This window comes from Parajatrophihabitans canadensis (genome assembly GCF_053764775.1).
Genome location: NZ_CM132445.1, coordinates 453605 through 509834, shown reverse-complemented (window position 1 = coordinate 509834; position 56230 = coordinate 453605). Strand labels below are relative to the sequence as shown.

55 protein-coding genes and 1 tRNA gene (2 of these 56 cut by a window edge) are annotated in these 56230 nt (G+C 63.5%); 27 read left to right on the top strand and 29 right to left on the bottom strand.

Annotation, left to right across the window (positions count from 1 at the left end; translation table 11 throughout):
* The 4 genes in view from ACSMXN_RS02455 to ACSMXN_RS02440 are tightly spaced (at most 4 nt apart) and all read left to right on the top strand, a layout consistent with a single transcriptional unit that may run on beyond the window.
* Nucleotides 1-33: the 3' portion of a HypC/HybG/HupF family hydrogenase formation chaperone gene (locus ACSMXN_RS02455; protein WP_022913684.1), read on the top strand. The gene continues 273 nt to the left of window position 1, outside the view; 33 of the gene's 306 nt are visible here — the last part of the coding sequence; its start codon lies beyond the left edge, outside the window; the stop codon is at nt 31-33.
* Nucleotides 30-1139 (top strand): hydrogenase formation protein HypD, encoded by a 1110-nt coding sequence (gene hypD, locus ACSMXN_RS02450; RefSeq protein WP_022913683.1) that lies wholly within the window; start codon nt 30-32, stop codon nt 1137-1139. Before ACSMXN_RS02455 ends, hypD begins: the two co-directional genes overlap by 4 nt.
* The gene (gene hypE / locus ACSMXN_RS02445; protein ID WP_022913682.1) at nt 1132-2196 is read left to right on the top strand and encodes a hydrogenase expression/formation protein HypE; all 1065 of its coding nucleotides are present in this window, start codon (nt 1132-1134) and stop codon (nt 2194-2196) included. Before hypD ends, hypE begins: the two co-directional genes overlap by 8 nt.
* A 4-nt stretch (nt 2197-2200) precedes the next feature.
* Nucleotides 2201-2983, top strand: a complete 783-nt coding sequence (locus ACSMXN_RS02440) for a DUF6390 family protein (RefSeq protein WP_022913681.1) — start codon at nt 2201-2203, stop codon at nt 2981-2983.
* Between the two features lie 116 nt (nt 2984-3099).
* On the opposite strand, the gene ACSMXN_RS02435 is transcribed toward ACSMXN_RS02440, so the two are convergent.
* Both ACSMXN_RS02435 and ACSMXN_RS02430 read right to left on the bottom strand, forming a co-directional pair.
* Nucleotides 3100-4089: an aldo/keto reductase gene (locus tag ACSMXN_RS02435; RefSeq protein ID WP_022913680.1), complete on the bottom strand. Its 990-nt coding sequence runs from the start codon at nt 4087-4089 to the stop codon at nt 3100-3102.
* A 38-nt stretch (nt 4090-4127) separates the two neighbouring features.
* On the bottom strand, nt 4128-5594 hold the full coding sequence (locus ACSMXN_RS02430) for an MDR family MFS transporter (RefSeq protein WP_081649160.1): 1467 nt from the start codon (nt 5592-5594) through the stop codon (nt 4128-4130).
* Nucleotides 5595-5894: 300 nt separating this feature from the next.
* Between ACSMXN_RS02430 and ACSMXN_RS02425 the strand changes: the two genes are divergently transcribed.
* Nucleotides 5895-8078, top strand: a complete 2184-nt coding sequence (locus tag ACSMXN_RS02425; RefSeq protein ID WP_022913678.1) for an acyl-CoA dehydrogenase — start codon at nt 5895-5897, stop codon at nt 8076-8078.
* A 226-nt stretch (nt 8079-8304) separates the two neighbouring features.
* Complete coding sequence (locus ACSMXN_RS02420) at nt 8305-8850, top strand: hypothetical protein (protein ID WP_022913677.1); 546 nt, start codon at nt 8305-8307, stop codon at nt 8848-8850.
* Nucleotides 8851-8905: 55 nt separating this feature from the next.
* Here the strand turns inward: ACSMXN_RS02420 and ACSMXN_RS02415 are convergent, their stop codons facing one another.
* Genes ACSMXN_RS02415 through ACSMXN_RS02405 form a run of 3 tightly spaced genes read right to left on the bottom strand, consistent with a single transcriptional unit; the run spans nt 8906 to nt 11041 of the window.
* Nucleotides 8906-9634 carry an alpha/beta hydrolase-fold protein gene (locus ACSMXN_RS02415; RefSeq protein ID WP_081649159.1) on the bottom strand — a complete coding sequence of 243 codons (729 nt, stop codon included), beginning with the start codon at nt 9632-9634 and terminating at the stop codon, nt 8906-8908.
* The gene (locus tag ACSMXN_RS02410; protein ID WP_022913675.1) at nt 9621-10331 is read right to left on the bottom strand and encodes a cytochrome b/b6 domain-containing protein; all 711 of its coding nucleotides are present in this window, start codon (nt 10329-10331) and stop codon (nt 9621-9623) included. The genes ACSMXN_RS02415 and ACSMXN_RS02410 overlap by 14 nt, the downstream gene beginning before the upstream one ends.
* Nucleotides 10328-11041: a molybdopterin-dependent oxidoreductase gene (locus ACSMXN_RS02405; protein ID WP_022913674.1), complete on the bottom strand. Its 714-nt coding sequence runs from the start codon at nt 11039-11041 to the stop codon at nt 10328-10330. The genes ACSMXN_RS02410 and ACSMXN_RS02405 overlap by 4 nt, the downstream gene beginning before the upstream one ends.
* 186 nt (nt 11042-11227) lie before the next feature.
* Between ACSMXN_RS02405 and ACSMXN_RS02400 the strand changes: the two genes are divergently transcribed.
* Together ACSMXN_RS02400 and ACSMXN_RS02395 are read left to right on the top strand one after the other, a co-directional pair.
* On the top strand, nt 11228-13168 hold the full coding sequence (locus tag ACSMXN_RS02400) for a hypothetical protein (protein ID WP_022913673.1): 1941 nt from the start codon (nt 11228-11230) through the stop codon (nt 13166-13168).
* Entirely contained in the window at nt 13137-14813 is a 1677-nt protein-coding gene (locus ACSMXN_RS02395; RefSeq protein ID WP_022913672.1) for a S8/S53 family peptidase, read from the top strand. The genes ACSMXN_RS02400 and ACSMXN_RS02395 overlap by 32 nt, the downstream gene beginning before the upstream one ends.
* A gap of 65 nt (nt 14814-14878) precedes the next feature.
* Here the strand turns inward: ACSMXN_RS02395 and ACSMXN_RS02390 are convergent, their stop codons facing one another.
* On the bottom strand, nt 14879-15253 hold the full coding sequence (locus ACSMXN_RS02390; protein ID WP_027139526.1) for a hypothetical protein: 375 nt from the start codon (nt 15251-15253) through the stop codon (nt 14879-14881).
* A 338-nt stretch (nt 15254-15591) separates the two neighbouring features.
* Here ACSMXN_RS02390 and ACSMXN_RS02385 point away from each other — a divergent pair, with 338 nt between their 5' ends.
* Genes ACSMXN_RS02385 through ACSMXN_RS02375 form a run of 3 tightly spaced genes read left to right on the top strand, consistent with a single transcriptional unit; the run spans nt 15592 to nt 18858 of the window.
* Nucleotides 15592-15954, top strand: coding sequence for a metalloregulator ArsR/SmtB family transcription factor (locus tag ACSMXN_RS02385; protein WP_022913670.1), 363 nt, complete (start codon nt 15592-15594; stop codon nt 15952-15954).
* Nucleotides 15941-16426: an SRPBCC family protein gene (locus ACSMXN_RS02380; protein WP_027139525.1), complete on the top strand. Its 486-nt coding sequence runs from the start codon at nt 15941-15943 to the stop codon at nt 16424-16426. The genes ACSMXN_RS02385 and ACSMXN_RS02380 overlap by 14 nt, the downstream gene beginning before the upstream one ends.
* 56 nt (nt 16427-16482) lie before the next feature.
* Nucleotides 16483-18858, top strand: a complete 2376-nt coding sequence (locus tag ACSMXN_RS02375) for an FUSC family protein (protein WP_022913668.1) — start codon at nt 16483-16485, stop codon at nt 18856-18858.
* Here the strand turns inward: ACSMXN_RS02375 and ACSMXN_RS02370 are convergent.
* Both ACSMXN_RS02370 and ACSMXN_RS02365 read right to left on the bottom strand, forming a co-directional pair.
* Complete coding sequence (locus ACSMXN_RS02370; protein WP_022913667.1) at nt 18855-19703, bottom strand: ATP-binding protein; 849 nt, start codon at nt 19701-19703, stop codon at nt 18855-18857. The genes ACSMXN_RS02375 and ACSMXN_RS02370 overlap by 4 nt on opposite strands.
* Before the next feature lie 45 nt (nt 19704-19748).
* On the bottom strand, nt 19749-20747 hold the full coding sequence (locus tag ACSMXN_RS02365; protein WP_022913666.1) for a cupin domain-containing protein: 999 nt from the start codon (nt 20745-20747) through the stop codon (nt 19749-19751).
* Between the two features lie 208 nt (nt 20748-20955).
* Here ACSMXN_RS02365 and ACSMXN_RS02360 point away from each other — a divergent pair, with 208 nt between their 5' ends.
* From ACSMXN_RS02360 to ACSMXN_RS02345, 4 genes are all read left to right on the top strand, one after another.
* Complete coding sequence (locus ACSMXN_RS02360) at nt 20956-21663, top strand: GntR family transcriptional regulator (protein WP_022913665.1); 708 nt, start codon at nt 20956-20958, stop codon at nt 21661-21663.
* 243 nt (nt 21664-21906) lie between these two features.
* Nucleotides 21907-23388, top strand: coding sequence for a Rieske 2Fe-2S domain-containing protein (locus ACSMXN_RS02355; protein ID WP_022913664.1), 1482 nt, complete (start codon nt 21907-21909; stop codon nt 23386-23388).
* Nucleotides 23389-23431: 43 nt separating this feature from the next.
* Complete coding sequence (locus ACSMXN_RS02350; protein ID WP_196811304.1) at nt 23432-24484, top strand: ABC transporter substrate-binding protein; 1053 nt, start codon at nt 23432-23434, stop codon at nt 24482-24484.
* Between the two features lie 69 nt (nt 24485-24553).
* Nucleotides 24554-24871, top strand: coding sequence for a non-heme iron oxygenase ferredoxin subunit (locus ACSMXN_RS02345; RefSeq protein WP_022913662.1), 318 nt, complete (start codon nt 24554-24556; stop codon nt 24869-24871).
* A gap of 12 nt (nt 24872-24883) precedes the next feature.
* On the opposite strand, the gene ACSMXN_RS02340 is transcribed toward ACSMXN_RS02345, so the two are convergent.
* From ACSMXN_RS02340 to ACSMXN_RS02295, 10 genes are all read right to left on the bottom strand, one after another.
* Entirely contained in the window at nt 24884-25849 is a 966-nt protein-coding gene (locus ACSMXN_RS02340; RefSeq protein ID WP_022913661.1) for an amidohydrolase family protein, read from the bottom strand.
* 4 nt (nt 25850-25853) lie between these two features.
* Complete coding sequence (locus ACSMXN_RS02335; protein WP_022913660.1) at nt 25854-26636, bottom strand: alpha/beta fold hydrolase; 783 nt, start codon at nt 26634-26636, stop codon at nt 25854-25856.
* Nucleotides 26636-27502 (bottom strand): SDR family oxidoreductase, encoded by an 867-nt coding sequence (locus ACSMXN_RS02330; protein WP_022913659.1) that lies wholly within the window; start codon nt 27500-27502, stop codon nt 26636-26638. Before ACSMXN_RS02330 ends, ACSMXN_RS02335 begins: the two co-directional genes overlap by 1 nt.
* Nucleotides 27503-27532: 30 nt before the next feature.
* Nucleotides 27533-28480, bottom strand: coding sequence for an ABC transporter ATP-binding protein (locus ACSMXN_RS02325; protein WP_081649157.1), 948 nt, complete (start codon nt 28478-28480; stop codon nt 27533-27535).
* Nucleotides 28481-28494: 14 nt separating this feature from the next.
* Entirely contained in the window at nt 28495-29340 is an 846-nt protein-coding gene (locus ACSMXN_RS02320) for an ABC transporter permease (RefSeq protein WP_022913657.1), read from the bottom strand.
* A 13-nt stretch (nt 29341-29353) separates the two neighbouring features.
* Nucleotides 29354-30403, bottom strand: coding sequence for a DODA-type extradiol aromatic ring-opening family dioxygenase (locus ACSMXN_RS02315; RefSeq protein ID WP_022913656.1), 1050 nt, complete (start codon nt 30401-30403; stop codon nt 29354-29356).
* Nucleotides 30404-30450: 47 nt separating this feature from the next.
* Nucleotides 30451-31506, bottom strand: coding sequence for a dihydrodipicolinate synthase family protein (locus ACSMXN_RS02310; RefSeq protein WP_155958401.1), 1056 nt, complete (start codon nt 31504-31506; stop codon nt 30451-30453).
* A gap of 46 nt (nt 31507-31552) precedes the next feature.
* Complete coding sequence (locus ACSMXN_RS02305) at nt 31553-33007, bottom strand: NAD-dependent succinate-semialdehyde dehydrogenase (protein WP_022913654.1); 1455 nt, start codon at nt 33005-33007, stop codon at nt 31553-31555.
* The gene (locus tag ACSMXN_RS02300) at nt 33007-34005 is read right to left on the bottom strand and encodes an ornithine cyclodeaminase family protein (protein ID WP_022913653.1); all 999 of its coding nucleotides are present in this window, start codon (nt 34003-34005) and stop codon (nt 33007-33009) included. The genes ACSMXN_RS02305 and ACSMXN_RS02300 overlap by 1 nt, the downstream gene beginning before the upstream one ends.
* Before the next feature lie 217 nt (nt 34006-34222).
* On the bottom strand, nt 34223-34537 hold the full coding sequence (locus ACSMXN_RS02295; RefSeq protein ID WP_022913652.1) for a carboxymuconolactone decarboxylase family protein: 315 nt from the start codon (nt 34535-34537) through the stop codon (nt 34223-34225).
* Nucleotides 34538-34639: 102 nt separating this feature from the next.
* On the opposite strand from ACSMXN_RS02295, the gene ACSMXN_RS02290 reads away from it, so the two are divergent.
* Nucleotides 34640-35434: an SDR family oxidoreductase gene (locus ACSMXN_RS02290; RefSeq protein WP_022913651.1), complete on the top strand. Its 795-nt coding sequence runs from the start codon at nt 34640-34642 to the stop codon at nt 35432-35434.
* Nucleotides 35435-35466: 32 nt separating this feature from the next.
* Here ACSMXN_RS02290 and ACSMXN_RS02285 read toward each other — a convergent pair whose 3' ends face one another.
* Nucleotides 35467-38082, bottom strand: a complete 2616-nt coding sequence (locus tag ACSMXN_RS02285; protein WP_022913650.1) for a CHAT domain-containing tetratricopeptide repeat protein — start codon at nt 38080-38082, stop codon at nt 35467-35469.
* 56 nt (nt 38083-38138) lie between these two features.
* Between ACSMXN_RS02285 and ACSMXN_RS02280 the strand changes: the two genes are divergently transcribed.
* Entirely contained in the window at nt 38139-39398 is a 1260-nt protein-coding gene (locus ACSMXN_RS02280) for a S8/S53 family peptidase (protein ID WP_022913649.1), read from the top strand.
* A 22-nt stretch (nt 39399-39420) separates the two neighbouring features.
* Nucleotides 39421-39807, top strand: coding sequence for a YchJ family metal-binding protein (locus ACSMXN_RS02275; protein WP_022913648.1), 387 nt, complete (start codon nt 39421-39423; stop codon nt 39805-39807).
* Nucleotides 39808-39826: 19 nt separating this feature from the next.
* On the opposite strand, the gene ACSMXN_RS02270 is transcribed toward ACSMXN_RS02275, so the two are convergent.
* Nucleotides 39827-40945, bottom strand: coding sequence for a peptidoglycan-binding protein (locus ACSMXN_RS02270; RefSeq protein ID WP_196811303.1), 1119 nt, complete (start codon nt 40943-40945; stop codon nt 39827-39829).
* Nucleotides 40946-41230: 285 nt separating this feature from the next.
* Between ACSMXN_RS02270 and ACSMXN_RS02265 the strand changes: the two genes are divergently transcribed.
* Entirely contained in the window at nt 41231-41623 is a 393-nt protein-coding gene (locus ACSMXN_RS02265; RefSeq protein WP_022913646.1) for a limonene-1,2-epoxide hydrolase family protein, read from the top strand.
* The gene (locus ACSMXN_RS02260; protein WP_155958400.1) at nt 41559-41870 is read left to right on the top strand and encodes an antibiotic biosynthesis monooxygenase family protein; all 312 of its coding nucleotides are present in this window, start codon (nt 41559-41561) and stop codon (nt 41868-41870) included. Before ACSMXN_RS02265 ends, ACSMXN_RS02260 begins: the two co-directional genes overlap by 65 nt.
* On the opposite strand, the gene ACSMXN_RS02255 is transcribed toward ACSMXN_RS02260, so the two are convergent.
* Nucleotides 41835-42044: a hypothetical protein gene (locus tag ACSMXN_RS02255; protein ID WP_155958399.1), complete on the bottom strand. Its 210-nt coding sequence runs from the start codon at nt 42042-42044 to the stop codon at nt 41835-41837. The genes ACSMXN_RS02260 and ACSMXN_RS02255 overlap by 36 nt on opposite strands.
* A 507-nt stretch (nt 42045-42551) precedes the next feature.
* On the opposite strand from ACSMXN_RS02255, the gene ACSMXN_RS02250 reads away from it, so the two are divergent.
* Together ACSMXN_RS02250 and ACSMXN_RS02245 are read left to right on the top strand one after the other, a co-directional pair.
* Nucleotides 42552-44918: an arylsulfatase gene (locus tag ACSMXN_RS02250; RefSeq protein ID WP_022913642.1), complete on the top strand. Its 2367-nt coding sequence runs from the start codon at nt 42552-42554 to the stop codon at nt 44916-44918.
* Nucleotides 44919-45278: 360 nt separating this feature from the next.
* Nucleotides 45279-46070 (top strand): GmrSD restriction endonuclease domain-containing protein, encoded by a 792-nt coding sequence (locus ACSMXN_RS02245; protein WP_455407678.1) that lies wholly within the window; start codon nt 45279-45281, stop codon nt 46068-46070.
* 197 nt (nt 46071-46267) lie between these two features.
* Here ACSMXN_RS02245 and ACSMXN_RS02240 read toward each other — a convergent pair.
* Both ACSMXN_RS02240 and ACSMXN_RS02235 read right to left on the bottom strand, forming a co-directional pair.
* Nucleotides 46268-46343, bottom strand: a tRNA-Thr gene (locus tag ACSMXN_RS02240).
* Nucleotides 46344-46431: 88 nt separating this feature from the next.
* Complete coding sequence (locus ACSMXN_RS02235; protein ID WP_051148904.1) at nt 46432-47916, bottom strand: SDR family NAD(P)-dependent oxidoreductase; 1485 nt, start codon at nt 47914-47916, stop codon at nt 46432-46434.
* 150 nt (nt 47917-48066) lie between these two features.
* Between ACSMXN_RS02235 and ACSMXN_RS02230 the strand changes: the two genes are divergently transcribed.
* The 3 genes from ACSMXN_RS02230 (at nt 48067) to ACSMXN_RS02220 (ending at nt 50586) form a co-directional block, all read left to right on the top strand.
* Nucleotides 48067-48780: a lysophospholipid acyltransferase family protein gene (locus tag ACSMXN_RS02230; protein ID WP_022913639.1), complete on the top strand. Its 714-nt coding sequence runs from the start codon at nt 48067-48069 to the stop codon at nt 48778-48780.
* 39 nt (nt 48781-48819) lie between these two features.
* Nucleotides 48820-49380 (top strand): GNAT family N-acetyltransferase, encoded by a 561-nt coding sequence (locus ACSMXN_RS02225; protein WP_027139519.1) that lies wholly within the window; start codon nt 48820-48822, stop codon nt 49378-49380.
* A 90-nt stretch (nt 49381-49470) separates the two neighbouring features.
* Entirely contained in the window at nt 49471-50586 is a 1116-nt protein-coding gene (locus tag ACSMXN_RS02220; protein ID WP_022913637.1) for an ATP-binding cassette domain-containing protein, read from the top strand.
* Between the two features lie 15 nt (nt 50587-50601).
* Here ACSMXN_RS02220 and ACSMXN_RS02215 read toward each other — a convergent pair whose 3' ends face one another.
* The 3 genes from ACSMXN_RS02215 to ACSMXN_RS02205 form a co-directional block, all read right to left on the bottom strand.
* On the bottom strand, nt 50602-51435 hold the full coding sequence (locus ACSMXN_RS02215; protein ID WP_022913636.1) for a DUF4232 domain-containing protein: 834 nt from the start codon (nt 51433-51435) through the stop codon (nt 50602-50604).
* Complete coding sequence (locus ACSMXN_RS02210; RefSeq protein WP_022913635.1) at nt 51428-51925, bottom strand: SigE family RNA polymerase sigma factor; 498 nt, start codon at nt 51923-51925, stop codon at nt 51428-51430. The genes ACSMXN_RS02215 and ACSMXN_RS02210 overlap by 8 nt, the downstream gene beginning before the upstream one ends.
* A gap of 101 nt (nt 51926-52026) precedes the next feature.
* A complete protein-coding gene (locus ACSMXN_RS02205; RefSeq protein ID WP_022913634.1) occupies nt 52027-52359 on the bottom strand; it encodes a hypothetical protein in 333 nt (110 codons plus the stop codon).
* A gap of 229 nt (nt 52360-52588) precedes the next feature.
* Here ACSMXN_RS02205 and ACSMXN_RS02200 point away from each other — a divergent pair, with 229 nt between their 5' ends.
* The gene (locus tag ACSMXN_RS02200) at nt 52589-53074 is read left to right on the top strand and encodes a dirigent protein (RefSeq protein WP_051148903.1); all 486 of its coding nucleotides are present in this window, start codon (nt 52589-52591) and stop codon (nt 53072-53074) included.
* Between the two features lie 15 nt (nt 53075-53089).
* On the opposite strand, the gene rlmB is transcribed toward ACSMXN_RS02200, so the two are convergent.
* From rlmB to ACSMXN_RS02185, 3 genes are read right to left on the bottom strand one after another with little or no spacing between them, the layout of a single operon-like run.
* Entirely contained in the window at nt 53090-54061 is a 972-nt protein-coding gene (rlmB, locus tag ACSMXN_RS02195) for a 23S rRNA (guanosine(2251)-2'-O)-methyltransferase RlmB (RefSeq protein ID WP_027139517.1), read from the bottom strand.
* Nucleotides 54061-55470 carry a cysteine--tRNA ligase gene (cysS, locus tag ACSMXN_RS02190; protein ID WP_022913631.1) on the bottom strand — a complete coding sequence of 470 codons (1410 nt, stop codon included), beginning with the start codon at nt 55468-55470 and terminating at the stop codon, nt 54061-54063. Before cysS ends, rlmB begins: the two co-directional genes overlap by 1 nt.
* A gap of 25 nt (nt 55471-55495) precedes the next feature.
* A complete protein-coding gene (locus ACSMXN_RS02185; protein WP_022913630.1) occupies nt 55496-55915 on the bottom strand; it encodes a PPOX class F420-dependent oxidoreductase in 420 nt (139 codons plus the stop codon).
* A gap of 46 nt (nt 55916-55961) precedes the next feature.
* Between ACSMXN_RS02185 and ACSMXN_RS02180 the strand changes: the two genes are divergently transcribed.
* Nucleotides 55962-56230: the 5' end (the start) of a PLP-dependent transferase gene (locus tag ACSMXN_RS02180; RefSeq protein ID WP_027139515.1), read on the top strand. It continues 844 nt past the right edge of the window; 269 of the gene's 1113 nt are visible here — the first part of the coding sequence; the start codon lies at nt 55962-55964; its stop codon lies off the right edge, out of view.

The window sequence follows — 56230 nt, the reverse complement described above, 5'->3', positions numbered from 1 at the left end:
CCGCGCGATATACCCACCGAGGCAGTGCGATGAAGTACCTCGAGGAGTTCAGCGATCCCGAACTCGCGACCCGACTGCTGAACAGCATCCGAGCCGTCACCACCCAACGCTGGGCGATCATGGAGGTCTGCGGCGGCCAGACCCACTCGATCATCCGACACGGTATCGATCAGCTTCTTCCCGATGAGGTCGAGATGATTCACGGACCAGGCTGCCCGGTCTGTGTGACGCCGTTGGAAGTCATCGACAAGGCTCTCGCCATCGCGGCGCTGCCCGACGTCATCTTCTGTTCTTTCGGCGACATGCTCCGGGTACCTGGTAGTAGCGAAGACCTGTTCCGGGTCAAGAGCGCGGGCGGGGACGTCCGAGTGGTGTACTCACCGATGGACGCCTTAGCGCTGGCGCGCGACAATCCTGAGCGACAGGTGGTGTTCTTCGGCATCGGATTCGAAACAACCGCCCCGGCAAATGCCATGACGGTGTACCAGGCCAAGCGCCTGGGCGTCGAGAACTTCTCCTTGCTGGTGTCCCACGTCCTGGTGCCTCCTGCGATCGCGGCGATCATGGAATCGCCGCAATGTCGGGTGCAGGGTTTCCTCGCGGCCGGACACGTGTGCAGTGTCATGGGCACGACGGAGTACCCCGCGCTGGCAGAGAGGTACAAAGTACCCATCGTCGTAACGGGATTCGAGCCGCTCGATATTCTGGCCGGCATCCGCCGTACGATCATCCAGCTCGAATCCGGTCGTCACGAGCTCGAGAACGCCTATCCGCGCGCTGTTACCGCAGCGGGCAACCGAGCAGCCATCGCGATGCTTCGAGACGTCTTCGAGGTGACCGATCGGTCCTGGCGAGGTATCGGCATGATCCCCGCGAGCGGCTGGAAGCTATCGGACAGCTACCGTGCTTACGACGCCGAGCTTCGCTTCGACGTCGGCGGCATCCACACCGACGAGTCTTCGCTGTGTCGATCTGGCGAGGTGCTGCAAGGGCTTATCAAGCCACATGAATGTGCTGCCTTCGGCAAAGAATGCACGCCCCGCAACCCCCTAGGTGCGACGATGGTCTCCGCCGAGGGCGCTTGCGCGGCGTATTACCTCTACCGCCGGCTTGAGCTGACAGCCGCCCACCATGGCTGATTCTCCTTCGATCGACATGGATTCGTGGACCTGTCCGGTTCCGCTGCGTGATTCGCCCACCATCGTGATGGGCCACGGTGGCGGCGGTGCGATGTCGGCCGAGCTGATCGAGCACCTCTTCCTGCCAGGCTTCGGGGAGGCGGCTCATGCCGAACTGGGTGATTCCGCCGTCCTGCCACCAACCGGAAGACGGTTGGCATTCTCGACTGACTCGTTCGTCGTACGTCCATTGTTCTTCCCCGGCGGCAGCATCGGCGACCTAGCCATCAACGGCACCGTCAACGATCTCGCGATGTCGGGGAGCCACCCGCTGTATCTCTCGACGTCATTCATCCTCGAGGAAGGCACTCCCCTCGACACCATCGGGCGGGTCGCACAGGCGATGGGGGCAGCCGCAACCGCTGCCGGGGTCCAGCTGGTGACCGGTGACACCAAGGTGGTCGATGCCGGTCACGGCGACGGCATCTACATCAACACTGCCGGCATCGGAGTCGTGCAGGACGGTGTGGACATCAGAGCAGGCCGGGCCGTGGCCGGGGACACCATCATCGTAAGCGGGGCCATCGGCCTGCACGGTATCGCGATCTTGAGCTGCCGGCAGGGCCTGCAGTTCGGCACCACGATTGCCAGTGACTGCGCAGCGCTGAATGGCCTCGTTGACGTGATGCTCGCCACCGGAGCTGATATCCACGTGCTGCGTGATCCGACCCGCGGTGGGTTGGCTGCCTCGCTGAACGAGATCGCGCGGGCCGCCAAAGTAGGTATGAACATTGTCGAACGGGAGGTGCCCGTACCAGAGTCGGTGGCGAATGCGTGCAGCCTGTTGGGGCTCGACCCGCTCTATGTGGCCAACGAAGGCAAGCTGGTGGCGATTGTCGCGGCGGCCGACGCAGACCGGGTGCTGGCGGCTATGCAAGGCCACGAGCTGGGTAAAGAGGCAACGATCATCGGCGAGTGCGTATCCGATCACGCCGAAATGGTGGTGGCCAGGACGGCGCTGGGCGGTAACCGCGTCGTTGACCTGCCGATCGGCGAGCAGTTGCCGAGGATCTGCTGATCAGATGACCGGCACCCAGCAGTTCACCGCCACGGGCCACCGAATGTTCGCCCAATACGCCTATCCGCCAAACCGGCTCGGCTACTGCGGGCCAGCGGACTCGTCCGGTTTGCTGGACATCGCTGCAGGCACGACGGATGGCTCACGATCCCAGAGCGCCGCTGACGCAAATCCGGGTATCCGCGAACTGGCAAGGGCATTCGACGGAGCGTGGATCTATCTCGACATCATCGGCGAGGCAACGGGCCTCGATCCGTTGGATCCGCAAGTGGTCGAGGCCTACTGGATCGGCAACGATCTCCTCGAGAAAATCGACCCGGTGAGATTCGTAGCGACTGTCAAGTCTCGTTTCTCGTCCGAGATCGGGGCGTATTGGGCCGGGCTCGATGGCAACGGGCCGCCGAGCGTGCCGCATCACGGCTTTCAGGTCTTCACGATCTATCCCTGGGTTCCATTGCTGGGTAAGGGGGAAACCGCGCTGACGGTGCTGGATCGTTGCCGGATCCGGTGGGGCCAGGTGGAGTTCGTCGATGACGATCATCTCGTGGTGAGCTGCCAAAAACTCAGGTGGGACGGCCACGAGCTCGGGTTGGGCCCCGTTGAGGTCGAGCGCGCTCGGTGGGCCGAGCAAGGCAGGTCGCTTATTTCAGTACCCGAGCGTGGGCAATGGCTGGCCTTGCACTGGGATTGGGCGTGTGCGCCGCTTACCGAGGCGCAGCTGCATCAGCTGCAGCGTCGGACGTTCGCTCAGCTCGACACCACCAATCGTGCCATCGCCCAGAGCTGAGCCGGGCAAGGTTGGTATACCGCTGGGTCGCTATGGCGACGTGCCGGTATACCAACCTGCGCGGGGGACAATCCCCTACCCGGCTCCCCTACCCAGCTCCCCTACCAGGCTCTCTCCTACCAGGCATAGTCCTCGGGCGCCGTCTTGTGACCCGGGAAGATCTCGTCCAGCCTCGTCAATGCCTTCTCATCGAGGGTGACGTCCAAGGCGCGGACTGCGGCATCGAGCTGCTCCTGCGTCCGGGGGCCGACAATCGGTGCGGTCACTGCCGGTTGGTGAAGCAGCCACGCCAGCGCCACGTCGCCGGGTTCGTGGCCGAGTTCTTCGGCAAAGCTCTCGTACGCCTCGATCTGAGGACGATTCCGTTGTACCGTCTCGGCCGCACGGCCCTCTAGGCGGCGAATGCCTTCACGGTCCTTGCGAAGCACGCCCCCGAGCAATCCGCCGTTCAGCGGCGACCAGGGGATCAGACCGAGGCCGTAATGTTGCGCGGCCGGAATCACTTCGAGCTCGATGGTCCGCTCGGCAAGGTTGTAGAAAGATTGTTCACTAACCAGGCCAGTGAAGTTGCGCTTGGCGGCAGCGCCCTGAGCCTGCGCGATATGCCACCCGGCGAAGTTGCTGCTACCCACGTAGAGGATCTTGCCCTGGTTAACGGCAACCTCGATGGCTTGCCAGATCTCATCCCACGGCGTGCGCCGGTCGATGTGGTGGAACTGGTACAGGTCGATGTAGTCGGTCTTGAGACGGCTGAGGCTGGCGTCCAGAGCACGCCGGATGTTCAACGCCGACAACTTGCCCTCGTTCGGCCAGTCGCTCATTGAGCCGTACAGCTTGGTGGCAATGACGGTGCGCTCGCGCCGTCCGCCTCCCTGAGCGAACCAGTTTCCGATGATCTCTTCGGTTCGTCCGCTGTAGCCGGTATCGCCTGCGTTGCGGGCACGGCCATACATGTTGGCGGTATCGAAGAAGTTGATTCCGTATTCGTGTGCCGAATCCATGATGGAGTGGGAGTCGGCTTCGCTGGTCAGGGGGCCGAAGTTCATGGTGCCTAGGCAAAGGCGACTGACGGCCAGGCCGGAGCGGCCGAGATGCGTGATCTTCATACCTTCACCATGCTGGGCGCGGGGACCGATGTCCAGGGCTAGCCGGTGAGTGATTCGCTACCCGTCACTGTGGCGCCCGTCGCTCCGGGTCCGGCGGGGACGTCCTGGCCGGCGACGGGCTCTGGTTTACCCCCGGGCACCAGCGAAACCGCCACGGCCATCACCAACGAGAGCACGACCACGCCGATGAAGACGTGCTGGGTGGCCACCGTGAGGGCGACGCGAGATGCGAAGCCCGAGCCCGCGACCACGGTGGAACCAGAGGCAGAACTCGATTGCGTGTTCGGCTGTGCGGCGAGCGTGGCGTTGGCGATGGCACCGAAGACCGCCACCCCGAGAGCGCTTCCCAATGACCTGCAGAAGAGGTTGTTGCCCGTGACGACGCCACGCTCCCGCCACCCGACGCTGGACTGGGCGGCAATCAGGGTGGGAGAAGCGACGAGGCCCATGCCGAGTCCGATGACGAAGCAGGTCGCACCGACCTGAAGCACGCTCGAGGACTCGTCCAAGAGGGTGAGCAATCCGGTCCCGATGATCGCGAAAACGCATCCGACCAGCGCGCACTGGCGGAAACCGATGCGCAAGTAGAGTTTGCCCGCCTGGGATGCGGCAACGGGCCAGCCCAGGGTCAGCGTGGCCAGCGCGAAGCCGGCGACAACCGGACCGGTACCCAACACGTCCTGGACGAACGTCGGTATGTAGGAGGTCAAGCCCAGGACGGTCGCGCCGACCGCCGCCGAGACCAGGCTGCTCGTCACCAGCAGCCGTCGACTGAACACCCACAACGGCAGTATCGGTTCGGGCACCCGTTTCTCGACCATGACGAACGCGAAGATCAACACCGCCCCGGCGATGAGGATGCCCAAGCCCGGCACGGACAACCACGCCCAGGACTGACCACCCTCGAGCACGCCCAATATCAGCAGGGTGCAGCCAGTGGTGAGCAGGGCCGCGCCTCGATAATCGATGCGCGGATTGCCTCGCTCGACCCGCTCGGAGAAATTACGAACGAGCATCACGGTCGCCAGGATGCACAGCGGGATGTTGACGAAGAAGATCCAGCGCCAGGAGATGTATTCGGAGAACACGCCACCCAAGGTCGGCCCCACCACGGACGAGACACCCCAGACGCTGGCCAGATAGCCTTGGACTTTCGCGCGTTCCTGCAGCGAATACAGGTCGCCCACGATCGTCATGCTGATCGGTTGGACGGCCCCAGCGCCGAGTCCCTGCACCACCCTGAAGGCGATGAGGACCTTCATATTCCACGCGAAACCGCACAGGATCGAACCGAACAGGAAGAGCCCGATGCCGAACAGGATCAGCGGTTTGCGTCCGAACAGATCCGAGAGCTTGCCGTACACCGGCACAGTCACGGCTTGGGCAAGCAGATAGATCGAGAACAGCCACGGAAACTCGGAGAAGCCCCCGATGCTGGACACGATCGAGGGCACCGCGGTGGCGATGATCGTCGAATCGATTGCCACGAGCGCGGTGGAGAGCATCAAGGCGATCAGGATCGGCCCGCGCTCGGAGCGCAGGCCGACCCCGCCGCGCGCACCGGTCGAAGTCACTCACTTGATGGTGCCAGAGCGCGTATCGAATGAATCTGGCGTGTCGGAGAATGTGAGCTAAGTGTCCCCAGATGGTGCACTAACCGACATAACGCATCGCAGTCAGGCCCCTGCATCGTGTGTGGTCGACCCGGCCAGCAGAGCTCTGTGATCTATGCCTCGCCCGCGACGCAAGGGCAACGGTAACTGCGGGCTGTTCAGGTGACGAGGGCCCGGGTTACGGTGGGCCTCATGCCCCTTGCCATTACCGAAGACCACCGGTCCCTCGGCGACGTCGTACGTTCGTTCGCCGCCGCCAACGACCTGCGAGCCAGCGCCCGAGCGGCCCTGAACAACCCGACAGCCACCGTTTCGGAGTTGTGGCAGAAGATCGGTGCCCAAGGCTGGCTCGGCCTGCACATTCCTGAGGAATACGGCGGTTCAGGCTTCGGCTTGGCCGAAACCGCGGTGGTCGCCGATGAACTCGGCTATGCCCTCTCGCCGGCGCCATTTCTGCCGTCGGTCGTCGCTTCGGCAGCGATTGTCGCCGCGGGCACCGACGCCCAGCGCAAGAGTTATCTCAGCGGTTTGGCTGACGGTTCGGTCATCGCGGGCGTGGCGCTCTCAGGAGAGGTCACCAAAGGCAGCGACGGCACGTTGTCCGGCGAGGTCAGCGGCCTGCTGAGCGGTTCGGCGGCCGCCCTGCTGCTGATCAAGGTCGGCAACGACCTGGCCATCGTCGAGGCTGGTCAGAGCGGCGTGAGCGTCAGTGACACCGTCCCGCTGGATCCCTCGCTCGGCTACGGCACCGTGACGTTGGCCGGGGTCGCGGTTAGTCCTGACGCCGTAATTGCCGGTGGCCTCGAACCTGCCGTGCTCGCCCTTCGAGTGCTCGCATCGGCCGAGGCGTCCGGTGGGGCACGGGCCACCCTCGACATTCCCCTTGCGTACGCCAAGATCCGTGAACAGTTCGGCCGGACGATAGGCAGCTTCCAAGCGGTGAAGCATCACCTGGCCGACATGCTCGTCCGGCTCGAGGTCGCGACAGCAGTCAGCTGGGACGCAGCTCGCGCGGCTGATGCGGTCAGCGCCGGTAACGCACAGCCGGATCAGGCAACGCTCGCCGCGGCCGCGGCATCGGTGCTTGCGGCGACGGCTTACCAGACGAACGCCCAGCTGTGCATCCAGATCCACGGCGGTATCGGCTTCACCTGGGAGCACGACGCCCACCTCTACCTGCGGCGCGCAGTCAGCCTGCGTAACCTGCTCGCCGATGGTCAGGGCCGAGACGCCGCTGAGAACACCATCTACGAATTGACCGGCGCGGGTGTCCGCCGCGAGTACGGCGTGGATCTACCGCCAGAGGCGGAGCAGTATCGCGTGCAGGCCCGTGAATTCCTGGCGCAGTACCTTGCGACCGACGCGGCCGACCGGCGCAAGCTGCTCGCCGATACGGGCTACCTCGTCCCGCACTGGCCGGCCCCGTTCGGCCTCGGCGCCGGACCGGTCCAGCAACTCGTCCTCGACGAGGAGTTGACCGACGTTGATCACCCCGACCTCGGGATCACGGCTTGGGTGCTGCTCACACTTACCCAGACCGCCACCGAGGAGCAGGTACAGCGGTGGGTGCCGCCTGGGCTGGCCGGCGAACACATCTGGTGCCAGCTGTTCAGCGAACCCGGCGCGGGTTCGGACGCCGCTGCGGTCCAGACCCGCGGCGAAAAGGTCGAGGGCGGCTGGAAGATCAACGGCCAGAAAGTGTGGACGAGCGGCGCTCAGCTGTGCAGCCGCGGGTTGGCGACCATCCGCACCGATCCCAGTGCGCCCAAGCACAAGGGCATTACGGCGATGGTCATCGACATGCACGCTCCCGGCGTTGAAGTTCGTCCGCTTCGTCAGATCACCGGCGGTTCGGGATTCAACGAGGTCTTCTTCGATGACGTCTTCGTCCCCGATTCCGACGTTGTAGGCGTCGTCAACGACGGCTGGAAGGTCGCCCGAGCAACTCTGGGCAACGAGCGGGTCAGCATCGGTGGCGGCCTGCCTGGTCGCTTCACCGCTGATCAGCTGATCGACCTGGCCGCCAAGTACGGGATCAACGACGCCGGAACTCGTCGCGCCATCGCGTACCTCATCGCTGAGAGTCAGGCCCTGCAACTGGTCAACCTTCGACAGGTTGCCCGCGCCGTTGCCGGGTCGGGTCCCGGTCCGGAAGGCAACGTGACCAAAGCGGCCGGCGCCGAACACTCCCAGGCGATGTCCGAACTCGCGGTCGAGATCGCCGGGCTTGCAGCGGTGGCAGGCACCGACGATGGTGTCGCGGTCGGTTTCCTGGGCGGCCGCTCATCCACCATTGCCGGTGGCACGTCAGAGATCACCCGCAACGTGATCGCTGAGCGCATTCTCGGGCTTCCTCGCGATCCTCTCAACCGCTGATCACCTGATGCGGGGCTGTCATCCTCGGACGGCCCCGCACTGATCCTGAGCGATACCAACGCTTTGTTACAAATAGACTCACCGCGCCAGGTGCTTAAGATCTCCGCCCAGCTGTCGATCAAGGGCTTAACATCGAGTTTGTTCGAACGTGGCGGGTGAGCTGGCACCGGTCCTTCGCAGCCGCCGCGTCTACCGTCCGGCGTGTCGAGACTGTGCGAGGTGGCCCATGATCGCTCCCGCAGTAACCCCTGAACTGGCCGAACGCTCTCTCATCGGGGCATCGGTGCACGCGTTTTCGGTGCGTGCCCATACCCGTGCGAAGCCGAGCGATCAGACCGACCTGGACTTCGCGCGCCGAATACCGACCCCCGACGAGCTCGCCGAGTCTGCCACCGTCTACGCGATCAGCCTGGTGTGGTGGGCACATCGCGATCTCGCGTCCAGGCGCGAGCTCCTGGAGACCGCGGTGTCGCTGATGCTCGTGCAGATCACCGACAACGCGAGCGAGCGGCCTTACGAGGCGGGCTACCGGATCTATGCCCACCGGCTTGTCGAGGCAGCACTCGCCCCTAAGGTGCACGCGAAAGAGATCGACCTGCGCAACCTGGTATCCGGTGTCACCGAGATTGACTTGATGACAGCGCGATTCGCCGACAACGCAGTCAATGCAGTGCTTTTGGCTGACCGTGAGTCCTTCGGTGATCCCACCCGCTCGGCCGAGACGATGCGCGACGAGATGATCCAGCTGGCCTTCTGCCCGAAAGCCGCGTAACCCCACCCCTTTTTGGCGAATCGTGTAACGCTCGGCATCAATACGATGCCGAGCGTTACACGATTCGCCGGACGGTGGTAACGACTAGGTCCGAGGCTGCGGTCACCATGTCAGCGGGTACCTCGTGGCCGCCGATGAACTCCCGGTAGTCGACGTCGTATCCCTGGCTGGTCAACTTGGCAACGATTGGTCGGCTACAGCGGTCGATCGGCAGTACAGCGTCCTGCCGCCCGTGTGAGACGAAGACCGAGGGCTTGCCGGACCGCTCGCCCGGAACCGAAAACCCGGGAGAGAAGGCCAGGATCCGGTGGAACAGTTCGCCATTGGTCAAGCCCAACGACAGCGCGTACGAGGCGCCGTCGGAGAAACCGGCGATTGCGATTCGTTCTGCGTCGATGGTGAACTGATCGAAAACCGCCGGTAACGAGCGGTCGAGTTCGGCGACGTCCGGACCGAAACCGCCGCGGATGATGTCCCACGTGTAGTCCAGCGACTTGGGGGCCAGCACCAGAAACTTGCGACGCTCGGCCTCCGCTTGCATGATCGGCAGCACCTGAAGCGGATTCGAGGTGGCACCATGCAGCAGTACCACGAGCGGAACGGCCCGTTCGGGTAAAGCCGACGGCACGAACAGGGCAGCGGTGCCTGACTCGGCCAGCCAATTGAGACCGCTGGGCAGCGGCTCTCGGGTCGGCGACGACGGCACGACAGCTAATGTGCCAGCTTGCCAGCCACGCTGCACCGCATCCGGTACGGCGTTCTCACCAGGATCAGCGGCCGTCATGGTGATCTCCATAGTCGGTCATGCCGCCAGTCACGCCGCCAGTCTTGCCGCCAGTCATGCGCTCTCGGTCTATCAGCAACGCATCTTCAGCGGGCGGTGCCCCCATTATTTCATCTGCCCAGGCAGCGTGTTCTGCTCGCGCCCAGTGAGCCGGAACGCGACCTGTTCGCATACCTTGGCGTGCATCAGGATCCTTTATCGCATAAAAGATATGTCCAACGACAAGCAGGCCGATACCAAGTGCGAACCAGTCGTGGACGAAGGTAGCCCCGGTGCGCCAGGACAATCTGGCGATACCTGTGAAGTACATGATGATCCCGGTCCCGAACAGGACGAGTATCGCGCCGGCGCTGAGAGCGGCATTCAGTTTCTGACCCGCGTTGAACTTACCGACCCGAATTGAACCGTCGCGTCGACTTCTACGCCGCAGCCAGCGCCAGTCTGCCGGCGTGAACCGATTGAGGCGACGCAGGTCCAGCCGGTATGCGGCCGAGACGACACCGAGAACTATCGGGACGGGCAGCGCAAGACCGGAATAGACATGCACCAGCTCGACTACGTGCCGATGGCCGGTCGCCACTGCGAGCGAGCCGTTGTACAAGATCGCGGCGGTAACGATGCAGCTGATCATCAGAACCGCGATCGTCCAGTGCACCGCCCGCTCGACCCTGCCAAACCGATGAACCGTGGCGGTCATCCGTTTTTGCCTTTTTCCTTACTGATGAAACCATCCACAGCGTAACCGCGGTGTTCCCAGTAGCCCGGTTCGACATCGGCAGTCAGCTCGACGCCCGAGAGCCACTTCGTGCTTTTGTAGCCGAACATCGGGGCGACATACATCCGCACCGGACCACCATGGTTGTGCGTGATCGGGCCGCCAAGCATCTGCAAGGCGACGATGACGTCATCGAGGCGCGCTTGCTCGAGGGTAAGGCTCTCCGTGTAGGTGCCGTCGAACGAACGAAACCGCACCGCGGTCGCCTTCGGGGCAGGCCCAGCGCGGTCAAGCAGCGTGGACAGTCGCACTCCGGACCAGTGCACCTGCGGCACACGCCACCCGGTTACGCACTGGAAATCGCGGATCAGCTCGACCTGTGGCATTGCCTGAAGATCGGCTAGCGAGTACGACGCAGTGTGCGTGACCAAGCCATCGACCGCGAGTCGGTAGTCCTGCGCGTTGCGGGTCGGCACCGATCCAGTGACCGAATAGAACCGGAAGCTGTCACCAACTGGTACCAGCGAAAAGAGCCCCGTCGGGTCGCGGAGCTCGATCGGCGCCAGTATTTTTGCCAGGCCGTCCTGTAGGGCCTTGCCCCCGAGCACGCCCGCGAGGCCGAGCGCGCACAGGCCCAGAATCGTCCGTCGCCCTACCGGTTTGCCCTCAACCTCCGGGCGGTTGTGTTCCACGCTGGACCTCGTACCTCAACACTCTGCCGATTCGCCGAATACGCCCCCGATCTCCGACTGTAACCACCGTTGGACAGTCCGGCGACCAACGCCGACGCGCACGTGGCCGGCCGGGCTTGCAGTCTTGATGATTCACTGAGAACCTCTAACAACTTCACATCGGAGTGCGTGTCAGGGCTATGTCACATGGGGGTCGGCATGCTCGGAGTGTTCCAGCTGCGGCTACCGCTTTTCCGCACTCTGTTGCTATGCATCGCCGGCGCCCTCATCGCCATTCCGGCGGTGTCCGCGATCGCCGCGCCCGGTGACAGCAACCCGCCCGCGGTCACGTTCGCAGACAGCACGTCGCTCGCCCTGGCAGCGAAGCCCGAGCCGGTTCTGATCGTGAACAACAGCGACACGACCTGGGCGATCACGCTCACTGCTGGGGTCTACCCGGATGACCCAGGGTCGCAACGAGTTCCGATCGCCGTTACGCCCACCACGATCTCCGTACCACCCGCCGGTTCAGCTCAGGTCACCATCGGCCCCGCACCGAATGCCAGCATCAGCGGTTCAGGTTTGCTCGATGCCGTCGCGAAATCTGGCAATCAGACCATCGTTTTTCACCGGCCAATCTCGGCCGGGCCGGCGACTGTGAAGCCAGCGGTGAAGAAGTGGTCGGCTACCCGGGTGGGTTGGTTCTCGACTGGACAGCTCGCCGTCGGCAGCCTGCCGAATCTGCCGTTACTCGCGCCTACTTGCGATGGAGTGCAGAGTGGCACGGCCTATCTGACCTCGGACTCGCGCGTTGCTCCGCTGAAATACGAGTGCGTGAAGCAGGGCGGTACAGCTGAGATTCGTTTCAACGGCGACGATGTCCGGCACGCGGGCCAGTACAGCGGCACGCTGAGTATCGGCGGCACCGATGTCGACATCTCGCTCCGCCGCACAACCGTTTGGCTCTGGCCGCTGCTGGTCATTCTCGTCGGGTTCATCCTCGCCAGCGCTCAGCAAGCGTGGACCAGCAACTACCGTCCGCTGCGCCGAGCGAACAATCGGCTCACCGCAATCGGCAAGGAAGCCTTGGACAAGCAACAACTCTTTATCGAGAATGCCGGCAACGAGAACTATGGCAAATACAACTTCCAGACCGGAGTTCTGCAGCAGATCAACAAACTCCAGCGAACTCTGGACGCTCTGCAGCCGGCGTGGGCACGACGGTGGTTTCTCGCGTTCGTCCCCTGGGCAAAGGACGAACATCAGGACGAATACGACAAGGTCATCACCGATATGACCGCCCTCGAGCAGGTCGTGACCGACTGGCCGGCGCTGTCCGACGCGCTCGACATTCTCGGCAGCAGTCTCGCGGCGACGAAGGCCGACGGTTCGTTTGCAATGGCTCCGTTGCTCGTGGACCGGGCCGGAGCGATCCTCAATCCGGTCGCTCAGGACGCCGCGGGCGCACCTAGCTCAGCAGAGATCGACCTCGACTTCAAAGCGGCTCAAGCGCTGGTCAAGGAGGTCGGTGAGACCAGCGTCGCCCTGGCATTGCTACCGACTGCGAAGCAGCTGGGCGAGCAACTCGAGGAGGTGGAACCCGGCGATGGCTCGGTGCCGAGCGACGAAGCGGTGTACGAGGAGGCAATGCGAAAGTTCCGCCAGGCGCGGTCCGAACTGGCCATCGCGGAATCTGCTGAGGCTGTGCAGAAGGCCAAGGTGGACACCTTGCTAACCGACGCCCGGGCGTTGGTTCTGCAACTCGATAAACCCGTTACCGCAGAAGTAGACCTCGCCGCAGTGGTCGAGATTCAAGACGACGCTGCTGCGCAGCTCACCCCGACAAGCGGCCTGTTCGGCTTGTTCCCCAGACTTGCCGGCGCGCTGAAGCGCGGTGCCGGCAGCGTGCGTTCGGTCGATTCCGTATGGCTTTTCGTCTCATTGGCCGTGGCGGCCTGGACGGGCCTAGCAGCGCTGTACGTCGGAAAGCCCTGGGGTCAATGGCAGGATTACGTCGCGCTTTTGGTGTGGGCCTTTGGGGGCACCGCCGTTCTCACCTCACTCTTGTCGGGTCTGGCGAATGTGGCTGCCGGACCGCTTGTATTGAAAAAGACTGATGACGACGCCAAGCCCGCAACGGCCGCCTGAGCCCGCAGCGTCCGAAGCGCCGGACGGACCGGGCCGGCCCCCGGCGGCGCCCAGGAGACGGCTGCTCAAGGGGACAGTTTGGCCGCTGATCGCCTGGCGGGCGGGTGGCGTTGGGACGTGGCTGGCGCACCGAGTAACGCCCGAACGTATCTGGTCACTCGTGCCTGGTGAGCTGGTAGTCGCCACTGTCTCCGATCAGGCTCGGGTTGCGATCGAGGCGTCGCTGGCGGCGCAGAGCGAACGGCGTGTTTTCAAAGTGGTCGGCTACCGGTCTCTGCTGCCCGGCGGCGAACAGGACCGGACCTCACCGATCGTCGGCGCCTGGCTGGTCAACGTCGCTCGTGGCAGTGAACAGCCCGTACTTCGCGAACTCGAATACCGAGTGGCACTGGCACTCGAGACGGCTGGCGGTTACCAAGGCATCGACACCAGATTGTCACTCGCGGCCGCCCGGCATGCCATGGCCGCTCACCAGTCTCGCCGTGTTCGGTTGGCGGCTCAAGCCATGGTGCCTTCGGCGGCGATTGCGTTCACTCCGATGCATGAACGGTACCGAGAGCTGATCGCCACCGGCGCCGAACCCAGCAGGCCAGTATCAGTTGCCATTCTGGATTCTGCCGTCAACCTTGGGCATCTGCCGCCCGAGGTTGCGGATCGGGTGCACCCTGGTGAGGCATCTCCGGATTACCAGAATCTGACTCCAGGCGCGCATGGTGCCGTCACCGCCTCGGTCATCGCTAGTCTTGCCGGTACCGCCGACATCGAGGTCTTCCCGATCGCCGGTGTCGGCTCACCCGGCTCTGAGGCCGTGGTCGCGGCGTCGCTCATGAAGGCCAAGGCCTCCGTCATCGCGATGTGCCTGAGCTTGGATATTCCACCGAATCATCGTGAAGGCAAGACCAGGGAGGAAATGATCGGTCTCACGCTCAGGAAGCTGGATACCCATCAAGTTGTCATAGTGGCAAGCGGCAATCGTCTGAAGGAGAGGCACTCGGCAGCTGCCATATTCCCCGCGACATCGCCGACGGTCATGATGGTCGGAGCGCTGGACAGCGAACTTCGCCGACCGTTCTTCAGCCGGCATCTGTTGACCGATCGACGGCCGGCCAGTTACCTGATGGCGCCAGGCGGCCGGACGATTGGTAGCCGCGTCGACGAATCGTCAGTGCATGCAGGCCAAACACCTTTCGTCGGCACCTCGGTAGCGGCCGCATACGCCGCCGGTATCGTCGCTCGCACCTTGGGCACTCTCCGAGAGGGCGAAGAGGCTCCGACGTTCAACACGCTCTTCGCAGCGCTGGAGGTCGCGGCCCGTCGCGACTTCGAGGGCTATGCCGAAGTCGAGCACGGATCCGGTCTCATCCAGCAGCTCATCGAGGTACCGGCAGCTATGCCCGGCTTACCGCCGAAAGAGCCGCCCATGGTCAACCCGGCCAACCGAGTCGACCCGACCAACCGGGTCAGCCCGGCGGACGAAGCGACACAGCACCCGGTCTCTGAGCCGATCGAACGGGTGATCTTGCAGAGAACGCCCTATCCGAACCCGGTGCGACCAGATCGTCCAAGGCCTGCTCGCAGGTTCAAGAGGCGCAGGCGGCCGGAGCAGGGGCAGTCTCCAGTGCGACGACCCGGCGAGACACCGTGAATTCTCGCCCCAGGCCTAGTTGGCATCACCTGACTGGAAGCAAATAAACATCCCTTTACGCTTATTCAGAAGCGCGCGCGAAGGTAGCCGAAGCCGACGATGCTGGCGGCAATCAGGACTGAGCCGACGGCCACCCAAGGCCACGGACTCCACTCGGTGATACAGGCCGTCCCAGCGCGGTTACAGACCTCGCCAGGGCCGCCACGGTTGAGGAAGCCGATATAAAGCGCCACTTCGCCTACGCCAGCAACCGCCCCGATGGCACTTGCGTTGTAGCTCGACGGCCGCAACACCAGGATCAGCAGCAACGCCATGGTGATTGGCAGCACGATGAAGCCGATCGTCAGCAGTGTCAACAGGCCGAGCAGGCAGCCCACTCCGACGAGGTTCCAGGCGAGAAAATACCCAAGGGCGGGTTTTGCTGCCGTGCCCTGCGTCATTGCGAGACTCCTCCCAGCGGCGGCTGCCAGCCGATCCACTACGGCACCGGGACTGGGGCCTGAACGTAGCGCACCATGGCGACCCAGCAGGGGGAATTCCGAAGACGGCGAAAATGCCGAATCGAAGAAGAAGAGCGTCTGGTCGGGTGCGGTCGCCTCACGGCGGAGAGGCACGCCGTGGCTTCAGCCGAACGATCGTCCACGGCGGCGGTTAATTTTGGAGCCCGGGGACACAGTCACCCGGCCAGACGGGAATGTAACGGCTAGGCAGCCGCCGCTATTCCGATCAACCGAGCGACCGCCGTTGACATATACCTATATAGACATATGATTTTGGGATGGCTCGGGCGGCAACAACGGCAGATGCATTCAACGCGGTGGCCGAACCGCGCCGCCGACAGATCCTCGACCTTCTCGCCACCGGCGAGCTGCCGGTAAATGACCTGGTCGCCGCCGTCGGCTTAGCTCAACCGCTGGTATCCAAGCACCTGCGCGTGCTGAGGCAGGTCGGACTGGTCGAGGTGCGTGATGAAGGGCGCAGGCGGCTATATCGCCTCAACGGCGAGCCCCTCCAACCGATTCACGATTGGGTCAAGAACTACGAACGGTCGTGGACTAAGCGGTTCGAACTACTGGACGCGGTGTTGACCGAGCTCAAAGCCAGCGATGACGAAACGGAGAATCGACATGCAGACAAGTAAGGGTCGGGCCGTCGTGACGCTGCCCACCGACACCCAAATCCTGATCACACGAGAGTTCGATGCCCCCAAGCACCTGGTTTATCGTGCCTGGACAACGCCCGAGCTGGTAAGGCAGTGGTGGGCCGGCGAACGCGGTCGAGTGACAATCGTCGAGATCGATCTACGGGTTGGTGGAGCCTGGCGCTACGTGATGATCGCCAATGGCGGCTTCGAGGTTGGCTTTCATGGCGAATACCGACAGATCATTGAGAACGAGTTGCTCGTCTCCACCGAGAGTTACGAGGGCATGCCCGAGGCCGAGGCATCTGTAAACACCCTCTCCCTCACCGAAACGGACAGCCGGACGATGCTGAGTCTGCTCGTGCAGCATGCAAACCAGCAGGACCGCGACGCCCAGATCAATTCCGGCATGGAAGAAGGCATGCAGGAAGGGATGGATCATCTCGAGCAAATCGCCAGCTCGCTGCGCTGAAACGGCGGCGAGAGTGCTGGATTGACCACGGGCTCGGACTGCATGATGCTCTTGACGTGCCCTCATCGCTAACCCGAGCCGTTCAGTGGCTCGGTACCCACGATCGCAACTACGCAGCACTGCGACGAGCCGGTAGAACGGCGATCGTGATGCCCGCGATGTTTGCCTTGGGCGACGAGGTCATCGGTAACCCGGTGCTCGCCACGTTTGCAGCCTTCGGGTCCTTCGCGATGCTGCTGTTGGTCGACTTCAGCGGGCCGATGCGCGAGCGCCTGCAAGCCCAAGCCGGGCTGGTCGTCGTCTGCGGGGTGTTCATCACGCTGGGCACGCTTGCCTCGCGCAACGCCTGGCTAGCGGCTGCGTCGATGGCGGTCGTCGCCTTCGGCGTGATCTTCGCAGGCGTCGCCAGTTCCGTCCTGGCCAGCGCGACGACATCGCTCCTGCTTGCCTTCATCTTGCCGGTCTCACTCGCCGGGCCGCCTTCTTCGATACCGGACCGGCTCGCCGGCTGGGGACTTGCCGGGGCAGCATCGATCATCGCGATCGCGGTGTTGTGGCCGGCACCGACCCGAGACCCGCTACGTCGATCGGCCACCGCCGCCTGCCGATCGCTGGCCACGCTGCTGCGAGCAGAGGTCGACTACGCGCTGAGCGCCCGAGATGATGCCTCCGCGCTCGACCGCGAGCGGGCCCTTGAGCAGGCTCGCGAGGCCGTAAATGGTCTTCAACGCGGCTTCTTGGCGACCCCGTATCGTCCGACGGGATTGAGCACTCCAGCAAGAACCGTGGTGCGGCTGGTCGACCAGATGAACTGGCTGAACGCCATCGTGATCGAGTCCACCCCGAGCGCGAACTCGATCATGGCCAATCCAACGGTATGCGAGGTCAAGATCGCGGCCGCCGCGGTGCTGGAGGCCGGTGCCGAGTCGCTCGACGCGACGGGCGGGAATGATCGCGACCTGCAGGCGGCATTGGCCCAACTCAGCCAGGCGCTCACCAAGCTCGAAAGCGACGCCACGACTGACCTGCCAAGCCGCTGGGTGCCCACCGCCGTCAATCCGTCCGACGCCAACGTCAGTGACCTGGTCACTGCCCTGGACCCGAGTTTTCGCGCCCAGGAACTCAGCTTTGCCGTATCACTGATGGCTGACACTATCGATCTGACGGCCGCTGCCGAACGACGCACTTGGTGGGAGCGGCTCATCGGTCGCCAACCGATCGGCGTCGGCGGGGCTCTCGCATCGGCCCAGGAACGAGTCACCGCTCACGTCGATCGGCATTCAGTATGGCTGCACAACAGCGTGCGTGGCGCGATCGCGCTTGCGGCGGCGGTCTTCATCGCCGATTCAACAGGCGTGCAGCATTCCTTCTGGGTCATCTTCGGGACGCTGTCGGTGCTTCGCTCGAACGCTTTGAATACCGGGCAGAACGTGCTGCGCGCGATCCTGGGCACGCTTATCGGTTTCATCCTCGGCTCCGCTTTGTTGGCGTTGATCGGCACGAATACCACCACGCTGTGGATCTTGCTTCCCATCGTGGTTCTGTTCGCCGGCATCGCACCGGCCGCGATCTCCTTTACCGCTGGGCAAGTCGCCTTCACCCTCGTCATAATCATCCTTTTCAACCTCATCGCACCGGCCGGCTGGCGGGTCGGTCTGGTTCGGATCGAAGATGTTGCCCTCGGCTGCACCGTCAGCCTTGTCGTGGGCCTACTGTTCTGGCCGCGAGGAGCGCGCGCTGCCCTACGACGAGCGCTGGCCGAGGCGTACACCGACAGTGCTGCCTATCTCGTCGATGCAATCGACTTCGGCATGCTCCGGTGCGACGCCAGCGCCCCGACCCCCGCTGTTCCTGACCCGGCTGCCATCCGCGCAGCGGCGGCATCACGGCGCCTGGACGATGCTTTCCGCAACTATCTTGCCGAGACGGGCATGAAGCCGGTTTCCCTCGCCGACACCAGCGTTCTGCTGTCTGGTGTTGCGGGTCTGCGCATCACGGCCGACGCCGTCATGGACTTGTGGCATCGCGACGACGGCCAGGCACCCGGCGAGCGCGGAGCCGCTCGATTAGAGGTGCTTCAGACCACTCAGCGGGTCACGCGTTGGTATGACGACCTGGCCAACAGCCTGCTCGATCGCAACGAGGTCCGTGAGCCCGTCCCGCCGGACGATCTCGCCGACGTACGGCTGGTCGAAGCTCTACGCAGGGATCTGGCTGGCGACCACGGTAGCGCGAGCGCAACCGCGATTCGGATGATCTGGACAGCTGATCATATCGATGCGGCTCGGCGTCTGCAGCGGGGAATCGCCACACCCGCCCGAACGGCGATCGAGCACAGCGTCGAGCACCCGTTTGACGATTTGTTGCCTGCTGCGATTACGCAGCGATTGCGCCAACGACGCCGCCCGCTCGAAGCAACCGAGGCCAACTAACGAAAGCCGAGTGCCAGCGACTCGGTGCCGAGCAGCTGCGTGATGTAGCGCTGGAATACGAAGTGCTGAGCGTCGCGCAGGCTGCGCACCGAGTCTGCTGCTGCGGCCAAACGAATGGCGCTCAGCAGATCGGTAGTCGCGTGCGCAGTCAATTGCAGATCGTCCGCTCGTTCACGCACGAGTCCCACCAACGTCTCGACATCAGGGTAGGGGACCTCGTACTCGAGAAATCGATCGCGGATCGCCGAGTCAACGAGGTCTGATCGGTTGCTCGTCAACACCACGGTCGTTCGGCTCGTGTCGAGATCATCAATGGCGTGAAAGAAAACGCTGTCCTGGGAGAAGTGCCACTCCTTGGCGTAGCTGCTACCGCGTGCCATCAGAACGGACTCGATGTCGTCGAAGATCAGGACGGTCCGCTGGCCCGGCGTTCCTAGGCCGCTCTGCGCAGCCGAGAAGATCTCGCGAATGCGGCGCTCGCTCTCGCCGTACTTCGCACGCGCTATTTCGCTGCCGTCGAGCAGCACGGTAGCCACGCCGTCCGTCCCGCGTTCCCGGGGAAACCGTAAGCCCAGCTCGTAGCCCAAGCGCTTGGCGAGGGTCGTCTTACCGACACCCGGTGGGCCGCTGAGGAAGAAGCCTTTGACCATCCCGCGGCGCACGTTGTGCTGCCATTGATGTTCGACGATTTTCGACAGTTCAGCCAGCAACCGGTGATAGAAGTCGCCGACGATCTCGTGGGCGTTCGCGGAGCGGCTAGCGCCCGGATCGAATTCGGCCGCGAGCTCGGCGTGGCTGAACAGCGTGCCACCAGGCAGGAGATGCTCGTGATGGCTATGCGTCATCGTCTTTCCCCATCGGTATGGTTTTTCCCATCGGTTGCCGGACGGTCAGTTGGTGCGCTCACGGTCCCGCTCGATCGGCCCTGCTTCCAAGGCGTTGCCGTCGTTGTCGAAGATGCGCTGGCTGGCAAAGCCTTCCGGCCAGATATTGGTGAACCAGGTCCGAATGCCGAACGCGATCCGCAACTGCTCGACGCGGTTCGGGTTGTTGTTCGTATGCTCGTGCTCCCACATGGCTGGCGGAACGTACAGCACGTCGCCGGCCTCCCACGGCACTTCTTTACCCTGCATCTCGGTGTAGCCCTTGCCCTCGATCGCATAGACCACGGCTTCGAGGTGCTTGTGCCGGCCACTGTGATGAAATGCCTCATCCGACCAGCGGGTCGTGACAGCGACGCTGGTCGCCCGAAACCCATTCTTGGGCACGACAAGGTGCTGGGTGAAGCCGTGCTGGTTCCGGATCGCGGCGATGTTGCCCTGTGCGGAGAAGGACATGTCCGTCGGAGCATCTTCGAGATGGATGACGGCCCGGCCACCGTCGTTGCGGTAATACTGCGATTCCTCCGCAGGTATAGCCGCAAGCTCGCTCGCATCATGTGCGCCGCATTCGGCGAGTTGTTCGATCCGTGCGACCCGGACGAATCGCTCGAGATCAAAGGTCATGCCTGAGATGTAGAGCACCGGGACGGTGCCGGTGTTGAAGTGCTGGTGCTCAGCCCAGAACGGCATGAAGAGCGTGCTACCGGCGTGCCAGTCGAAGCGCTGACCCTCGATGACGCTGAAGCCCTCGCCACTGAGGATGTGCATGGACTCCTCGCCGTGTCGATGGCGGCCGGTATGCCATCCAACCGGAATTTCGGCCTTGAGGACGTTGCTTCCCATCGTGGCGAACCCGAGCTCGTTGGCAACCATGAGCTTGACGCGGGCGTCTTGCGGGGTGGACACCCAGGGGATGTCCCGGTCCCGGGCGACGGCTCCGGACGCCCACAGCTCCTTCTGGATCTCATCCGGTGTTTCCAGCCAGGCGTCGTAGAAGTTCTTGGCCATCGGGTAACAAGTCCTCTCTCTGTATGCTGTCTACACTAGCCGTAGGCACCGTGCGGACGGAGATGTGATATATGAGATGTCCGCCGATAGCGGGATTCAGCGCAAAATACAAGATCGATTCGGTAGCCACAGCCGAACGGGATAGAGCATACTGTTGTCCAGTTAGACAGCCGTCTAGTGCGGACATCACCGATCATCAGGAGCACGGTTGACTACCTCAGCTAACATCTCCGGCGACCGGCGCCTGCGCCGCCGCACGACATCTGACACCGTTGCCGACGAGCTGCGCGCCGCCATCGTACGTGGCGACTTCGTCGATGGCATGGAGCTCAACCAGGTCGACCTGGCCCGCGAGTTCGGTGTATCCAGAGTTCCCATCCGCGAGGCGCTTCGCCAGCTCAAGGCAGAAGGCCTCATCACCTCCGAGCCTCATATGCGTGCCGCCGTCGTCGGCCACACCCTTGAGCGCGTGGTCGAGATACTCGAATTACGCATCATGCTCGAGACCTACCTGCTAGGACGCAGCGCCTCCCGGATGACTCCGGAGAACCTCGCCGCGTTGCGGGAGATGACCGTCAAGATGACCCGCAGCCGCACCCATGACGAGTGGCTGAATCTCAATACCGAATTTCATGATGCGCTGTATTCCTATGCCGATGCACCCATAGCGCAAGATCTGGCCCACCAACTCACCCTTCGGGTGCAACGTTACGTCCGGATGGTGCGGTCAAGCCGACGGCATCGCTCCGGGGACCCGAACGCCGAACACGATGAGATTCTCGATGCCCTCGATCGCGGCGACGTCGACGAGGCCCGCAGCCATTTGGAGAGCCACATCCAGCGGACGGCCGAGCAGGTCACCAGAATCTTCAAGGAACGCGACGAGGACCCTAAGGCCATCCGAAAGGCTGAGTAGCCTTGGTCTAGAGGTCGACCCGCCCGGGTAGTACCGGAGCCGTGCACGCGGCAGGTATCGCAGGCATTCGTAGGCATCCGGACGGTAACGCAACCGGCAGTGTGACGGCGCTCCCTTGCTTCTGAATACAGTTGCCGCCATACTCGATTTACCAACCAAGCGCGTCGGTTCGGTGCTGGGCGGACGGCATTGCCCATTTGCACATAGGCCGATCGACTGCTGTGCCGTTCGAAGGGATCGCTTGTGGGCGCGAATATCCGGTTTCATGAATGGCGTACCGAGCGCCAAATAAGAGCTGGGGCGACAAGAGGAATCCGGCCGCCAAAGGTCAACCCGCTGGACGAGACGCTCAATCCCCTGCCAGCCGACGGCGAGACGGTCAAAGACCGGCGCCAGCTCGTCCCCGCACTCGGTCTGCGCGAATACTGGTGGCCCGCGCTTCCGACGAGCAAGGTGCCCACCAAAGGTTCGATCTACTGGAAGATGCTCGGCGAAGAACTGGCCTTCTTTCGCAACAAGGACGGCAGCGTGGCTGCGGTCAGCGACGTTTGCCCGCACCGTGGCGCTAGCCTCTCCCGCGGGCACACGTTCTATCCCGGTACCTTGTCCTGTCCCTATCACGGCGCCACCTTCGACGGTAAGGGTGAGTGCAAGGCATTCATCACCGAAGGCCCCGCCTCCAAGATGGTGGGCGATTTGAAGGTTCGCAGCTACCCGACACAAGAACTCAAGGGCTGGGTCTTCGTCTGGATGGGCAAGGAAGCCCCGGCACCGATCGAGCAGGACGTGCCGCCCGAGTTCTTCGAACCCGACTCGACGCTCATTCTCACGACCTACACGTACTGGAAGAGTTCCTGGATTCTCGCGATCGAAAACCAGGACGACCCGCACAACTCCTTGTACGCCCACCGCAACTCCTTGATGCAACTGATGTCACCAAGGTTCCGCGCCCGCACTCCTACGGGCCCGCGCGCGAAGTTGGTAGAAGACCGTGCGCTCGTGATCCTGAACCTGAATCAGAAGTACTACGCCGACGAAAACGGCAAGGTTCCTTACCAGATGTACTACCCGGGCGTCGATGGTGTTTGGCCGTTGTCGTTGTGGCGCCAGCGAATCTGGAAGCTTTTCTCGCCTTGGTACAAGTACATCGTCTGGCGCCCGAGCCGTCTCAACCGTCGCTTCGAGGTCGAGGCCGAAGAGTGGGGCGCTGGCCGCGGCAGTTCGTGGCATCTGCCGGCCATCGTGCGACGCAACTTCAACACTTACATGTTCTCCCGTTGGGCTGTTCCGGTCGACGCCGAACTCTCACGAATCGTCTACATGCACGCCCGGCGTACCTCGCAGCCCGGCACCCAGACCGCCTTGAAGATCTGGTGGCGGCTTTATTACAACTGGTGGAATTACTACAACTTCTCCGGCGCCGACGACAAGGTCGCTTCGCCCTCGCGCTACTGGACACCCGAAAGCCTCTCTGCAACCGACTCACACCTGGTCATGCTGCGGCGGCTGATCACCGAACGGTCCCGCGATGCCAAGCTTCGTTTCGCGCGTGGACAGAAGCCGGAGAACGCGAACAAGGTGACCACCCCGGGAGAGCAGGACGGCGTAGAGCGCCAGGTCGGCGTCGGGATGCAGCCGCCCGACGACCTACTCGATGACCTGCCTACCTTCGAGGGTGGCCGAACCACCGCGCTTCCGATGTTCATCTCGGACGCGAACAAATAATCCAGAAGCCAAGGCGCGTTACCCTTTCAGAAATAGAGGAAAAATGACTGGCAGACGTCTGCGGGCGATACCGACCGCAGTGGCCGCGGTGGCAGCGGTAGCCACCCTCCTTACCGCGTGTAGCTCAGCGACCAAGAGTTCGAGCTCGGACAGCGCCGCCAGCGGCTCCGGGGCGAGCAGCGGATCGCTGACCAAGCTCACAGTGGGTATACCAGCCAACTCGGCTGCGGCTGCGTTCATCCAGCTGGCCGTCGAGGCCGGCCTGACCACCGCAGCCGGGTTGGATGTCACGCTCAACTCGAATCTGCCACCCGCGAACACCCCCGCCGCTCTGGTCTCGGGCAGTATTCAGGCCTCGGCGCTCACGTCGGCGGCAACCCAGGCCAGCAGCAAGGGCATTCCGGTGATCAACGTCCTTGCCACTGCAAGTCACGCACCATTTGTGATGGTCGCGGGCCCCGGGATCAGCAGCCTGAGCCAGCTTGCCGGCAAGAAGGTCGTCACCAGCGCCGCGACCGACACCCCAGGTACTGAGACGAAAGAAATCCTCACCAACGCCGGCATCGCCGACCAGGTAAAGGTAATCCCGGTCGGAACGGTGCCGGGCCGCTCGGCCCTTTTCGTCAGCAAGCAGGCCGACGCGATCTATGAGGCGTTGAACCTCGCCTTGCAAGACGCAGCGAAACGGCCTGGGTCAACGATCATCGCAGACAACAGCAGCATTCCGTCGACGCCCTCGGATGGGCTGGCCTTCACCACGTCCTACCTGAAGAAGAACCGGGCGACGGCACTCGCCTTGGTGACGGCATGCATGCAAGCTGCGAACATGATCAAGAACCAGCCCGCGACGGCTTCACCGCATCTGATGAAGATCTACAACCTGACCAGCGATGAGGTCGGCCAGTTCATCAAATATCAAAAGGACAGCATCGTGATCAGCGGCGTGCCGAGCCAGACGTCGTTCGACAACCAAGCCGCATTGTTCAAGAGCCAGGCCGGTAGCGATTCCAAGGTGGACTGGACCAGCGATCTGGTGGCCAAGTCCTGGGACACCTCCGTCGCGACAGACGCCGCTAAGACACTCAACTACAGCTGAGACTGGCGGCCCGTGCCGGCGAGATAGCTCGTCGGCGCGGGTCCAGCCGCTATTGAAAGGAACGTAGCGATGCCTTCGAATTGGGTGCCTGTCTGCCAGCGTAGTTCGCTGGCCGCAGGAGAAATGGCCCTCGAGGACGCGAACGGCGAAGAGGTCGTGCTGGCCGAGGTCGACGGTGAGGTCTTTGCCTTCGCAGCGATCTGCACACACGCGCTGGGCTATCTCGACCAGGGCGAACTCGAGGGCCACGAAGTCCTTTGCCCACTGCACGAAGGCCGATTCGACATACGTACCGGCAAGGTCATCTCAGGTGAGCCCGAAGAGCCGATCGACGTGTACCCAACCAAGATCGACGGTGACACCGTTTACGTCGAAATCAACGACTGATCCGACGAGTGCTCACATGCCGAGGAAGGCGCGCGCGTTCGTGTTCCGGATCAAGTCGAGAGTTGCCGGGTCAAGGTCCAGGTCGGTCAGCGGCCACTGTGGCTCGATTTCCAGAAACGGATAGTCCGACCCGATGACGATCTGGCTGGTCCCGACGAAGTCCATCAGGTACCGCAGTGCAGACGGGTCGAACAACAGGATGTCGTAGAACAACCGGCGGGCGATCTCCGCTGGCGATGTCGTCAAGCGGAGACGCATTTTCTCCTTTGTCTGCCAGGTGAATATCAGACGTTGCAATGCCAGACCAAGGCCGCCACCCCCGTGACTGGCGCACAGCCGCAGCGTCGGGCAGTCCTGCAATATGCCGTTGGCGATCAACCCCGCGACCGCAAAGGCGATATCCAACGGGAAGCAGACGGCGCTCGCGGCCGGCCCTGCGACAGAGCCAGCCCAGGGAGGCTGGAAAGCGTGCAGGAACACGCTCAGACCAAGACGGTCAGCTTCGAGGAAGACGTCCTTGAAGCGAGGGTCGGCGATGCTCACCCCGTTGATGTTCGTACCGAGCTCGACGCCCTGCAGTCCGAGTGCTTTCACATCACTCAGTGCGTGAGCGGCGGCGACCGGGTCCTGCAGCGGCACCATGCCCAGTCCGAAGAACGCACCGTCACCAGCCTTTATCGCGTCGGCGAGCCAGCCGTTGACACCGGCGCAGAAATCCGACGCGGGGCCGATCGGCGCCCAGTACGAAAACAGATGTGGCATCGGCGAGAGCACCTGGGCGTGGCTGCCTCGGGCCCGCATATCCTGCTGGCGTAGGTCGAGGTCCCACGCCGTACGCGTGACGGTCCGGTAGATATCGCCGGCGACCATGACATCACCGGTGAGCTCACCGGCGCGCAGAACGGGCCAGCGGTCGTCGCCAGTAACGCCGAAAGGCAGGCCGTCCGGCACCACATGGGTGTGCACGTCGATGGCCACGGGTTCAGGCCACCTGCGCACTCTCACCGAGGATCGCACCGAGCGCATGGATAACTGCATCGGGTTGTTCCAGCGCACTGAGATGCTTGCAGTCAGGCAGGACGGTCAGCGCGGAATTCCGGATCGATGCCGCGAGGAGTTCGGCATGCTTCGGTGGGGTCGCCTGGTCGAGGGCTCCGACGACGACGGCAGTAGGAACGTCGATGCCGGCCAGTTGTGACCTGAGGTCCATCGCCCCGAGGGCGGTGCAGCTCTTGACGTAATTCTCGATGTCGTTGCGCTGGAAGATTTCCAGCAGCTCAGCTCCGAGCTCGGGGGAATCCTTCGTAAACGCTTCGGTGAACCAACGCTCGAGCTGGAAGCCGGCGAGCGAGGACAGCCCTCGTTCTCGTGCTTGTTGTGCGCGTGAGGCCCAAGCCGTCGGTGCGTCTTCGCCGTACCAGGCGGTGGTGTCAATGAGGCCGAGCTTGGCTATCCGTTCCGGGTGTCTGATCGTGAGCGCCTGTGCCACTGAGCCGCCGAGTGACATGCCGATCAAGGTCACCTCGGCCATCCCCAGCTCGGTCAAGAGCTCCGCCACCGCATCAGCCATCGTCTCCACGCTGTCCGGGTCTCCGTGGGGACGCGCCCCGTGGCCGGGCAGATCCGGCGTGAGGACCCTGCTTTCGGGCCCCAGCCGCGATGCGAAGTCACTCCAAATCGTCCCGTCCAGCGCTAGCGAGTGCAGGAGCACGACCGTCTGCGAGCCACCCGGATTGATGAGGTCGTAGCGTAACGATTCACCCATCAGATCATGCTCGATCCGCCGTTGACACTCAGAATCTGGCCCGTGATGAACGAGGCATCATCTGAGGCAAGGAACGCTACCGCGGCGGCTTGTTCCTCGGGCTCGGCGCGGCGGCCCATCGGGATCGTGGTGAGCACTCGGTCGCGAAGTCGCTCGCGGGCCTGCTGATCCGCCTCGGTCATCGAGCTGTAGCGGGGCACGACTCGATCAGGCTGGGAGTTCGTACCGCCCGGCGCCACGGCGTTGCAGGTGATGCCGGTCTCTGCCAGTTCACGGGCAATGCTCGTGGTCAGCGCATGAACGCCGCCCTTGCCGATGTTGTAGGGCGCGCGGTCCCACAGACCATTACGTACCGACTCGGCTCCGGTGTTGACGATGCGTCCGTCGCGACGCTCGATCATGTGGGGCAAGACCGCTCGACAGCAGAACAGCGCGGGCAACAGCGACCGGTTCATCTCGACGAGGATCTCGTCCATTTCCCATTCGACGAACGGCTTGAAGTTCGTCGCACCGCCGACGATGTTCGCGAGGATGTCGATTCGGCCTTCAAGTTCAACGGTTTCCTTGACCAGGCGGCTCACCGAGTCGTAGTCGGTGAGATCGCCGATCAAAGCGCGCACCGGCGCACCGTGTTCGGTGAGTTCAGAGACGGTGCGCGCTGAGCCCTCCTCGCTGCGGTCCCATACCACTACAGTCGCTCCCTCGGCTGCGAACCGCCGGGCGACCGCGCGACCGATACCCTGGCCAGCTCCGGTGACTACTCCTATCTTGCCGCGTAAGCGATTACGTGCGCGCTCGTCCAGTTGCTCTGCGAGGGCATTCGCCGTCAAGTTGGTCTCATCGGTCAAGTGCGTGCTGTCCAACACTGCGTTCTGCTTCTTCCTGTCGGGTGGAGCTCAGAGAATTTCGTCCGGCTCGCCATCGGCGTCTCCGTCAGCGGCAGTCATCAGCAGCTCGCGAAGGCCTCGGACGAGTTCGCCGAAGTGTGGATCCTGCCGGGTCTTTTCGATCGTCCGGTTGCGGCCGAGCGGAATGTCGAACACGCCCTGTACGACGCTGCCAGGACCATGAGAGAGCACGACGCACTTGTCTGCGAGCAAGACCGCCTCGTCGACCTGGTGGGTAACGAGCAGGATTGTCTGTTTGGTGACTTCACGGATCCGCAGCAACTCATCGCCTAGTCGGTCACGTGATTGTGGGTCCAGAGCTGAGAACGGCTCGTCCATCAGGAGCAGCACGGGCTCGTTGGCCAATGCTCGAGCCAGGTTCGCCCGCTGCTGCATGCCGCCGGAGAGCTGATGTGGGTATCGATCTGCCGAGGCGGACAGCCCGACCAGATCAAGCATCGCCCCCACCCGATCCTTGATTTCGGCTTTGGGCACCTTGCGCAGCTCCAGGCCGTAACCGACATTGCGTTCGACCGTGCGCCACGGCAGCAGTGCAGGGCTCTGGAATACCAACGAGCAGTCGGTGCGCGGGCCATTCACAACACTGCCGTCGACGAGGAGCTGGCCCTGCTGGTAGCCGAGCAAGCCACATACCGAACGAAGGAAAGTCGACTTGCCGCAGCCGCTCGGGCCGATCAGTGCGACGAGTCCTTCGTCCGCAACGCTGAAGCTGAGCGACCGGACGGCTTCGAAGAATGATCCACGGCGCTCGCTGAAATATCCGATGCCGACGTCCTCGACTTCGAGCTTGAGCCTACCCTTGGCGTTGACGGAGGCTGAAGCTGGTTTTGGCGCATCGTCCAAGGCCGCGGCACGAGCAGTGTCGCTACCGTTGAGTCGACCCGTTTCCTGTTCGGTGGGCACGAGTTTGCTGTCCTTACGATTGACGGTTGACATCAGTGCGCGCCGCGTCATGACGTTCTCCAGCGCTGAAAGTGCTTTTCGAGCAGCTTGAGCAGTTGCGTGGCGATCAGACCGAACGCAGAAATGACCACCAAACCGGCGAACAGTTGCGCGGCCTCGAAGCTCTGCGCCGCGGCCTGCATGGTGAAGCCGAGACCCGAACTCGAACCGGCGAGAAATTCGGCAACCACAACACCAATCAGGCCATTGCCGATCGCCAGGCGAACGCCGCTCAGCATCTGCGGTAGCGATCCAGGGATGACCACGGTTCGCAGCAGCTGCAATTTACCGGCTTTCTGCGATCGGGCCATCTCCATGAGCGTCGGGTCGACGGTTTGCACGCCAGTCATCGTGTTGATCACGATCGGGAAGACCGCCATCAAAAAGACCATGGCGACACCGGTCTCGCGCCCGATACCGAACCACAAGATCAACAGTGGCACCAAGGCGATCCGAGGCGAGGCGTAGACCACGCTGATGAAGTAGTCGAAAAAGTAGCCGACGCGGCGGAAGAACCCCATCGCAAGCCCGAGCACCAGGCCGACGACGAGCGAGAGTGCCAGGCCGTAGATGAAGGTGAGGCCGGTCGTCTTGCAGTCCTTGTAGAACTGCGCGGTCCGCACGTAGTCCCAGAGCTGCTTGCCAACATCTGTCGGTGAGCTGACGAATAGCTTGTTCACCCAACCGACATCGGCAGCCACCTGCCACAGGATCAGAAAGAGCACCAGGCAGAGCGTGCCCCAAAGGATCGACTCGTTACGACGGAGGCGCGCCCGCCACGGCGACATACCCCACGGGACGGGCGTCGCCGGCCGCACCGGGCGCGCGACCTCCTTCGTTGTCTGCGTCGTCATCAACGAACCTCACTCAGAAGAGCACGAATGCCTTGTTGGAATTGAATATGTGCGTCTCGACGAGCTCGGCCCATTCCAGGGTCTTGCCCAGCTCGGCCATCGCGCCGAGCAAACAGAACCAGTTCAGCATCTCTTGCTGGCCGGATTTCTCAATCGCGTCCAGCGGGTACGAGCGCCAAACTTCATCGTCGCCGTTCTTCAGAGCATCGAACAATCGGCGGTCAGTAGCCACGTCCGGGTACAAATAGCGGTTGCAGGCGGCGAGAAACCCATGCGACCAGCTGGCCGAGGCAACTAACGCTACCTTCCACGGGCTGTCCTGCAGGACGCGGGCGGTGGCCGCCCCGAGATCGAAGCAACGCTGCGGTGACGGCGATGGCGGATCGAGCTGGTCGCCCGACGGCGGGTTCCCTGGGTCTACGAACAGCCCCTTCGCCGAGACCACCAGCCGGCCGTAGCAGTTCACGGAGATCGGCAGGATCGGATATGGAAATCCCTTGCGGTCGTAGTCGAGGTAGAGCACGGTGTTCGTGAACGCATGAGACAGCCCGGGGTACTCGTTCGGCCGGTAGCTGTAGGCCATGTCGAAGCCCGCTTCGATCAGCCCGGTGGTGAGGTAGCGACCAGCTTTGTTGTTACCGGCAATCTTGATCTCGGTGTCGACGTCCTCGCCCCAGGCATTCTCGCCGAGGTGGAAGTTCTGCCACGGCTTGTGCACGAACTCGTCGTAGGCGAGTACGCAGAACGGCGGGATGATGCTCTCTTTGAAATTCTCGTATTGGTCATCTCCCCAGATGACCACCAGATCTGGATTGAACTCGTCGATCCGGTCACGCACCCGACTCAGATTTTCACGCAGCCGCGCGCGATGTACCGCCGCCGCCGCGAGCCCGTTGTCGTCGGCGAGCTCGGCTACCAGCTCGGCGGGTAGTGCCGCCGCCGTTTTCGCCTCTTCGGGCGTGGACGGGTGATTGAGCATCCGCGAGAAGGCCGATGTCATCCGTTCGTCCTGCGCTGCCAGCGGCGGGAAGTGGGTCATTCCCACGCCCAACACTTCGCCCACTACTTCCTCCTCATTGAGTTTGGTAGCCGTGTCCGCTCACTGCTCGATTACGCAGGGTTACGACTCTTGAAGAATTCGCTGAAATCGGTCGGAACAGAGTCGATGATGCCGCTGCGCACCAGGCCTTCAGCAGTGCGTCGCATCGCGCCGTCGGACAATTTCATGGCCGGCTGGCGAAGCGGGCCGCCGTTGTAGCCGGTCAGCCAGGCCTGGTACTTCCACAGGTAACGGTGAATGAAGTTGGCACCCTCGAACGCAGCCTGTTCCGAACCGCGGGTTACCCGCGCTGCCTGGGTCTTCCAGTAAATGTCGATCGCTTCTTCGCGGCGACCCTCGGTGAGCGCGGCGAACATCTTGGGCATGCGATCACCGTAGTACTCGTAGTTGCTCGTTCCCATCCACTGCATACCGAAGACCTCGGTCCAGATAGGCGCGTTCGGTTCGAAGGGATCCGACACGACCACGTTGTGGTTCTGCAGGGCCTTGAAACATTCGTAAGTGCCCGTGGCGCCTGGACGGCCAACCTCGTACTTGACGCCGATCACGTTTTCAAGATCGGCTAATTCGACGATGGCGTCCAACGGGTAGCCGCTGGGGTGGACGCGCTGGAAGTTCCAATGCTGAGCGCAGAACAGTACAACGCCCAAGTCCACGGAATCGCAGATGTTCTTGGTGTAGTCGATCAAGTCTTGGTTGGACTTGGGGTAGAAGCTGTTGGGGTGTCCGAGGAGCACAGCGTCCAAGCCTACGGCCTTTGCATCCTTGGACATTTCGATGATCTGCTCGGATGTGTCGAACGCGCCGTGCAACAGGATCTGGTGCTCGCCGTTCGCCTCGTCGACCGCAATCTCCATGAACTGCCGCATCTCCTGCAGCGATATCCCGACCTCGGAGACCAGCAGGGCGCCGGTGAAACCGAGTTCGATGTTGCGCCGGACGTCGTGACGGATGCCCGCCTCGTTCAGGCCCGACAGGTCCGACTTGAAGCTGGGGATGATGACGTTGCATACCCCAAGGAGGTTCTCCTTGGCCCAGTCCTTCGCCTCGGACTTCTCATAGCTAACCATTACTGCTCCCTTTGGTTGTTTGGAAACTGTATCCACTTAGTAAACTCTGGTCAATCCTTTGGAAACACTTGGACTACGGGCACTACACACTCACAGCCAGGTACTTGGTATCCAGGTACTCGGAGATGCCTTCGCTGCCGCCCTCGCGGCCGAGCCCGGAGGCCTTCACGCCGCCGAACGGGGCAGCGGCGTTGGAGACGATCCCCTGATTGAGCCCGATCATGCCCACGTCGAGGGATTCGCTCACCCTGATCGCCCTGGCGAGGTCTCTCGTATACACGTAGGCCACCAAGCCGTACTCAGTGTCGTTGGCCCACGAGACTGCTTCGCCTTCGGTATCGAACGCGATCAACGGGGCGACGGGCCCGAAAATCTCCTCATGCAATAGGGCGGCGGTCGGCGCCACGGCCGTCAAGACTGTCGGCTGATAGAAGTAGCCCGCGCCGGCTACCGGCGATCCACCGCTGAGCACGGTCGCACCACCGGCAACGGCATCGGCGACCAGTCGCTCCACTTTTCGTACCGCAGCCGCCTCGATCAGTGGACCTATCTGGGTCTGCTCGTCCAATCCGTGCCCAAGTTTCAATGACGAGAAGCGAGACGCCAATCGCGAGGCGAATTCGTCGGCGATCGATCGCTCGACGTAGAAACGATTCGCCGCAGTGCACGCCTCGCCCATGTTGCGAAGCTTGGCGAGCATCGCACCATCGACGGCGGCATCCAAGTCCGCATCAGCGAACACCAGGAAGGGCGCGTTGCCGCCCAATTCCATCGACGTGCGGACGACATGCTTTCCGCTTTGTTCGATGAGCAACCGCCCCACCGGGGTCGAGCCGGTAAAGGAGAGCTTTCGAATCCGGCCATCGGAAAGCAATGGCTCGACCACCTCGGCCGGCGTCGTGGTAGTGATGATGTTGAGCACGCCAGGCGGCAGACCGCACTCGATCAGCAGTTCGGCAAAGAGCAAAGTCGTCAGTGGTGTCAGTTCCGAAGGCTTGATCACCATGGTGCAGCCGGCCGCAAGAGCGGGCGCGATCTTGCGGGTTGCCATTGCGAGCGGGAAGTTCCATGGTGTGATGAGCAAGCATGGCCCGACGGGCTGATGCATGACCACGATGCGGCCCTTGCCGTTAGGCGCGATCTGATAGCCACCGTCGATCCGGACGGCCTCTTCGGAGAACCAGCGCAAGAAGTCGGCGCCGTAGTCCAGTTCGCCTTGCGCCTCAGCGAGCGGCTTGCCCATCTCCAGAGTCATCAGGCGAGCGAACTCGTCCCGACGCTGCAGCAACGTGTCATAGGCCTTGCGCAGAATATCGCTGCGCTCCCGCGGTGAGGTCTGACGCCACGACTCCTGCGCCCGGACGGCCGCTTCGAGTGCTCTAGTGGCGTCTTCGACCCGCGCGTCGGCGATCGTCGCCAGCACCTCGCCGGTGGCTGGATCATGCACGTCCAGCGTTTGCCTACCTATCGCATCACACCACTGACCACCGATGAGCAGCTGCGACGGAACGGAGTGGATCACCTCGACCGCGGTCATCAGCTCACCTTCACGGCGGCGTTGGCGAACGGTTTGAGCGCGGCGAGCTCACCGAGCGGTCGCCCCAGGCCCGCCGCCGGCGCAGCCTCGAGCAGTCGGGCCGCCAGCGCCAAGTCCTGCAACGCGGTTCCCACCGATTTGAAGGTGAGCAGATCGCGCTCGCCCGTCCGCTTGAGCAGATCGGAATTCGCCGACAGAGCCGCCACCGACACGAGTTGCTCGGGCTGTAGGTCACCGGACTTCAAACCGGCCATTACATCGCCCGATTCCGCCGTGACCTGCTTCGGATCGTCCACGATCAGGGTCCCAGTTCGCCGCAACACTGTCGCATCGAGTTCACGCAGGTTAGGTCTGGTCGAACCGACGGAAAGAACGATGCTTCCGCTGTCGACGTGCGCACCGTCGAGGACCGGCACGGTCGCCTTTGTAGCCAGCATGACGAGGTCTGCGCCGGCAAGGGCAGCCTGGCAGCTCTCTGCGGCCGATACCTTGATGTCGAGATCCGTACTCAACCGGGTAGCGAAGTTCTCGCAGCGTTCTGCCGACGGGCTGAACACCGAGACATTGTCGAAAGACCACACCCGATTCAAGGCGCGCAAGTGCCCGTCCGCTTCGAATCCGGAGCCGATGACGGCCAGATTGCTCGGTGCCCCGCCCACCATCAGTTTCGCGGCCGTCACGGTGAATGCCGCAGTGCGCAACCTGGTGAGCTCTTCGGCGTCGAACGCGCCGCGCAGTTCGCCGCTCTGGGTGTCATAGAGCAGGACGAGGTACCGGTTCCCGACGCCCTCGGCGAGGGTCATCACCTTCAGTCCCATCACCGGGCCCAGCACGGCCGGCATGACCCGCAAGAACCCGTTCTCGCTCGGTACATCGATTCTCGGCGGAAGCTTGCTCCGGCCTGAGGACTCGGCCAGCACCGCGTCCCAAGCGGCACGTTCGCACAGATCTTCCGATGCAAGGGACTTGATGTCCTCGCTGTCTAGAAAGAGGGTCATTCGGCGGTCCATCCATTGTCGAAGCTGGCTACTGTTGACACTTTGTGATCCCGATCGCTGGACGATGTTCTTCCGGCGACAAGGGGTGATACCGGCAAGTCGCCATTGGGCGACGACTCTGCCGCGGTGGGGCTAGACCGCCCGCGACAATTCGGATGCTATCAGCACTGGTGAGCTACTGTATACACATTGAGCGAATGGCTGGCCTCATGGCCGGTCAGCCGGCGACGGCAGCTTCCGCAGTGCGAAGAGCGGCGACGACATCGTTGAACAGCGTGCTTGCACCAAGAGTGGCGACGATCGCCTGATTGACCTGCTCCTGGGTGACACCCAGACTCACGGCTCGCTTGACGTGTACGCCCAGGCTGCCGAGCTGCCCGACGGCGGCAAGTGAGCCGATTACGATGAGTTCTACGGTCTGTTGATCGAGCGGGCCGGCCTCGACCGCCTTTCGCAATGCCGTGAACGCCTCGGCTGCCGATGGGTTCGCATTCGCCAACACCTCGGCTGGCTTCTTCTGGGGCTGGGTCATCGTGCTCCTCAGTAATCTCGATCTCACCTGGACGATGTCAAAGAGTATTCAGCATACATTTATGGCCCGGCTCAGTAATACCTTGTCAACTAAGGGGAGAACATGGATCTGGCACTGACCGGCAAGCGCGCGGTCGTCACCGGAGGCAGCCGCGGCATCGGTTACGCGATCGCCCATCAACTGGCGAGCGAGGGCTGCGATGTGGTCATCGTCTCGCGCGACGCGTCGAGCCTGGCCCTGGCCGCAGCAACCATCGCCGAACGAAGCGGTCGGCAAGTGTTCTCAGTCACCGCAGACACATCTGACGACGATTCCGTAACTGCCATGGCTGAAACCGCTACCCGAAAGCTCGGCGGCGTCGACATTCTCGTCAATGCTGCGGCGAGGTCTGCCGGTGCCTCCGGGGCCGCAAGCACGATCTCGGCGACCAAGCTTCGCGAAGAGATCGACGTCAAGGCTCTGGGGTACCTCAGGTGCTGTCAGGCGATCGCGCCGCAGCTCGTCGAACGCGGCTGGGGACGGATCATCAACATCGGCGGGCTGGCCAGCCGGCAGACCGGCTCGCTCAGCGCCGCGATGCGCAACGTGGCGGTCACGGCGTTGACCAAAACCCTGGCCGACGAGCTCGGCCCGCAAGGTGTCAACGTCACGGCGCTGCACCCTGGCATTACCAGGACCGAACGAATCGCAGCGCAGATCACCCAGCGGGCGGCAGAACAGCAGGTCGCGGAGCGCCTCGTCGCCGATCAGATGGGCGCCGCGTACGCGATCGGTCGGATCGTCGAACCGGCCGAGATTGCTTACCTGGCTGCGTTCCTGGCCTCACCGCTGAGCGTGGCCGTCAACGGCGACTCGATCGCGTGCGGTGGCGGCAAGGTGGGTTCGATCCATTACTGATCCGCCCAGTCCACCCGGGATCCTGGCGTTCGTCACGCACCCAGGGCAGTGAACGAAAGCCCCGTAGCGAGGCCGATCGGGTCGCCGTCGGTGGCCGCGCGGGCCTTGTGCAGTGCTTCGGGCAAGGTGTCGCCGTGTTGAAGGGCCTGGTGTAGAGCGAGCATCATCGGCACCACGGCCTGGTCGTTGACCGGCACGACACTGGCGAGGATTCCCACTGCACCAAGCGGAATGAGGCTGCTGCTCAGCCCGATGAGTTCATTGGCGCCGACCGGCGCGGCCACCGCAGAGTCACAGCTGGACAACACGATGCGGTACGGGGCGCGCTGGAGTCGCTCGAAATCGTGCACAGTGAGCGGTCCGTCGTCCAGTCCTACGGCCGAGAACAACGGGTTGTCGGCGCGAAACGTGCCGTGCGCTGCGATGTGTGCGAGCCAGGCTCCGTCCAGGGCGGCGAGCGCGCGCTCGGCGGTGGCAGTCCCGTTTCTCAGCACCGTCGCGCCGGGATACTGCTCTGCAAGTGCGGGCACCTCGGCGCCGCCGGTGGCCAGACCGGGTCCGACGATGAGGCTCACTCGCCGGTTGTCGGGCGGAGCGGTTCGCATCGCTCGTAGCCACGCCGACGCCGACGGGGCGACGCTGAGGACCCGATCTCTCAGGCTTGGCAACAGCGCCCACGGCACGGCGTGCAACGGTCCTGGCGGCACCACGACGACCGGGCCGGCGCCGAGGTCAGCGACGCTCGCCCCGAGTAGTACCCGCTCCAGCCGCGCTCCCACCTGTCCGAGCAGCTCCTGCGCATGTGGAATCGGCTGGCCCGCCGCGAAGCGCCCGAGAACTGAGCGGGCCATGAACGCGTCGTAGGCAGGTACTGCGCCCAACGCATGCCGGCGCAGCTTCCGTCCGGCGATCGTGATGGCGTGCAGAGTGCCGTCGATCTCGATCAATTCGACCATTCGGGTCTCGCCCAAGGCATCGAAAAGATCTTCCAGGTCGAGGCGGTACGTCTGGCTCGCCATGCTTCCGACAGACCGCAGCGTGTGCGATCGGACCACGTGCTCGAGTCGCCTGCGCTCGCGGTCAAGGGTCGTCGTGGGCAGCCCGTCGGCCCGGGCGGCGTCCAAACTCCAGGTCACCGCTCGCAGCGACGACAACTCCCCCACCAGTTCCTGGTCGGTCGGCGGGATCGGGGGTGAGAGTCCGAGCGCAGTCGCGCGCCAGCGTTCGCTCCACAGCAGCAGCCGACGGACGTCTTGGCCCCCTAGCGCCTGGCGTTGCGCGATGAGCGCCAGCTCCGCCCCGTGCGACGTGGCATGGGCGCGCAACTCGGTGGCGCCCAGCGTTCGTCGATATTCGTCAAGGGCATCCAGGCCACGACCGCACGCGGTGAGCATGGCACGGTTGTTCCCCAGGACCTCCGCATGCAGGGCCTGGCCAAGCCAACCAAGGCTGCGTGTCAGCGATGAGCCGCGCCGCCGCAAGCCAGCCACAGACGCGAAGTGACGTTCGGCGCGAAGCTTGTCGCCACGCCGCACAGCCAGCCGCCCTGCCACTAGGTGGGCCTGCGGGGCGTCTGAGTCGCGAAAGTCTTCTAGTTGCCTGGCGATCTGTTCTGCTCGGCGCAACAGGGTGCTGCTCGATTCGCCGGCTAGGTATCGCGCGCGGATCACCACGAGCTCGGCTCTGGCTTGCCACAGGGCACGTCCCTGCCTCTTGAACGACCGCCGCGCTCGCTCGGCGCGCAACCTTGCCGCCTGGGGGTCTGACGCGGCCAGTGCGGCGTACGCGGCGGCGAAGACCAGATCTGCCGTCCGCAACGCGTCACCGCCGCGCCGGCCGAGTTCGGCCGCGGCTGTGTCCGCTTCCCGCACCGCGTCATCGGCCAGCCCGGCCGCGAGCAGCGCCGCACACCGATCCATCGCAAGATCGGGGTTCACCGCATCAAGTGCGACGTAGCGGTGACCGGCCTCGTCCAGATATGTCAGCGCGGCGGGCAGATCGCCGTGCGCGAAGGCGACCCGGCCCCGGTTGTGACGCGCCTTGGCATATTCGAGTTCTTGGTCTGCGCTCGCGAACAGAACCTCGGCGGACTGATAATCCGCCCCGGCACGGTCCGTATCACCGAAGGCCAGATAGATCTCGGCCCGATGAGTCAGAGACCGCGCCTCCCACACACTGTCCTTGCCTCGTCGCAGTAGCGCCAGCGCACGGTTCAGATCGTCGAGCGCCTCCTGGTAGCGGCCGAGGCTTCTGAGTACCGAGGCTCGCCGCATGAGCACTGTGCCGGCAAGGACACCGCGAGCCTGCCCGGCCGCTCGGTCAAGCAGTGCCAAACCCTGGCTGCTGTGTCCCGTCCACGCCAGGGCGACGCCCAGGGTTGCCAGCACATCGGCTTCTCGCTCAGATCGTCCCGAAGCCTCAGCCAGCTCCAGCGCTGAGCGAAGCTCCTTGATCGCCGCAGCGACATCGCCCCGATCGCGGAGCACGATGGCGACGGTCTGCCGCGCGATCGATGCGTCGTACGCGCTCGGCCGAGATGCGAGCAGTTTGCGGGCCAGCTCCGCCGCCTCGTTCGGGCGCGAGAGCGCAAGCGCGAGCAGCTGATTGGGCCCCACCGAGGAATCTGGGCCGGGCTCTGTCGCCGCCACGCTAGTAATGCTAAACAGAAGCACAACGATCACCCGCCTGGAGATGGGGACGGCCGATGGCCACCAAACAAAAACGAAACACAGCCGCAGCCAAGCCGCAGGTCGAGCCGACGGTCAAGTTAGAGGCGCAGCTCAACCTCATTCTGAACGGACTCGAGGAATCAGCGATCTTTCGCGGCGAACGCGATTCGCCCACCGAGGTAGATTACCTATATCGGCAGGGCATAATCCTGATCCGCGACGAGGACATCGAACGCGTCCGCGAGGTTCTGGGCGGCGGCCAGCCACGCGAGCATGCCAACAACCTTCGCGGTCTGACGATGTTCGAGCACCCGGGCGGTCGAAGTACGGACGAGACCTGCGAGTTGATCGACAACGCACTGGGTGAGGGCATCGCCACACCCGATCACATCTTCTACATCTGCACGACCAGCACCTGTCCGGCCACCGAGCCCGAACAGGTCCCAGTCGGCGTTCGACCCTTCCCGGAAGTCTCGACGGATTGGTGCGACGGCAAGGGCACGTTCGTGTCGGTGCTCGACAGCGGTTGGCTACCCGAGGCCGCCGCCGAACACGATTGGCTCACCGATGTAAACGGCGACGTTGAGGATCCGTTGGGCCCGAACGGCATTCTCTCCTACGCCGGCCACGGAACCTTCGTCGCGGGAGTCGTCCGTACGATGGCGCCGAAGACTGACGTCTACGTCGAAAAGACCTTCGTCAAGGCCGGTGCGATCTACGAATCCGACCTGGTCAAGCAGGTATCGGATGCGATGCAACGCGGACCGGACGTGATCTCCCTTTCCTTCGGTACGAACACCCGAAAGGATTTGCACCTGCTCGGATTCGACATCGTCGAAAAGCGAATCAGGTCGGTCAAGGGCGTCGTTCTCGTTGCCGCCGCAGGCAACGATTCCTCACGCCGACCGTTCTGGCCGGCCGCGCTGCCCTGGGTAGTTTCCGTCGGTTCGTTGAGCTCGAACTGGCAAACACGAGCGGATTTCAGCAATTACGGTGGTTGGGTCGACGTGTTTGCCCCGGGAGAGGACTTGATCAACGCCTTCGCTACCGGACCATACGTCTGCGAAGAGCCGCCGCAGCGCGGGGAGCACCGCGACTTCTTCGGCATGGCGAAGTGGAGTGGCACGTCGTTCGCCACGCCGCTCGTGGCGGGGTTGATCGCAGCACGAATGTCAGTCACCGGCGAGAACGGGCAGCAGGCTGCTGAGGCCTTGCTCGCTCAAGCTCGTACCAGAGCGATACCGGGTTTGGGCGCGGTGCTGCTGCCAGGAGAGGCTTGTTTGGACGGAGACTAGCGCGAGTCTGCACAATGGCGGGATGACATCGCTGGTCCGTTGCCCGTGCGGATCGGGCGATACCTACATCGCATGCTGTGGGCGCCTCCACTCGGGCGAAGCGACTGCGGCGACCGCGGTGGCTCTGATGCGATCACGCTTTTGCGCCTTCGCTGTCGGTGACCGGGATTACTTGCTCGAGACGTGGCATCCGTCCACCAGACCCACCGAGCTGGTGCTCGACCAAAACCTGCGCTGGACTCATCTCGACATCGTCGACACTGTGCGTGGCGGTCTGTTTGACCAGGTGGGCACGGTGGAATTCCGCGCACACTACCGTCAGACCGGAACCCGGGCCAGCGTGCACGAGCGAAGCAGCTTTACCCGGCTGGACGGTCGCTGGCGCTACCTCGGCGCAGACCCCAAGTAGCGCGGTGCGTTCGCGTGGGTCAGGCTGGGCGGTACTTGCCCGTCCAGGCCAAGCGCCAGGTGTTCGGCCCGATCTCACCATTGGGCACCAGCCCGTTCTGGCTCTGCAACCGCTTGACCATCGCCAACGTGTTCGGCCCGTACTGCCCTGTGCCCACCGGGAAGAACCCGCGCGCATGCATCTGATCCTGGAACCGCTTGATCGTCGAATTCCAGTCGCCATAGTGGAACCACCGCGGTCCGGGAAACGCTGGTATGACCGGCGCCTTCGCGGCTACCGTTGATGCGACCGAGTACTTACCGGTCCAGGCCAAGCGCCAGGTGTTCGGCCCGATCTCACCATTGGGCACCAACCCATTCTGGCTCTGCAACCGCTTGACCATCGCCAACGTGTTCGGCCCGTACTGCCCTGTGCCGACCGGGAAGAACCCGCGCGCATGCATCTGATCCTGGAACCGCTTGATCGTCGAATTCCAGTCGCCATAGTGGAACCACCGCGGTCCAGGAAACGCTGGAATCGATGTGGATACGCCGCTCGCGGCTCGGGAACCGGAGACCTTGATGTCACTGATTCGTCCCGAGCGCGCGTCGCCATCTTCGCGCAGTCCTACGATGCTCGCGCATTGCCATGGCTGCCAGCCACGTTGGCGATACAGAATCAGCGCCCGCGCGTCCTGCTCCGCTGGCGATGCGTTGTTCGGATAGCCAGAACCTCCGACGCTGCGCCAGGTGGCGAGGTCGAACTGGTAGGCGCCGTAATGGGCGTTGCCGGTGTTGATCGAGTAGTTGTTGCTGGACTCGCATTGCCGGAGCCGGAGCCAGGCGCTGGCCGAGGGGTCAGCGGAAGCGCTACCCATCGGCAGTGCAACCATCGTTGCGGTCCCCGCGGCGGCAAGAGCCACAGCGGCGGCGGCCAGTTTCTTCGCGCGATGCGTTCGTCGGGGTGGTTCGACCTCCTGGGCAGCTACCGACCGATTCTCGGTGGTGCTGTTCGCAGCGGAGCTGTTCTGAGCGAAACCGTGCGCGGCAGACCTGTCCGCGACTGGCTGCTCCAGCCGCTCCGGCTGCTCCGGCCAGTCGCCAAAGAAGGATATTCCGCCGTCTGAACTCGAAGCAGCGGTTCCCGATGAAGTGGTCAAAACACCCACGTTCCCTTCGGCATTGCTAGTTGTCTGTGTCTCTCGTACTCGCGCCATCGCGAACAGAGTCACGCCCGAACGGCTTCACTGCCGTCCCATGCGCAACTACCGTCACACAGGACCCATCGTCAACGCAAGCTGAGGGCCGGACGGTTACCGGTTCGCCGCCTCCGACCTAATCCGCATTTCACAGTGGGCGTCGGCTGGCGGCATTTGGACAGCGGCCCGAAAGTGCGCTAATAGTTAGCATCGCCGAGGCGTCACGGCGTAGCCGAAGGAGCACACATGGCCGATCCGCAGCAGGTCGTCCGCAATTTCTGCGGGGCAATCTCCACCCTCGACCGCGACACCGTTCGAGCATGTATGCACGACGAGATCGTGTTCCGCGATCCCGAAACGAATATGGGCGGCGGCGGGATCGAAGCCACGATGCGCGCCTGGGAACCGGTATTCAGGCTCTTCACCCGGTTCGACGTCGAGATCACCAGCATCGCCTCGAACGGTCCGATCGTGTTCACCGAGCGTATCGACCACGTGACCGTTGCTGGCGAGGACTTCGAGGTGCCGTGCCTCGCCGTTTACGAGGTTGCCGATGACCGGATCATCCGGTTCCATGACTGGTTCGACCCGTCGATCGTGGGAGCGGCCATGGCGAGGGCCAGCAACGCCACCAGGTAGCAAGATCCTTGAACTGGCCACCATCGGCATGGACAAGTCGAACTCCTCCGACCGGTTCACGATCCTCAGCGAAGACGGCGACCCGGACGTCCTTTGGAACGTTGAGGTTTTCAGGTCCGAGCAAGCGAAGGATGCCTACGAGAACAGCCCGCTGGCAGACGAGTTGCGCGACGAGATCATCGCCCTCGGTGCTAACCGAGCGCCTAGGTCGTTACCCGTCTCGGTGCTCTTGCTCCCACGCCTTTAGGCGGGCATGCACGAGGGCCTCAGCTGCGCGAAGGTCGATCTGCCGTTCCCGTGCGAGCGCGAGATCGCGTTCGGATCGACGCTCAGCGGCATCGCGGGCAAGTCGGGCAGAGACGCGATCGGCTGCTTGCCTCGAGCCGTCGACAATTGCGGCCGGCTGAGTGTCGCGGTTCATGACGGCACCCTGCGCACTTTGCCCAGTATTAGTAGCCGGGCGTCCAGCTTGCACCCGCGCACGGTTCACACGTTCTACGGCCTGTGTGGTGCTCACACAGTTCCCGGCAGTAGCGGCAGACCCAGGTGCGGCGACTAGCACGATTAGGCATATACCGAGTTAAGTCCCGGAATACATCCGCTGACCTCGTCCTAACAGAATGAGGTGCGCCTCAGCGCCCTGAAACATCGTTCGCCGGGGATACGTTAACGCCGCGATACCTTCGTCCAACTTCGCCACCACCCACCCGGGTTGTTGCATGCCGCCCTGTCATCGGCAGATCAGTGCCTCGGAAACGATCGCGTCAGCGGCAGATACGGCCGTTTCGGGCGTTGACGATGTCTCCCGTGAGCCACCGTGCAGAGCATTGAGACTCGCGCGTTTCATCCCTCCGGTATGAGCTCGGGCGCCGTCGCATGAGGCAATGTGCGTTGGGTTGGCATTGGGCGTCGAGGGTCGGGAGACGTTGTGACTGATGGTTTGAGTGCGCGCCGGGGAAGTCTGCCGATTCCTGATCGGCAACAGTTGGGATTAGTCACTTACGACGCCAAGGATCCGGACACGGCGTTTCCGCCTATCGAGCCGTTGTTGCCGCCTGAGCAGGCGCCAAACGTGTTGATTGTGCTGCTCGACGACGTGGGATTCGGGGCGGGTAGTGCGTTTGGTGGCCCCGCAAAGATGCCCACCGCGGAGCGTCTGCAGGCTGGCGGTTTGACCTACAACCGGTTCCATACCACCGCGCTCTGCGCACCGACTCGGGCTGCCCTGCTGAGCGGTCGTAATCATCATTCGGTCGGGATGGGGTCGATCACGGAGAGCGCCACGTCGGCGCCCGGTCTGAGCGGGCTGCGCTCGAACACTAAAGCCGCGTTGGCGATGACGCTGAAACTCAACGGGTACTCCACGGCCCAGTTCGGTAAGTGCCATGAGGTGCCGCCCTGGCAGACCTCGCCGGTCGGCCCGTTCGATGCGTGGCCCTCCGGTGGCGGCGGTTTCGAGCATTTCTATGGCTTCCTCGGTGGCGAGAACAACCAGTACTTCCCGGCGCTGTATGAGGGCACCTCACCGGTCGAGCCGGACAAAACTCCTGAAGAGGGTTATCACCTGACCGAGGATCTGGCCGATCACGCCATCGACTGGATTCGGACACAGAAGGCGTTGACACCGGATAAGCCGTTCTTCGTCTACTTCGCGCCCGGCGCCACCCACGCCCCGCATCACGTTCCAGTCGAGTGGGCTGACCGGTATGCCGGACAGTTCGCCGAGGGGTGGGACGCGCAACGCGAAACCATCCTGGCCCGGCAAAAGGAACTCGGCGTCGTGCCAGCTGACGCGGACCTGACCACCCGACCAGATGCGATCCCGGCCTGGGCAGACATGGACGACATCCTCAAGCCGGTGCTCGAGCGTGAGATGGAGGTCTATGCAGGATTCCTGGAGCACACCGACTATCACGTCGGCCGCGTCATCGACAGCCTCGAGACCATCGGCGCCCTGGACAACACGCTCATCTACTACATCATTGGCGACAACGGCGCCTCCGCGGAAGGAACGATCAACGGCGCGTTCAACGAGATGGCCAACTTCAACGGCCAGGCCGCGATCGAATCCCCGGAATTCATGGCCTCGGTCAAGGACAAATTCGGCACACCGGAGGCCTACAACCACTACGCGGTCGGTTGGGCCTGGGCCCTATGCGCCCCGTATCAGTGGACCAAACAGGTGGCTTCACATTGGGGCGGTACCCGCAACGGCACCATCGTGCACTGGCCGAACCGGATTAGCAGCAAAGGCGCGCTGAGGTCACAGTTCTGCCACGTCATCGACGTCGCGCCCACCATTCTGGAAGCGGCCGGCTTGCCGGAGCCGGACTTCGTCAACGGTGTGCAGCAGTCACCGATCGAGGGCACCAGCATGATCTACACCTTCGATGATGCCGACGCCGCCGAACGCCACGATCTGCAGTACTTCGAAATGTTCGGCAACCGCGGCATCTACTACAAAGGCTGGAGCGCGGTGACCCGACACAGCACCCCCTGGCTGCCCGCCGAGATACCACCCGCCCTCGACGACGACGTCTGGGAACTTTATGACGGCAGCAATGACTGGTCCCAGTCCCGTGATCTGGCCGCCGAACAACCCGAAAAGTTAGCCAGCCTGCAGCGCCTCTGGTTGATCGAGGCCGTCAAATACGGTGTCCTGCCCATCGATGACCGACGGTTCGAGCGGCTCAACCCGACCCTCGCTGGACGACCGCAGCTCATCACCGGCACCACCCAAACACTGTTCCCCGGAATGAAACGCCTCACCGAGAACAGCGTCATCGACATCAAAAACCGGTCCTTCACCGTGACCGCTGCCTTCGACACCCCAACAAACGGACTTGCCAACGGCGTCCTCATCGCCCAGGGCGGGCGTTTCGGTGGCTGGGTCCTCTACCTCAAACAAGGACGAGCCAAGTTCGTCTACAACATGCTCGGCATGCACGAATACAGCACCGAAGCGAGCGAGGAACTCAGCCCGGGGACCCATCAGGTCCGGGCCGAATTCGCCTACGACGGGGGCGGCCTCGGCAAAGGAGGCAACCTTACCCTCTACTACGATGGCGGGCCCGTCGCCACCGGCCGCATCGACATGACCCAGCCACTAGTCTTTTCCGCCGACGAAACCACCGACATCGGCGAGGACTACGGCATGCCCGTGACCACCGACTACGCCGGAGCCAGCAAGTTCAATGGCCACATCGACATCATCCAGATCAGCGTCGGCGATGACGATCACTCCCACCTCATCAACCCAGAACTAGCCGCCATGGTCGCCCTGTCCAGGCAATGAGGGCAATGACAACGTAACTCCACAGCGGCTGGACGGTGGGCGTCGTGTCCTTGGATGTCGAGCCCTGGGCCGACAGCGGGAAATGATCAGCGGTCATCTGGCGTAGCCTTCTGTCCGGTCAGCACGCTAGGACTGGCGGCCAATATGTGGTTATTCCGAACGGTGGACACCAGTCGCCTGAGAGCAACGGTGTCTGCAATGGCCGTGGTCTGTGTCTTGGTCCTTTGTGGGTGTCAGCACGGCACGTCGACCACTCCGGCTGCGTCACACCCGTCCTCGTCCTCGTCCTCATCCTCATCTTCATCGCCTGCGACGTCGCCGCCGCAGAAGCCGGCGCAGTCGAACGGCGCAACGGCCGCGATGACTGTGTTGGCTGCCTTGCCGGTGAAAGGGCGGGCACCGCTGACCGGTTACAGCCGCGAGCAGTTCGGCCAAGCCTGGACTGACAACAACGATGTCCTGTACGGCCACAACGGGTGCGACACCCGCAACGACATCCTCCGACGCGATCTGCTCGCCGTCACGCTCAAGGCCGGAAGCAACGGCTGCGCGGTGCAGAGCGGCACCCTGCACGACCCCTATACGGCCAAGCTGATTCCCTTCAGCCGCGCGGCGCCGGCGGCCGTGCAAATCGATCACGTGGTCCCGCTCGGTGATGCCTGGCAGACAGGCGCACAGCAATGGAGCGCCCAGAAACGCACCGACCTAGCCAACGACCCGCTGAACCTGCTCGCGGTAGACGGACCCACCAACGAGAGCAAAGGCGACTCCGACGCCGCGTCCTGGCTACCCCCGAACCCGACTTACCGATGCGCCTACGTCGCCCGACAAGTCGCGGTCAAAGCCCGATACGCCTTGTGGGTAACTGCCTCCGAACGCGCCGCGATCGCCCGCGTTCTCGCCACCTGCCCGACACAGGCGGCGCCGACCGAGACCGGCACACCTCCCACCACTACCGCCCCGGCCACTCGATCCACCCCGCCGCCCGCGACCACTCAGATCAGGCCACTCGTTCCGGCCCCGTCCGCCAGCAGTACCTACTACCCGAACTGCGCCGCAGTCCGCGCCGCCGGAAAAGCCCCGCTGCTTCGAGGCCAACCCGGCTACCGCGCCGACCTTGACGGCGACGGCGACGGCGTCGCCTGCGAATAACTACGAAGGACACCAGGGACACCAGGGACACCCTGCTGTGTCCCTTTAGATAAGCGGGGTCCCGCCCGCACAGAGCTTGAACCAGACCTGGACGACTCGGACAACCTGGCATGGTCGGTCGTTTTCATGCCCGAATCGTCCGGCCGCAACAGGCTGCGTATGGTCCCCGAGGTGCTCGGATGCCACGAAAAAAACACTGGAGCCGACGAGGAGACTTGAACTCCTAACCGCCCGATTACAAGTCGGGTGCGCTACCAATTGCGCCACGCCGGCGAGCGTGTCGTGCCAACTGCCGGAGCCATCTTAGACGGACCGCACGGTTGACCGCCGACGCCCCGGCGCGCGCGGACGGCCAACCGAGTTACCAGGCGGCGGGCTCGTAGTCCTTGAGGAAGCATCCGTACAGATCGACGCCGGCTTCGCCCTGGACAATCGGGTCATACACGCGCGCGGCTCCATCCACCAAATCCAACGGGGCGTGAAAGCCCTCGGCGGCGAGCCGGACTTTCGTGTGGTGGGGTCGCTCATCGGTGATCCAGCCGGTGTCGACTGCGGTCATCAGAATCCCGTCGTCAAGCATCTCCCGCGCCGACGTCCTGGTCATCATATTCAACGCAGCCTTGGCCATATTGGTGTGTGGATGCCCAGGGCCCTTGTAGCCACGGCTGAAAATGCCTTCCATCGCAGACACGTTGACGATGTACTTCCGTCGCGCCGCGCTAGCTGCCATCGAAGCGCGCAACCTGCTCACCAAGATGAACGGCGCCGTCATGTTGCAGAGTTGAACCTCGAGCAACTCCAACGGATCCACCTCGTTCACGCGCTGCGTCCAACTGTTGATCCCGTTCACGTCCGGCACCAGGCCACCCGCGTCGATGGCGGTCTCCGCGGCGATCCGCTCCAACGACGCCGACCCCGCGACGAGGGCCAGCCGCGATAGCGACGAACCGTCCATCGCAGCCGGAAGATGCGGCGTCGGATGAGCCGACAGCGAACCGGCCAAGGCCGCCGGATGCGCGTCCGAAATGTGATCGAAGGTCAGCATCTCCGGTAGCGGACCGTCCGGCAGTGGATCGTTCTCAGCTGCCGCCAATGGACCGTACGCGCCAGCTGATCGCCGTACAGTCTGGGCCGCATTGTTGATCAGGATGTCCAATGGTCCGACGGCGGCGACCGAATCGGCCAGAGCCACCACCTGCGCCGGATCTCGAAGGTCGATGCCAACGATCCGCAACCGGTGAATCCAGTCGGCGCTGTCAGGCATCGCGGTGAACCGGCGCACCGCATCGTTCGGAAAGCGCGTGGTAATCGTCGTGTGCGCGCCGTCGCGCAGTAGCCGCAGCGCGATATACATCCCGATCTTGGCCCGGCCGCCGGTGAGCAAGGCCCGACGCCCGGTCAGGTCAGTGCGCGCGTCTCGGTGGCTGTGGTTGATCGCCGCGCAGGTCGGACACATCTGGTGATAGAACGCGTCGACCTGCGTGTAGTCCTGCTTGCAGATGTAGCACGGGCGCGCCCGGAGGAAGGTCCCGGCCGAGGCCCCGGTCACCGATGACACCAACGGAATGCCGGACGTCTCGTCGTCGATACGTTGCGGTGACCCGGTTGCGGTCGCAGCCACTACAGCACGATCAGCTGCCGAGATCGCATCGCGGCGTTCGTTACGGCGTGCCTTCTTAACCATCTTGAAGATCCGGCCGGTGGCACGCCGAATCGCGACCGCATCCGGGTGTTCCGGCGGTAATGCCTCTGCCTCGGCTAGCACCCGAAGGCACACCGCCAGCTCGCCTGGGTCGATGCCGTCGGCTGTTCCTACCGTCTCACCCGCCGCGATGAAGTCCTGCACAAGGTTTGTCTCGATCACCCGTCAACGATACGGGCTCGGCGCGGGCGCCAAGGTCACCGGCGATGACGGACAATCCAGCGGGGACGTTCGTTCCGAATACACCCAGCCACGGCCAGCCGAACAGAACCCAGCCGAACAGATGGGGGCAGAGTGAGTCGCGCACACAAACCGAAAGCGGGTTTCTGGATCAGGCTCTGCGTCCTGATCCTCTTTCCGCTCAACTCACTGCTCTTCAAACTCCGCTGGCATCACCTCGACCGGATCCCGTCCACCGGCGGCGTTCTCATCGCGGTGAACCACATCAGCCAGGCCGACACCGCAGCCATGGCCCGGATGATCTGGGAATCGGGGCGCATTCCACGGTTCCTCATCAAGAGCGGTGTATTCGGTTGGCCGGTCCTCGGGCGCATCGTGAAGGGCGCCAAGCAGATTCCGGTCTACCGCGGCACTATCGATGCTCGTAACTCGCTCCAGGCAGCGACCGAGGCGCTTGCGCGGGGTGAGTGCGTGATCATCTACCCGGAAGGCACCATCACCGCAGACCCGGACTATTGGCCGATGGCCGCGAAGACTGGTGTGGCCAGAATCGCGCTCGACAACCCGAGCGTTCCGGTCGTTCCGATCGGTCAGTGGGGAGCACAGCAGACGCTCGGTCGTGGGGGCAGATTCCGCCCCATTCCCCGACATCGTCACGAGGCCTCCGTCGGCATGCCCCTCGATCTCAGCCAATTCCGCGCACGGCCACCAGAAGAACAGACTGCCGCGTTTTTCGACGAGGTCACTGAGGCCATCATGGCCGCGATCACAGCCGAGGTAGCAAGCTTGCGAGGCGGCAGACCACCGACTTGCGACGCTGAACGATAATGATTCGCGCCCTCAGCTCAGACCATGGACGATCGGTCAATGCCCGAACTCGTTGAACCGACGCCCCTCGTCCGTGAATCGTTCGTCCGCGCCATGGACGGTTTCATTGCCGAGGGCCGCGGTGCGGCCGACGATGACAGCGCACTTGGTCGCAATATCCGCACGTACGGCCCCACCTGGCGGACCGAGCAGGGATTCGTAGCGTTCATCGAGGCATTGCATAGCGAGGGTGACGTAGCTCTGCCGGCTCCAGAGGGCTGGGTTCATTCGACCACCTACTGGTACCTCGACCGGGACGAATATCTCGGCTCGATCCGGCTGAGACACGAGTTGACGCCCTACCTTCTCGAAGAAGGCGGCCATATCGGCTACGACATCGCGCCGTCCGCCAGGTTGAGGGGACACGGCACGGCGATGTTGCGCGAGGCACTGCCGATCGCGGCGAAACTGGGAATCGATCCCGTCCTCATCACCTGCGACAACGACAATGTCGGTTCGCGCAAGATCATCGAGGCCAACGGTGGGGTGTATGAGGACGAACGCAATTCAAAGCTTCGCTTCTGGGTGTCTACCCAGGTCTCAGGCGCGCCCGGAACTTGACGGGTGTCGTGCAGGCGGGTGTGATTGAAACCTGCAGACCGGCAGCTTTCCGTACCTCGGCGGTCGCAACCACACCGAAGGGATCGCTGCATGGCCGAAGTCCAGTACCTAGGGGCTACCCGCGTCTACCCGAGCAGTCCGGTACCCGCGGTGAACAAGCTCGATCTGGACGTCGCCGACGGCGAGTTCATGGTTCTCGTCGGCCCGTCCGGGTCCGGCAAGTCGACCGCGCTGCGCATGCTTGCCGGCCTCGAGGACCTCACCGAAGGTGAAATCCACATCGGCGGCGTTGACGTCTCACATCTGCCGTCCAGAGAGCGCGACGTCGCCATGGTGTTTCAGAACTACGCTCTCTACCCGCACATGTCTGTCGGCGAAAATATGGGTTTTGCGCTGAAACTCAAGGGCGTCGGTAAGGACGACCTCGCCGCCCGCGTGCTGGCCGCGGCGAAGTTGCTCGATCTCGAGGACTATCTCGATCGTAAGCCGAAGGCGTTGTCTGGTGGACAGCGCCAACGGGTTGCCATGGGGCGTGCCATCGTCCGTGAGCCGAGTGTCTTCCTGATGGACGAACCGCTGTCGAATCTGGACGCCAGGCTGCGGGTCGAGACACGAGCGAATCTTGCCGCGCTGCAAGCCCGCCTCGGTACAACGACCTTGTACGTGACACACGATCAGGTCGAAGCCATGACGCTCGGTGACCGTGTCGCTCTGCTGCGGGACGGCATCCTCCAGCAGGTCGACACCCCTGGCAAGCTCTACGATCGTCCGAACAACACGTTCGTTGCGGGCTTTTTCGGCTTGCCGCCGATGAACCTCGTGCGGGTAGCCGTCGATGGTTCAGGAACCAGACTAGGCGGCTTCACAGTTCCACTTGCCCCTGCCACCGCCGCCGCAATCAGTGCCGAGGGCCTGCGCGAGGTCGTCCTGGGCATCCGACCGGAGTCGCTGGTACCGATCGATTCCGGACGAGGTTTGCCAGTAAAGGTAAACCTGGTCGAGCCGCTGGGGCCTGACACCGTTGTCACCGTGGACTTTCCCGGTTGGCGCTCGTTCGACAGCGGAGTGGACGGTGGCGCAAGGCCCTTCCAGGTTCGGCTCAGCGGTCGGGTCAAACCGCAGATCGGTGCGGAGCTCGTGCTAGCTGTCCACGCCGAAATCACCCATGTCTTTCAACCCGAAACGGGTCAGCGCATCGGCGATTGAGCTCGGCGAGGCGGGTCAGCCTGCGGTGACGGCCGTCGTGTACAGCGCACAAGAGCTGCTGCTGAACGGGATTCGTAACGGCACCTTCTGATCAGGCGGGTACACCTGCAGTTGCGTCGACGGTCGTGGCGTGTCGCAGCCAGTCTGAGTGGCGAGACTTTCCCGCAGGGTGAAGGCGCCTCGGTGACCTGGTGAAACGAGAATGCGCTGGCCCAACTGTCCGGTACGCACAGCTGGCTGCCCGACGATCGCCCCGGAGCCATCAAGCAGCGATACACCCGGATAACCCTGCAAGACACAGGAGTTCACCCCGTTGTTGGTGAGGTAGACGGTCGTATAGGAGCTGCCGGCCGCGCCCTGCGGACTGCCAACCGTCATCGTCAGATCGGCCGTTGCACAGGTTGCCTCGGTGCCCGCGCCGACCCCGCCGCCCTTTCTCGGCTCTGAGCTCACTGCGCCAGATGGTTCGGCCGGCGGCGAATTACGTCCGCTCGGTATCGAACTCGGTATGGAGCTCGCTGTAGGCAGCAAAGGCACCTGAGGCCGACCGAACGTGCTTGCCGGAGTCGCCGCCGGGACTGCTCCCTCTGGGGAACGGTTCACCTGGTGCACGATGGCGGTGGTTACGCCCACAGCGATGAGGACGACCGCGGCGGCTGCGATCGGCAGGCCCCACCGCCTGAACCGACGACCAGGGCCTATCGAATCGGGCGCAGCATCAGCCGCCCCCTCAACCAGGCCCTCGGACGACTGTGCGAGGCGTTCGATATCGGCTGCGCTCAGCGTCATCGGCGGCTCCGGAGTTTCGTCCCGCAGCAGAGCTGATAGTCGTTGTTCGATGTCAGTCATTGCGCACCCCTTCGACGAGCAAGTGCAGCCCCGGCGCCGTCCGCAGCTTCGAGATAGCGCGTGATGCCTGGCTCTTGACGTTGCCGACGGAGCAGCCGAGCACCGCCGCTGTCTGCGCCTCGGAATAGTCGTTGAAATACCGCAACACCACGACCGCGCGCTGTTTTGGCGGTAGCGCGGCGAGCGCCGCGCGCAGCGGCTGGCGCAGTTCCGTTGCGGCGAGGTCGTCTGCGTCCGCCCGATCGGGCACTACGGCCACTGGTCGCTCGCTGATCCAACGGCGCCGCTGACCGGTCAGAAAGCTGTTGGTCAGAACCTTGCGGACGTAGACCTCGGGGTTGTCGGCCTGGATGGAGTCCCAGTGCTGCCATGAACGCAACAGCGCGACCTGAACGAGATCTTCGGCTGACCCCCAGTTGCCGGTGAGCAGCCACGCCGACCTCAACAGCGATCGTGAGTTCGCGTCGATGAACTCTTCGATGGTCTGCACGCGATCGCCTCCTCAAGCGCTCACTTGATCAGACGCCTCGCGGTGCTCGAATGGTTGCATCGAGAGCTGCGTGCCGCAGTAAGCATTGCGGTGCGGCCGCGCTACCGGCGCTTGGGCTGCTGCCGAGGCTGCTCAGTCACGCCCACCTGGCTCAGCAGCAACATGTCCTTGCCATCGGCGGAACGGAAACTACGACGAACGCCGCGACCCATCTTCAACTCGACCCGGGCGTCTTCGCCGGGCTTGAGCTTGACCTGCAACGCGCTGCTGGCGCGACCGCCGAATACGACGATCACTGCGTGGTTACCCGGAGGTAGTTCGACCGTGACCGCCCGACGTCGAGCCAGCCTGCCGACCTCGGAGTCGTCGATTCGCACATGATATGCGCCGCCGAAACCGAGCCACCGCTCGCTGAACACCGTAATCGAGCTCATCTGCCACCACCTATTCAGTCAACGTTCTCTTCAGTCAACGTTGCCTGACAGCAAAACAGACGCGGTTCGGCCGTCTTCGACCGCACTGCTGATCGGTCAGTCCGGCAGAAGTTTCTGTCGAGCAGATGAGGATGGCGGTACGTTCACGACCGACATCCACCAGCCGCGGAGCAACGAATCCGATCTGGCCGCACCATTCGTTACACCGCTGACGAAAGGGTCCCAAATCATGAAGAAAGTTCTGCTCGTTACCGCCCTCTCGGTCGCCGCAGGAGTCACTGCGGCCTTGGCCTTCACGGGGGTCGCCGCCGCGGCGACGAACAACTCCGCACATCACAACAGCAAGAACCGCTTCACAGTGGTCGAGCACGCTGACACCGACACCGTCGCTGATATCGGGCCGGCAAACGACAGCCTTGGGGACGTGCTGGCCTTCGGTAATCCGATCTACAACGCCCAGAACACGCTGAAAATTGGCTCCGATCAGGGTTCCTGCATCCGTACGAAGGTTGGCGTCGCCTACGAGTGCTCCTGGACGACCACCCTGAGCGGCGGCTCACTCGTAGTCGAAGGCCCGTTCCTGGACGCTGGCGACTCGACTCTGGCGATCACCGGCGGGACCGGCAAATGGGCAGCTGCACGAGGGCAGATGACCCTGCACGCGCGCAATGCGGCGGGCACGGCCTACGACTTCACCTTCGACGTTCGGCACTGAACCCGTTCAGCTGGTTTAACCCGCTTGCGCCAACCGGCGTACTCGCGCAACCTCGGCGAGCGTGACGGCGGCCGCGACCGAAGCATTGAGCGATTCCGCCTTGCCTGACATGGGAATCGACACGGTGACGTCACAGGTCTCGCCGACCAGGCGCGACAGGCCACGACCCTCGGACCCGACCACGATCACCAACGGATCTGCGGCGAAAGGCAGCTGGTCGATCGTGGTGTCTCCATCGGCGTCAAGACCTGCGACCGACAGACCCGCTTTCTGACAATCCTTCAGAGCTCGCACCAGGTTGTTCACCTGCGCAACCGGGATGTGCGCCGCCGTGCCCGCTGAGGTTCGCCAAGCGGTCGCTGTGACACCCGCGGAGCGCCGGGTCGGGACGATGATGCCCTGGGCACCGAAAGCCACGGCAGAACGGATGATCGCACCGAGGTTGCGAGGGTCGGTCACACCATCAAGAGCAACCAGCAATGGAATCGTGGTGGACTGTGCGACGACGTCGAGCAGGTCGGGCAACTCGTCGTACTGAAAGGCCGGGATCTGCAGCGCAATACCCTGATGCAGAATTCCGCCGGTGCGGCGGTCGATCTCTGCCCGGCTGACCTCGAGAATCGGCAAACCACGGTCGGCCGCGATCTTGATCGCATCGGTGACTCGCTCGTCGGATTCGATCCCGACGGCGACGTACAGCGCCTTGGCGGGGATCTCGGCGCGAAGTGCCTCGGCGACCGGGTTGCGGCCTACCAGCAGTTCAGGCGCATCTGAGTTCTTGCCGGGTGCACCCCGTCGACGCGGAGCCTCACCGGCCCGGCGCTCCGCCGAGGCGGCCCGCCGTGCCGCGGGATGGCCCTTACGTTCGGTGGCTTTCGGTGTCGGCCCTTTGCCGGTCAGCGCGCGCGCCCGCTTGCCCCCGGAACCCACCGTGGCGCCCTTCTTCTGCTTGCGCACAGCGCCTCTGCGGGATGAATTGCCTGCCATCAGTGATCCAACTTCCATCGGGGTCCGGCCGGGGTGTCCTCGACGAGCACACCTGCCGCGGCCAGCGAATCGCGAATCGCATCGCCGGACTCGTAGTCCTTGCGCTCGCGTGCCGACTGGCGCTGCTGCAGCGCGAGCCGGACGAGGTGATCGATTGTTTCGGTGAGCTGAGCCGTTTCGCCGTTGTCCGGCGATGACATGTTCAGCCCTAGAACGTCGACCATCGCCGATACCTCTACAAACGCCTGCGCGACAACCGGCGGATCCTCGAGGTCGAAGCCGATATGGCCTTGTTTCAGACTGGAATGCAATTCGCTGAGTGCGACTGGAATGTTCAGGTCGTTGTCCATGGCCTCGACGAACTTCGGTGGCAGCCCGGTCTCGTCCTGGCGTTCCCTCGCGAGCGCGACCTCTTCGGGATCGAGCTCGGCAGAGGCGCGAGCGAGAAACGTCTCGATCCGCCGCCATGCCACCGCGGCTTCGTTCAGGGCCTCGGGCGAGTACTCGATAGCCGATCGATAGTGTGCCGCTCCGAGGTAGTAACGCAGCTCGACCGGACGCCACTGCTTGGCCATCTCGCTGACAAGCACCGTATTGCCGAGGGACTTCGACATCTTCTCCCCCGCGAGCGTTACCCAGGCGTTGTGCATCCAGTACTGGGCGAAATCGTCCCCGGCTGCCTTGGACTGCGCGATCTCGTTCTCGTGATGCGGAAAGATCAGATCGAGGCCACCGCCATGGATGTCGAAGGACGGGCCGAGATACTTACCCGCCATCGCCGAGCATTCAAGGTGCCAGCCAGGGCGCCCGTCGCCCCACGGCGTCGGCCACGAAGGCTCGCCTGGTTTAGCCTTTTTCCACAAGGCGAAGTCCCGCGGGTCTCGCTTGCGTGAGTCACCGACCGAATCGCCGGCGGGCTGCATGGCGTCGACCCGCTGACCGGAGAGCTCCCCGTAGGACGGCCAGGACGCGATATCGAAATAGACATCACCATCGACCGCGTAGGCATGGCCTCGCGAGATGAGCGTCTGCATCAGCGTGATCATCTCGGTGATATGACCGGTCGCGCGAGGTTCGACCGTCGGCGGCTCGCAGCCGAGAATCTCGTAGCCCTCGCGAAACGCGGCCTCGAAGATCGCCGCATGCGCCCACCAAGGGCGCCCCGCTTCGGCGGACTTCGCGATGATCTTGTCGTCGATATCGGTGACATTGCGGACGAAGGTGACTTCGTAACCGCGGTACTGCAGCCAGCGCCGCAGGATGTCGAAATTCAGGCCCGAACGCAGGTGCCCGATGTGCGGGGCGGCCTGAACGGTCGCGCCACACAAATAGATCGACGCCTTGCCGGGTTCGAGCGGGACAAAGTCCCGCACCGTCCTGGTTGCGGAGTCGTAGAGCCTGAGCGTCACCCAGCAATCCTACGGGGCTGCCTGACTAGTATCGCTCGATCACGCGGGCCGCGCTCACCCGAACGACGACGCGGATGTTGTCGGTGCCCTCGTCACCGGTGTATCGCTGCCCGGTGTAGATCTGTGACAGGCGCTCGATCAGTTCCGGCCCACCGTCGGTGACCATCGAGACCGTCCCGCGCACCTCGACGTAGCCGTAGGGGTTTTCCCTGTCCAAGATGAGCACGCTCGTGCGCGGATCGCGCAGCCAGTTCGTCTCCTTCTTGCGTCCCTGGGTTGTCGAAAGCAGTAGCTCGTCACCCTCGTAGGTGGCCCAGAGCACCGAGGTCTGCGGCGAACCGTCAGTGTTGTTGGTGGCCACGACGACGAAGTTCGCGGCGTCAAGCAATTCCTTGGCCTTGACGGGCAGGGGCACGGTCGCCGGAGCGGCTGCAGAGGTTGTCATACCCCGATCCTGCTACACCGGGACAGGCCAGACTACTTTCGTGGACATGCGCGATGACACCGGCAAGCTGCGACCCGAATCGCTAGCAGTCAGTGCGGGCCGTCCCGAGCGCGCCCCGGACGTACCGGTGAATCAGCCGGTGGTGCTCACCGCGACCTTTCACGCGGGCGGCCCACGCGGCTATGCGCGGGCCGGCACGGATACCTCAGCGGCGTTCGAACAAGCGGTCGGCGCGCTCGAGGGTGGCCTGGCCACTTCGTTCTCGTCGGGGATGGCGGCCTCGACCGCTCTTGTCGAGGGGCTTCCGGTCGGCTC

Excerpts from the sequence above, each read along its gene's own strand:
- hypD (WP_022913683.1), top strand. The coding sequence starts at position 30 with ATGAAGTACCTCGAGGAGTTCAGCGATCCCGAACTCGCGACCCGACTG.
- hypE (WP_022913682.1), top strand. The coding sequence starts at position 1,132 with ATGGCTGATTCTCCTTCGATCGACATGGATTCGTGGACCTGTCCGGTT.
- ACSMXN_RS02440 (WP_022913681.1), top strand. The coding sequence starts at position 2,201 with ATGACCGGCACCCAGCAGTTCACCGCCACGGGCCACCGAATGTTCGCC.
- ACSMXN_RS02435 (WP_022913680.1), bottom strand. The coding sequence starts at position 4,089 with ATGAAGATCACGCATCTCGGCCGCTCCGGCCTGGCCGTCAGTCGCCTT.
- ACSMXN_RS02430 (WP_081649160.1), bottom strand. The coding sequence starts at position 5,594 with ATGCTCTCCACCGCGCTCGTGGCAATCGATTCGACGATCATCGCCACC.
- ACSMXN_RS02425 (WP_022913678.1), top strand. The coding sequence starts at position 5,895 with ATGCCCCTTGCCATTACCGAAGACCACCGGTCCCTCGGCGACGTCGTA.
- ACSMXN_RS02420 (WP_022913677.1), top strand. The coding sequence starts at position 8,305 with ATGATCGCTCCCGCAGTAACCCCTGAACTGGCCGAACGCTCTCTCATC.
- ACSMXN_RS02415 (WP_081649159.1), bottom strand. The coding sequence starts at position 9,634 with ATGACGGCCGCTGATCCTGGTGAGAACGCCGTACCGGATGCGGTGCAG.
- ACSMXN_RS02410 (WP_022913675.1), bottom strand. The coding sequence starts at position 10,331 with ATGACCGCCACGGTTCATCGGTTTGGCAGGGTCGAGCGGGCGGTGCAC.
- ACSMXN_RS02400 (WP_022913673.1), top strand. The coding sequence starts at position 11,228 with ATGGGGGTCGGCATGCTCGGAGTGTTCCAGCTGCGGCTACCGCTTTTC.
- ACSMXN_RS02395 (WP_022913672.1), top strand. The coding sequence starts at position 13,137 with ATGACGACGCCAAGCCCGCAACGGCCGCCTGAGCCCGCAGCGTCCGAA.
- ACSMXN_RS02390 (WP_027139526.1), bottom strand. The coding sequence starts at position 15,253 with ATGACGCAGGGCACGGCAGCAAAACCCGCCCTTGGGTATTTTCTCGCC.
- ACSMXN_RS02385 (WP_022913670.1), top strand. The coding sequence starts at position 15,592 with ATGGCTCGGGCGGCAACAACGGCAGATGCATTCAACGCGGTGGCCGAA.
- ACSMXN_RS02380 (WP_027139525.1), top strand. The coding sequence starts at position 15,941 with ATGCAGACAAGTAAGGGTCGGGCCGTCGTGACGCTGCCCACCGACACC.
- ACSMXN_RS02370 (WP_022913667.1), bottom strand. The coding sequence starts at position 19,703 with ATGACGCATAGCCATCACGAGCATCTCCTGCCTGGTGGCACGCTGTTC.
- ACSMXN_RS02365 (WP_022913666.1), bottom strand. The coding sequence starts at position 20,747 with ATGGCCAAGAACTTCTACGACGCCTGGCTGGAAACACCGGATGAGATC.
- ACSMXN_RS02350 (WP_196811304.1), top strand. The coding sequence starts at position 23,432 with ATGACTGGCAGACGTCTGCGGGCGATACCGACCGCAGTGGCCGCGGTG.
- ACSMXN_RS02345 (WP_022913662.1), top strand. The coding sequence starts at position 24,554 with ATGCCTTCGAATTGGGTGCCTGTCTGCCAGCGTAGTTCGCTGGCCGCA.
- ACSMXN_RS02335 (WP_022913660.1), bottom strand. The coding sequence starts at position 26,636 with ATGGGTGAATCGTTACGCTACGACCTCATCAATCCGGGTGGCTCGCAG.
- ACSMXN_RS02325 (WP_081649157.1), bottom strand. The coding sequence starts at position 28,480 with ATGTCAACCGTCAATCGTAAGGACAGCAAACTCGTGCCCACCGAACAG.
- ACSMXN_RS02320 (WP_022913657.1), bottom strand. The coding sequence starts at position 29,340 with ATGACGACGCAGACAACGAAGGAGGTCGCGCGCCCGGTGCGGCCGGCG.
- ACSMXN_RS02305 (WP_022913654.1), bottom strand. The coding sequence starts at position 33,007 with ATGACCGCGGTCGAGGTGATCCACTCCGTTCCGTCGCAGCTGCTCATC.
- ACSMXN_RS02300 (WP_022913653.1), bottom strand. The coding sequence starts at position 34,005 with ATGACCCTCTTTCTAGACAGCGAGGACATCAAGTCCCTTGCATCGGAA.
- ACSMXN_RS02295 (WP_022913652.1), bottom strand. The coding sequence starts at position 34,537 with ATGACCCAGCCCCAGAAGAAGCCAGCCGAGGTGTTGGCGAATGCGAAC.
- ACSMXN_RS02290 (WP_022913651.1), top strand. The coding sequence starts at position 34,640 with ATGGATCTGGCACTGACCGGCAAGCGCGCGGTCGTCACCGGAGGCAGC.
- ACSMXN_RS02280 (WP_022913649.1), top strand. The coding sequence starts at position 38,139 with ATGGCCACCAAACAAAAACGAAACACAGCCGCAGCCAAGCCGCAGGTC.
- ACSMXN_RS02275 (WP_022913648.1), top strand. The coding sequence starts at position 39,421 with ATGACATCGCTGGTCCGTTGCCCGTGCGGATCGGGCGATACCTACATC.
- ACSMXN_RS02265 (WP_022913646.1), top strand. The coding sequence starts at position 41,231 with ATGGCCGATCCGCAGCAGGTCGTCCGCAATTTCTGCGGGGCAATCTCC.
- ACSMXN_RS02260 (WP_155958400.1), top strand. The coding sequence starts at position 41,559 with ATGACTGGTTCGACCCGTCGATCGTGGGAGCGGCCATGGCGAGGGCCA.
- ACSMXN_RS02255 (WP_155958399.1), bottom strand. The coding sequence starts at position 42,044 with ATGAACCGCGACACTCAGCCGGCCGCAATTGTCGACGGCTCGAGGCAA.
- ACSMXN_RS02245 (WP_455407678.1), top strand. The coding sequence starts at position 45,279 with ATGACTGTGTTGGCTGCCTTGCCGGTGAAAGGGCGGGCACCGCTGACC.
- ACSMXN_RS02225 (WP_027139519.1), top strand. The coding sequence starts at position 48,820 with ATGCCCGAACTCGTTGAACCGACGCCCCTCGTCCGTGAATCGTTCGTC.
- ACSMXN_RS02220 (WP_022913637.1), top strand. The coding sequence starts at position 49,471 with ATGGCCGAAGTCCAGTACCTAGGGGCTACCCGCGTCTACCCGAGCAGT.
- ACSMXN_RS02215 (WP_022913636.1), bottom strand. The coding sequence starts at position 51,435 with ATGACTGACATCGAACAACGACTATCAGCTCTGCTGCGGGACGAAACT.
- ACSMXN_RS02205 (WP_022913634.1), bottom strand. The coding sequence starts at position 52,359 with ATGAGCTCGATTACGGTGTTCAGCGAGCGGTGGCTCGGTTTCGGCGGC.
- ACSMXN_RS02200 (WP_051148903.1), top strand. The coding sequence starts at position 52,589 with ATGAAGAAAGTTCTGCTCGTTACCGCCCTCTCGGTCGCCGCAGGAGTC.
- rlmB (WP_027139517.1), bottom strand. The coding sequence starts at position 54,061 with ATGGCAGGCAATTCATCCCGCAGAGGCGCTGTGCGCAAGCAGAAGAAG.
- ACSMXN_RS02185 (WP_022913630.1), bottom strand. The coding sequence starts at position 55,915 with ATGACAACCTCTGCAGCCGCTCCGGCGACCGTGCCCCTGCCCGTCAAG.